This window comes from Mycobacterium sp. IDUB_17 (assembly GCF_055419465.1).
Window position 1 is genome coordinate 1 of sequence record NZ_JBVAXS010000002.1, and the last position, 55,259, is coordinate 55,259.

Here is a 55,259-nt window from a genome sequence, read left to right on the forward strand (position 1 = left end):
GCCCCCGCATGATCACCAGACGTTCGTCGAAACTGAGCCGATGGCCGTGCCCGCCTGGCCGGTCACGATCGCCAGGTCCGGCCAGGCCGCTATCTGAGCCATTGCCACTTCGCAACTGCATGGATCCAGCGTCGTGCCACCACTTCCAGCCGGTTTGGATCGACACACCGACCTGACGGCCGGCCTCGCGTAGCGATTCACCCGAGCACACCCGATCGAAAAACTCTCGCCGCATCACACGTGGATAAGCCGGCGGCACCTGCAACCTCCCTAGTCACGGAAATTGCATTGACCGTATGAATCTGCCGCACGTATCTCCGCCGTAGCGTTACGCGCGCGATCAGCTCATTGCACGCGCCGGCCACCACATGCGCTCGCCCAGCAGGCTCATCGCAGCGGGAACCAGATAAGTGCGCACCACCGTGATGTCGAGGAGCAACCCGATGCCGATCGTGGATCCGATCTGCACCAGGTTGAGCACCGTCCCACTCGTCAACGCGAACATGGTGATCGCGAAAACCACTCCGGCGGTGGTGATCACGCTGCCGGTGCTGCCGAATCCGCGGATGATGCCGCTGATCACTCCACTGTGGGATTCCTCGCGGATGCGGGCGGCGAACAGCATGCTGTAGTCGGCGCCGACCGCGACCAGTGCCATGAACGACACGGGGAACACCGACCAGTCCAGGCTGATGCCGATCAGGTGTTGCCAGATCAGGGTGGACATCCCTGCCGCGGCTCCGAAGGACAGCACCACCGCGGCGATCATCAGGACCGGGGCCACCAGGCTGCGCAGCATCACGATCAGCACCAGGAGCACGGCCGCCACCGCGACGACGCCGAAAAGTGCGAAATCACGCCAGGTTTGGTCGACATGACGTTGGGACAGCGAGGCCAGGCCGGTTGATTCGATCTGGGCATGTTCCAGCACGGTTCCCGTCGCGGCATTGTTCGCCGCGGCGATGACGTCGGGTACCGCGCCCATCGCCTCGGCGCCATACGGATTCACCGCCCAGACCACCATCATGCGTGCACTGCGACCGTCCGGGGAGATGAGCAATTGCTCACCGGCGGTGAGGCGGCGGTCGGTGCGGCCCTCCTCTGGCAGGTAGAAGCCCCGCCCCGCGCCGGTGCTGGTGTCGGCCGACATCCGATGCAGGAAGTCCGAGGCGCGTGACAGCCCCGCACTGAGTTCGGTGGTCAGTGTGACCATGGTGTCGGTACCGGTCTTGACCTGGCCCAGGCCCGCGGTCAGACGGCCCAAACCTGTTGTGAGTTCATTGATCCCGGACAACAGCCGACTCAGTTCCTGACGGGTCTGCTCGGGGGTGCGGGTGCCGAGTTGATCGAGCATGGCCCGCAGCTTCTTGATCGCCGCCCGTAGGTCGGGCAGCGTGTCCAGAGCCGTGGTCACCGGTCCTTCGGGGACCAGGGGCGCGACGAGGGTCAATCCGTCGATTGCCAGCTGGGCGCGTCCGCCGGTGGCCGCGTTGAGGTCGGCGAAGGCCTGCCTGGCGCGCAGGCATGAGCTGTCCGCCGCGCAGGCGGCCGACGGCTCCGGCCCGGTGAGCGGATCGAACACAGCGTGCAATGCGGCCGTGGGAGCCGCCAATCGCTCTCGGGCGGAGTCGATGTCGTCGACCACCCGATCCAGGGAATCGGTGGCGTTGGAGATGCTGCGCACGGCGGTCACCACGTCCAGTGACCCGCCGGAGAGGTTGCCGACCACCCGATCGGCGGATTCCAGCGTGCCGAGCAGGTTGCGCGCCAAGTCGACGAGGGACCGGGCGCCGTCGGTGAGTTCGGGGAGCCTGGCGGCCGCATCCGCTGATCCGTCGTGCAGTTGGGTCACGCCGGAGGCGAGGCGCTTCAGCTGCGGGATGGCCTCCTCGATGCGGTCGTGGGCATCGGCCAGGCCGGCGCCGACCTGCGCGGTCTGCGAGCCGATGGCCGTCTCGGGCAGCGGTTTTCCCTCGGGCCGGGTGATCGACCGGACGTAGGCCACCTGCGGAAGGTTGCCGATCGACATGGCGATCAGATCCAGGGCGGCCAGGTCGTTGGTGTTGCGCATGTCGTGGTCGGTCCGGATGGTGATGAACTCCGGAGCCGCCTCGTTGACGCCCCAATGGCGGTAGACGGCCTCGTATCCGCGCTTGCTGTCGGTGGCGCGCAGTTGCATCGCGTTCTCGTCGATGTTCGGTTCGAAGGTGAACAGCACTGAGCTCATGGCGATGAGAAACGCCAAGGACGCCGCGACGAGCGCCGGTGCACGACGGATGATGGCGGCGCCGCGCTTGCGCCAGCGTCGTTCATCGAGCGGGCGGGGCTCGGCGTATCCGCGCCGCCCCCACAGCGCCATGATTGCGGGGGTCAGCGTCAGGCTGACTGCCATGGTTATCGCGATCGACAGGGCGATCGGAGGTCCCGCGGTGCGGAACATCCCGATCTTGGTGAATACCATGGCCATTCCGGCACCGGCGATGGTCAGCGCGGAGGCGATGACGATACCCGCGGTGTGCGCACCGGACCGGGCAACCGCGTCGTCGACGGCCAGCCCGCGGCGTCTGCCCTCGTGATAGTTGGCCAGCAGGAAGATGCCGTAGTCGGTCCCCGCTCCCAGCACCATCGCGGTCACCAGGGCGATAGTGAAGTTCGAGACGGTCAGCAGATCATGGCCGCCCAGCAGGGAGATGACCGGCCGCGCGACCGCCAGCGAAATGCCCACGGTGAGAAGGGGAATCATCGAAGTGATCAGCGACCGGTAGACAGCGAGCAGCAGCAGCGTGATCAGAACCACCGAGACCACCGTGATGATGGCCAGCGAGGTGTCGATGGCGGAGAACAGATCCGACAGAGTCGGTGCGGCCCCGGTGAAATGCACATCGAGCCCCGATGGGCGGGGGAGTGCATCGACTGCGGCGCGGACGTTCTCGGTGGACCGGTGCGCACGGGTGGAGCCGACGTCGCCGGTGGTGGCGACGATCAGGTGGATGGCTTTCCCGTCGGGGCTCAGGCCGATTCCCTCGAGCCCCGGCGTCCCGTAAGTGTCGAGCACATACGCGACGTCGTCCTTGTCTGCCACCAACCGCGATACCAGATCGCGGTAGTACGCGGTGTCGGCCGGGTTGAGGACGCGGTCGCTGGACACCACGATGCTGCCGACGGCGGTGGTATCGGGGACGCCGAAGTCGCGCGACATCTGCCGCAGGGTCTCGGTGGTCGGGCTTTCCGGAGTGAACGGCGCGGAGTGCTCGGCCACCGTGCGTTCCAGCTGGGGGATGGCCAGGTTGAGTACGCCGGCCAGGGCCAGCCACGCCCCGAGAATCAACCACGCATGCTTCGCGCAGACCCTGGAGAGTTTGCCGAAGACCGCCAGATTGTGCATTCGGGCATCGTAGACCAATCGGTCTATGAGTGGTCGACTAGGATGGACCAACTGGTCTATTTCGGAAATGGAGAGGGTGGCGGCGGTGGCAGGCCCGCGCGAGCGTCTCATTCAGAGCGCCATCGAGCTGATGCGTGAGTACGGGGTACACGCGACGGGTCTCAGCGATCTGCTGGAACGCAGCAACACCGCTCGCGGGTCGATCTACCAGCACTTTCCAGCCGGAAAAACTGAACTGATGGAACAGGCCACGCTGGAGGCCGGACGGATCATCACCGCCAGGATCCAAGAACTGACACAGACCTTGCCTGCCGAGGACGTCATCGGCGCCTTTGTCGCCGGGTGGAAGCAGAACCTGATCGACAGTGACTTCACTGGGGGGTGTCCCATCGTGGCGGCCGCGCAGGCCGGTCCGGATGCGCTCGTGGTGCGGGAGGCCTCGGCCGCGGTGTTTGCTGATTGGTCCCGGGTGATCGCGGAGTCGATCGAATCCAAGGGTGTTGACGCCACCACCGCGGCCTCCCTCGGCAGCTTCATCGTCAGCTCACTGGAAGGTGCCATCATCCAGTGCCGCAGCGCGAGGTCGCTGCAGCCCCTCGACGACGCCTGCACCAGCCTGATGTTGCTGCTGCGTGGGATCGGTGCGGACTGACTGGGGGGTTACCCCGCGGTGCCCAATTCGGACCGGGCCCGGCCGATCTGTTCGAATGCGTAGTCGGCAACCTCGGTGGTGGTCATGCTTGCGCCGGCCGACGCAAGTGACCGGTAGCGGTCTTCACCGAGAACTTCTTTCAGATCCGCGATGGCGGCGTCGATCTCGGGGAAGCCCGCGCGCGCCATCGCGGTCGAGGCGAAGCCGCTGATGGTGGCTGCCGGTTGGTGTCCGCCGAGCCGGTCGAGCAGTACGGTGAGCAGTCCCAGTGCGTTGCGCATCAGTTCGACGGTGCCGGAGTCGTAGTAGTGCCGGATGGCTTGGGTGATGTAGTCGAAGGCATCGATCAGCTGGCCGCGGTCGGCGGCGAGCCCGGCCAGCAGGCAGGCGAAGATCGATGTCTGCTGTCGATCGCCGCTTTCCTGGGCGAGCTGCCACCCTCGGCGGAGGGCCTGGTAGGCAACTGCGGGCTCAGTCTCCCGGCGGGCCCAGCCGTACCCGAGCAGCGCGGCACCGGCCAGGGCGGGGTTGGCGAGGCTCTCGGCGTCGGTGGGCAGCCGTGCCGACTCGTTCATCGCTTCCGCCGTGGCTCCGCAGACAGCCAATGTCACCGCCAGGACGGTCTGGTTGGCGGTGTGGCGCTGGGGTAGCCGAGCGATCGTTGCCCGGCACCACTCGATTGCCCGGTCGGGCCGGCCCGTCGTGTTGTATCCGGCGGCCACCACGCACGAGAACTCGTCGCCGACATCGTCGAATTCTCCGCTGCCGATCGCCGCCCGGCTGGCTTCGGCGTACTCGTTGAAGTCGTCGACGCGTCCCAACGCAGCACAGTTGGTGGCGCCCACGAAGAGCTGAGCCAGTCTCGGATGGTGTGCTGTTTGGGCCGCCGGGAGGATCTCCTCGACCCAGGCCAGGGGTTCCCACTGTTCGAGGAAGTATCCGATGTAGATGGCATTCACCGCGACTGCGGCAGCCGCGTCGAGATCGCCGTTGTCGGCGCCCCATCGAAACGCTGTCCGCAGGTTGGGCAATTCGGTTGAGAACCATTCGTAGGCCTCGCGTTGCCTCGGGCTGTCCCACAACGCGAGCACTTCGGACTGCAGGCCCGCGAAGTAGTGTGCGTGTGCTGTGCGTACCGCTTCCGAATCGCCCGAGCCGACGAGCTGCTCCTCCGCGAATTGACGGATGGTCTCCAGCATCGAGAAGCGAGTGTGCGATGTTGTGGGGTCTGCCACCAGGAGCGACTTCCGGACGAGGGCGTCGAGCAGATCCAGCGTCCCCAGTTCGTCGTCGGAGCCGGCGACGGCGCACGCCGCAGCCAGGTTGAATCCCCCGTTGAACACCGAAAGCCTTGTCAATACGGACTTTTCATCGCGGTCGAGCAGGTCGTAGGACCATTGCACGGCGTGGCTCAGCGTCTGGTGCCGTTCCAGCCCCCGACGCGAGCCCACGAGCAGCCGGAAACGGTCGTCCAGCCGATCGCGGATCTCGGAAGCCGTCATCGACACCATGCGTGACGCCGCGAGTTCGATCGCCAGTGGAATTCCGTCCAGGCGACGGCAGATTTCCACTACCGCGGCGGAGTCGACCGGCGAGGCGAATGAGGCGCGGGGCGAGACCGCCTGAGCTCGATCGATGAACAGTGCCGCGGCCGCGGAACCCGGGCCGTCGCGGATGTCCAGCGATGCCACCGGCCACAGCTGCTCGTCTTTGAGCCTCAGCCCTTCGCGGCTGGTGGCAAGGACCGTGACCGCCGACGACTGGGCGAGGATCGACTCGATCAGATCGGCGGCCGCGTTCAGGACGTGTTCGCAGTTGTCGAAAACCAGGATGCGGGAGCGTCCTTGGAGGGCCGCGGCAATGCTCTCGGTGACGGTCAACCCGGCTTGCTGGGTGATTCCGAGAATGGCCGCGACCGAGTCCGGGACCGCGGTCGGATCACCGACCGCGGCCAGTTCGATCACGAACGCGCCGTCCGGAAATGCGTCGAGCGAGCGGGAGGCGACCTCCAGTGCCAGCCGGGTCTTGCCGACCCCGCCGACACCGGTCAACGTCACCAGGCGATGGGATTTCAGCACCGTGTCCAACTCGGTCAGATCAGCCTCGCGTCCGATGAGGCTCGTGGTCGGAGCCCGCAGATTCCCCGGTCCGGAAGTGGTGGTGTTCAGCGGCGGGAATTCGGTGCGCAGGCCCGCGGCGTGGACCTGGTAGAGGTCAACGGGTTTGGCGATGTCGCGTAACCGTCTCGACCCCAACGAAATCAGGTCGACGCCGCTCAACAGGCCCGCCGTCACCCCGTCGAGCAGGATCTGTCCGCCGTGCCCGGACGCCATGATTCGGGACGCCCGGTTGAGGACGGCGCCGAAATAGTCGTCGTCGCGGTGTTCGGCTTCCCCGGTGGCCAGGCCCATCCGTACCGGCAGCCCCAACTCCCGCTGTGCGCTCACCGCCGCTTCGACGGCGGCGGACGGCGAGGCGAACGCCGCACAGACGCCGTCGCCCGTGTGCTTGAAAAGTGTGCCGGCCTGCTCGGCTATCGCGCGGCGCAGCACCTCGTCATGCACCGCCAGGGCGGCTCGCATGCCGTCAGCGTCAGCTTCCCACCGTCGGGTGGAACCTTCGATGTCGGTGAACAGAAAGGTGGCGATGCCTGCTGGCATGTCGACGCCGTTCTCAGCGCGCTTCGATGAATCGCATCGGCGCTCCCCACGCTCGATCCGCTGGGCGTTTGGACATCGTAGGTCCGGCGGGCGCGGCTGGACTCGGGATTGGTGGTGCGGGTGGCCTCGGTGTTTCTGTAGTCAATCACCTGTTCACGGCGATTTCGGAGGGTGTAACCGCGCCCGTCTTGACACCTGTCAAGTGGCGCCGGTTACAGTGCCCTCATGCAGATCCGCGAGCATGCCGAGGCCAACCCCGAGAAGCCGGCGATCATCCTCCATCCGTCGGGCACCGTCGTCACGTTCGGTGAGCTCGAAGCTCGCGCGAATCGCCTGGCCCATTACTTCCGCCGGCACGGGCTGGAAGAGGGCGACGTGGTCGCGATCCTCATGGAGAACAACGAGCACATCCACGCCGTGATGTGGGCCGCGCGCCGCAGCGGCCTGTACTACGTGCCGATCAATACGCATCTGACCGCGGCCGAGGCGGCGTACATCATCGACAACAGCGGAGCCAAGGCCATCGTCGGCTCCGCGGTGCTCAAGGACATCCTGAGCGGTCTAGAGGCGGAGCTCCCCAACGGCCTGCCGGACACCCTGCTGATCGCCGACGGCGAGCTCGACGGCTGGCAGCGTTACCCGGAAGCTGTCGCCGACCTGCCTGCCACCCCGATCGATGACGAGCTGGACGGGGATCTGCTGCAGTACTCGTCGGGCACGACGGGCCGGCCCAAGGGCATCAAGCGGGATCTGCCGCACGTGCCGCCGTCGGAGACCCCCGGCATGATGTCGGCGTTGGTGAGCTTCTGGATGCAGCCGGATTCGGTGTATCTGAGCCCCGCGCCGCTGTATCACACCGCGCCCTCGGTGTGGTCCATGCAGACCCACGCTGCCGGCGTCACCACGGTGGTGCTGGAGAGGTTCGACGCCGAAGGCGCGCTCGACGCGATCCAGAAGTACGGCGTCACCCAGGGCCAGTTCGTTCCGGTGATGTTCACCCGGATGCTGAAACTCCCTGAGGACGTGCGGAATTCGTACGATATGTCCAGCCTGCGACGCGTGATGCACGCCGCCGCCCCGTGTCCGGTCGAGATCAAGAAGCAGATGATCGACTGGTGGGGGCCGATCGTCGACGAGTACTACGCGTCCTCGGAGGCCATCGGTGCCACGGTGATCTTCGCCGAGGACTGGTTGACCCACCCGGGTTCGGTCGGCAAGCCGATGAACGGTCTCGTCCACATCCTCGATGAGGACGGCAACGAAGTCCCACCAGGTCAGGCCGGCGAGATCTACTTCGAGGGCGGGGCCGATTTCGAGTACCTCAACGACGCCGAGAAGACCGCCTCCTCGCGTGACTCGCACGGTTGGAAGACGGTGGGGGACATCGGGTATGTCGACGAGGACGGCTACCTGTACCTCACCGACCGGCGCCACCACATGATCATCTCGGGCGGGGTGAACATCTACCCGCAGGAAGCCGAGAACATGCTCGTCGTCCACCCGAAGGTGATGGATGCCGCGGTGTTCGGCATCCCGGACGACGAGATGGGACAGAGCGTCAAGGGTGTGGTGCAGACCGTGGACCCGGCCGACGCCACCCCGGAATTCGCCGAGGAGCTCCTCTCCTGGCTGCGCGAGCGTCTGACGCACTACAAATGCCCGCGGACGATCTCGTTCGAGGCCGAGTTGCCCCGCACCGATACCGGCAAGCTCTACAAGCAGGGGCTGATAAACAAGTACTCGTGACCGTCCTGGAGCTGCCCGCCGGCATCCGTGTCGGGGTCGACACCCCGACCGATGCCGCGACGTTCACGCTGACCGAACGCCCCTGTGACGACCGGCGGGTGGTCACCGTGGACTCGGTCGAGCAGGCTCTGGACGAACTCACCGAACGGTGTCGGACGTGGCCGCAGGCGGCCGCGGTCTGTGACGATGTGTTGCGGTCCCTCGACCCGGCCGGGCCGACCCGGGCCGGGGTGATCACCGAGTCGCTGGCGTATTCGACGTTGCAGTCGGGACCGGAGTTCGGCCGGTGGCTGGCCGAACGGGGACCGGCCACCGCGCCGCAGCTGCCCGAACCGGTGCAGGCTCATCGTGAGGGGAACACCCTGCACGTCCGGTTCAACCGGCCCCGGCGGCACAACGCGTTCTCGACCGACGCCCGCGGCGCACTTCTGGAGGCCCTCGAGGTGGCCCGGCTGGATCCATCCGTGGACGAAGTGGTGCTCGGCGGCAATGGCCGATCATTCTGCAGCGGCGGCGATCTGGCCGAGTTCGGCTCGTTCGCCGACCCGGCCAGCGCGCATCTGGCCCGTACCAGGCACAGCCCGGCCCTGGTGCTCGATGACATCACCCAAAGGCTGGGGCGACGCTGCCGCGCCGAGGTGCACGGCCAGGTGCTGGGCAGCGGCCTGGAGATGGCCTGCTACTGCGGGTGGGTCAGCTGCGATCCGGATGCCACGATCGGCCTGCCGGAGCTGGCGCTGGGGTTGATTCCCGGGGCGGGCGGCACGGTGAGCATCACGCGTCGCATCGGCCGGTGGCGCACGGCGTATCTCGTGCTGTCCGGGCGCACCGTCGACGCGGCCACGGCGCTGGCCTGGGGCCTGGTAGATGAGGTGGTCAGTGTGCCCGTGGATCGGTGAGAGCGTCAGTCGCTGAAGTCGATGCGCACCGAGACCGGATTGGTCTCCAAGGCCTTGACGACGCGCGCACCGATCGACCCGAACTTGCGACCCCGCGTGACGACGTCGTCGTCGGGCCGGAACTGTGCGATCCCGGTACGCCATCGGTTCCCTTGCCGCAGACGGACGTTCGGGTTCGCGGCGATATTGCTGCCCCAGCCCGATCGGGTTCCGTGCTGGCAGATCACCCAGGCACCCGTGGCGTCGAACTGGGCGGAGACGGGCACCCTCCGCAACTGGCCGGTCTTTCGCCCGGTGGTCTCCAATTCGGAGGCCAGGGCGGTGCGCACGCCCAGCTTCCCCAACACGGTGATGGTGGGGTTCAGTAGATAGCGCCCGAGCGCCCGCTCCCTGCGGAACTTGCTCAGGGTCTTGTCGGGTTGAGTGCCGGTCATGAGTTCCTCCTTGCGCGGAAGGCGTCGAGCCCGTTGCCCTTCAGCAGCCGCAGTGCGGTGGTCAACGGGCCGATCGTCGGGTCCGGTTCGCGGCCCGCGCCCAGCCGGTGCAACTGGGTGGCATGCCACTGCAGTTCCAGCGCGCTGAGAAAGGTCTTGGCGCGGGCGGTGTTCGCGAGCCGCGCGGGCAGCCGAGGCGAGATGTCCGGAACTCGGAGGCGCGCCTGGCGTGCCTCCAGGAGGCTGTCGGCGGCCGCTGGGTTGACGGTCGTGGGCCTGCCCAGCCCGACCACGTCGGTGGCTCCCGACCGGACGGCCTCGCTCATCGCTGCCTGGGTGCGGAAACCACCGGTCACGGCCAGCGGCACGGCTCCGGAGACCTCCCGGGCGGCCAGTGCGTACTCGATGAAGTACGCCTCACGCGCCTTCGTGGAGGCCGACTGCACCACGGGCCTGCCTTCCATCGCGGGGGATTCGTATGTGCCACCGCTGATTTCGATCAAGTCGATATCTTCGGCGCTCAGCGCGGCGATGACGGCGCGCGACTCTTCCTCGGTGAAACCGCCGCGCTGGAAGTCGGCGGAGTTGAGTTTGATGGCAACGGCAAAGCCGGGGCTGACGGCCGCGCGCGTCCGCCGCACCACCTCGAGTGCGAAGCGCATCCGGCGCTCCGCATCGCCGCCCCAGCGGTCGGTTCGCTGATTGGTCCGTGGTGACAGGAACTGGGCGACGAGATACCCGTGCGCGCCGTGTATCTGGACTCCATCGAAGCCGGCTGCATCGGCGATCGCCGCCGTCCGCGCGTACCTGTCGACGGTGGCCTCGATCTCGTCGTCGGTGAGGGCGCGCGGCGCCTGCCACCCGGGCACGTTCATCCGGATTGGTGACGGCGCGACCGGCTGAGACCGGGTGGCCAGCGGATTGGCTTGTCTTCCAGGGTGGTTCACCTGCATCCAGATGAGCCCGCCGCCGTCCTTGGTGGCCTTGGCCCATCGGGACAGTCCGTCGAGGTGGCGGTCGTCTTCGATGACGACGTTGCCCGGCTCGCCCAGATGATCGTGGTCGACCATCACGTTCCCGGTGATCACGAGCCCGTACCCGCCCGTTCCCCAGCGCCGGTACAGCTCGATCAGCCGATGGTCCGGCCCATGATGGGCATCGCCCAGGCCTTCGCTGAGCGCCGACTTCATCAGCCGGTTGCGCAGGACCTGGCCACTGGCAAGCGGCAACGGGTTGTGAATGTCTGGCATGGCCGTCTCCTCGAAATGGCGCCGGGGGATGCCTTCGCGACGGTAGTACACCGATCGGTCTAGTGCAACGTGTGGGTAGACTGATTGGTCTAGTACGTGGTGGGGGTGCTGAAGACTACGGAGGCGACGAGCGCGATGTCAGCACGAGACACCTTGATCACGAGTGTGACCGGGTTGTTGCGGCGCAGAGGTGTCGCTGGAACCGGCGTCAGTGCACTGCTTGAGGACAGCGGCGTCTCCCGGCGGACCATTTACCTGAACTTCCCGGGCGGCAAGGAGGAACTCGTCGCGGAGGCGACCCGGGTTGCCGGGCAGACGCTGACGACGTTGATCCGCGCGACTGACGACGGACGCGACCCTGCCGAAGCGGTGCGGGCATTCATCGACCAGTGGAAACTGCAACTGGCGGAGACAGAGTTGCAGGCCGGCTGCCCGATCGTCGCGGCTGTCCTCGGTCGCTGTGAGGCACCCAGGGCCGCAGAGGTGGCTGCCGAAACTATCCAGGACTGGCAGGCGATACTGGCCGAGCGGTTGGTCCGGGCCGGTGCGGACGCGGATGCGGCTCGTTCCCTGGCGAACATGTCGATCGCAGCTATCGAGGGTGCCATCATCATGGCGATTGCGGCTCAGAAGACTGATGCCCTCGACGATGTCGGCCGGCATCTCGTCGAACTCACCAGGCTGTACCTGCCAGGCGCCTGATCTACTGCTTTAGCTCGCAACGGATTCTGGTGGCTGGTCTACAGTGCCAGTTGTGACTGGTGGCCCGTATTTCGATGACCTGGCGGTTGGTCAGGTATTCGGCACCGCGCCGTCGATGACGCTGACCGCCGGTGCGGCTGCCACGCATCAGGCGATCCTCGGTGACCGGCTGCGGTTGGCGCTGGACGCCGAGCTCGCCACCGCGGTGATCGGGGAGCCTGGTCCGCTGGCGCACCCCGCGTTGGTCTGCGATGTGGCGATCGGGCAGAGCACCTTGGTGACGCAACGGGTGAAGGCGAACCTGTTCTACCGGGGCCTGGCGTTCCACCGCTGCCCGGTGATCGGGGACACCCTCTATACCCGCACCGAAGTGGTTGGCCTCAAACAGAATTCGGCCAAGCCCGGACGGGCGGCCACCGGCCTGGCAGCCCTGCGGATGACGACCGTCGATCAGAAGGACCGCAAGGTACTCGATTTCTACCGTTGCGCGATGCTGCCGCTGTCCAGCGACGACATCGACACCGGGCATGCCGACGATCTGTCGGCGATCGGAGCCGGCGCCACCGCACCGAACCCCACCGCCGGCTGGGATGCGGACGCTTTCCGGACCCGGGTGCCCGGAGCGCATTTCGCCCCGGCGCTGGCCGGTACGGTGCTGCACAGTACCGCCGACGTGGTCAGCAGCGCTCCGGAACTGGCTCGGCTGACACTGAACATCGCTGCCACCCATCATGATTGGCGCGCCGGGGGAAAACGTCTGGTGTACGGCGGGCACACCATCGGGCTGGCCTTGGCTCAGGCCAACCGGTTGCTGCCGAACCTGGTCACCGTGTTGGGTTGGGAATCCTGCGATCACACCGGCCCGGTGCACGAGGGTGACACGCTGTTCAGCGAGCTGCACGTGGAATCGGCCGAGGCCGGGGAGCTCAAACTCCGTTCGCTGGTGTACGCGGCCGGCGGACCCGACGGTGGCGACGACCGCCAGGTGCTGGACTGGCGGTTCAGCGCGCTGCAGTTCTGATGACACCGTTGGCGATTCCGCGGGCCCTGCTGAGGCAGGCCCAGACGGTCGCCGACGACTTCACGGCGCGCACCGGCGTGCCGGTCGATGCCACCGAACTGCTGACCGGCCGCGCCGCACTGTTGGACATCGCACCCCGGGGGCAGGTCTCGGCGGGTGGTGCGACGAGGCTGCTGGCCACCCGCGACGGATGGTGTGCGCTGACCCTGTCGCGCCCCGATGACGTAGCCGCTGTTCCCGCACTGCTGCAGCAGGATTCGGTGAAACCTGATCCGTGGCAGGCGATCCGGTCCTGGGCGGCGGTGAACCCCGCTGCGGAGGTGGCCGACCGCGCCCGCCTGCTCGGACTGCCGGTGGCCGTGCTCGATGAAACCGCGCCCGCGTCGCCGGTGGTCAGCTCTCTCGGACCTGGCCGGACCGGTCCGATGGCCGAAATGCTGGTGGCCGACCTGTCCTCGATGTGGGCCGGGCCTCTGTGCGGACAGCTGCTGGCCCGTGCCGGGGCCACCGTGGTCAAGGTGGAGAGCCGGAGCCGTCCGGACGGGACCCGTGCCGGGGTGCCGGAGTTCTTCGATTGGATGAATCGTGGAAAGCTCTCGTACGCAGTAGATTTCGATGATCCGCGAGAGCTGGCTGCGCTTGTCCACGTGGCCGATGTGGTCATCGAGGCCTCGCGGCCGGCCGCATTGAGCCGGCGCGGGCTGGGGCCCGACATCACCGCAGCCCGGCCCGGCCGGATCTGGCTGCGCATCACCGGGCACGGCACCGCGGGGGCGAAGGCCGGCTGGGTGGCGTTCGGCGACGACGCCGCAGTGTCGGGTGGCCTGGTCGGATACCGCGAGGGCGCACCGGTCTTCAGTGGTGACGCCATCGCCGACCCGCTCACCGGACTCCACGCCGCGGCTGCCGTGGCGTCCTCGCGGGAACGCGGCGGCGGCGAGCTGATCGAATTCTCGATGGCGGCCGTGGCCGCCGGATACCGCTCCTGCAACGGCGATGAGACCGACGTGATCCCGCTGCGGCCCGCCGCGGGTCTGCCCGGGCGGGAACTCGGAGCCGACAACGAAGTGGTTCGCCGGTTGGTGGCCGAACGGACCGATGCTCCATGCTGATTCGTCGTGCGACGCTGCTCGACGGGACGGTGGTCGACATCCGGGTCGGTGACACCATCGAAGCCGTCGCGGAATCACTGCCGCCCGAGCCCGGTGAACAGGTACGCGACGCCGCGTTCGGCACTGTGATTCCCGGACTGCACGATCACCACCTGCACGTGTACTCGGCTGCGGCCGAGCAGGATTCGGTTCGGGTCGGCCCCGCCGAGGTGGCCGACGAGGCCGCGCTGACCAGAGCGTTGAGGGCCGCGGTCGCGGGCAGTGACGGCTGGATCCGCGCTGTCGGTTACCACGAAACGGTGGCCGGTCCGCTGGACCGGCACGCTCTGGACCGGTTGATCCCCGATGTCCCGGTGCGCGTGCAACACCGCAGCGGCGTGTTGTGGACGGTGAATTCGCCAGGGCTGGCTGCGCTGGGTCGGGATGATCATCCCGACGGGCGGCTGCGCAGCGCGGACCCGACGTGGTCGGAGGCCCTGGAACGGAGGCCGGCGGCGGTCGCGCAGTTCAGCGCCCGGCTGGCCCGCTATGGTGTCACCGGTGTCACCGATGCCACGCCTGACCTGCAGCCCGGTGATCGGCCTACCGGCCTGTGCCAACGTGTGCACTACCTCGCGCCGGGCAAGCGCATCCTGCACGATGACGGGCTCGACCTGGATGCGTTGACGGCCTGGATCTCGCAGCGGCACCGGGCCGGTGAGCCGGTGGCCGTGCACTGTGTGACCGCAGCCCAACTCGTCGTCACGATCGCCGCGCTGGGCGCCGCGGGCAGCCATCCCGCCGACCGTATCGAGCACGCTGCGATGGTGCCGCAGGACTGCATCGATGAGCTCGTCGCGCTCGGGATCACCGTGGTGACCCAGCCCAACTTCGTGGCCGAGCGCGGCGACCAGTACCGCACGGATGTGCCTGCCGCCGACCAGGATCAGCTCTGGCGGCTGGCAACGCTGGTGGCTGCGGGCGTGCCGATCGCGTTGTCCACCGACGCACCGTTCGGCGCCGCTGACCCGTGGGCCGCGATGCGTGCGGCGGTGCACCGTCGCACCCCGCATGGGGTGGTGCTCAACCCGCGCGAGCGGATATCGGGCCGGCGTGCACTGGCGCTGTTTCTGGGCAGCGCGGAAAACCCGGCCAGGCCACGGCGTATCGCACCCGGCGAGCCAGGTGACCTGTGCCTGCTGACCGATTCCCCGCAGCGGGTGGTCGACGCGCTCGACGCGGATCTGGTGGCCGCCACCATCGTCGGGGGTTTGGTGGTGTTCGAACGGTGAGTGTATGGCGGGTACCGGGCATGCCCGCGTTGTTGGCATGCGCCGGATTGGGTTTCGCCGGGTTCTCCTTGCTGCTGCCGGTCGCCCCGATGTGGGCGGTGCACATCGGCGCCGACAACCTGGGGGCCGGTGCGGTCAACAGCGTGCTGATGCTGTTCACCGTCATCGCCCAACTGTTGGTCGGGCGGCTGTTGCGGAGGGCCGGTTGGGCCGTCGCGCAGGCACTCGGGCTCGTACTGCTGGGGATACCCGCTGTGCTGCACTCGCTGACCGGTTCGCTGTGGCAGGTACTGCTTCTGGCGGCGTTGCGGGGATTGGGCTTCGGCATCCTCACGGTCTGCAGCATCAGGGGTATCGCCGCGCTGATCCCCCAGGAACGCCGCGGCCGTGCGATCGGCGCGTACGGGCTGTCCATCGCGGCACCGCAGTTCGTGTTGACCCCGCTGGCACCGTGGCTGGCCGAGAACGTCGGGTACCAACTGGTGTTCGCGCTGGCCGCTGTCCCCCTGCTGGCGGTGCCGCTGGCGTTCACCCGCCCGGCACCGACGTTGGTAGACGAACCGCGTTCGGACCGGCTCGACGGCATCGGCGGGCTGGTCGGTCCGATCGCTGCGCTCGTGGTGATCACAGCGGCCGGCGGTGCGATTCTCACCTTCGCTCCCCAATTGGGTGGTGCGACAACTGCGCTCGGGGCGTTGTTGGCCATGACCGGCATGGCGGCGTTGGCCCGGTGGCTGGTAGGAGGGATTGCCGACCGCCATGGCGCGGCCGGATTCATCGCCCCGATGCTGGGTGTCGGCGCGGTCGGTCTGGCGGTGATCGCCTTGGGTATCGGTATCGGCGGGTCGTTGGTGATTCTCGGCTGTGGCCTGCTCGGTACTGCCTACGGCGCGCTCCAGAATCTCACCCTGGTGCAGGCCTTCGCCGCGACGGGTGAGCATGCCCGCGGCGCGGTCAGTGTGGCCTGGAATGTCGGATTCGACGCGGGCACCGGTCTGGGGTCCCTGGCGGTCGGGGCGCTGGCCACCTCGTTCTCGTTCCCGACGGCGTTCGCCCTGATGACGGCCGCGTGTGTGGGCGTCGGGCTGATCTGGGTGTTCCCCCGCCAAGATAGGTATGGATCAGAACCGGGCGCCGCTACTTGACGCGCTACGTATGGCCCGGGCAACGGCCTGCCGGTTCACCGGGTGGTTCGAGCTCCGCCGTTGACCGCGATCACCTGGCCGGTGATGTGGCGCGCTCCAGGTGAGGCGAGGAACGCCACGGTGTCCGCAATATCTCCTGGTGTGCCTGCCCGTCCGGTCGCGGTGGCCGCGATCAGCTCGGCCCGGCGTTGCCCCGAGAGCTTGTCGCGGAAGAACTCGGTGTCTCCGATGTAGCCGGGCGACACCACGTTGGCGGTGACACCGCATGATCCCAGCTGGCGCGACAGGTCGACGTTCCATGAGGCGACCGCCGCTTTCGCCGCGCCATAGGAGCCCGAGCCTTGGTCGGCGGCGATCGAACCGATGGTGACCACCGAACCGCCGTCGGAGAACTTGTCCAGGCACGCGGTCGTCATCACGACTGCCGAGAGCACGTTGGCCGTGAAGTTCGACAGCCATGTGTCGGCGACTGTGCGCAGGGACTGGTCGGAGGTGCCAGCGTCGAAATCGCGGTTGCCGCCGGCGTTGTTGACCAGTACGTCGATGCTGTCGAGGGATGCGGCGAACGCTTCGACCGAATCGAGATCGGTGGCGTCGAAACACGAGACTGTGATGTCTCCCGGCAATTCGGCCGCCGCCTGGTCGAGCGCATCGCGGCGCCGGCCAGTGATGATGACCGAATCTCCGCGGGCGGCGAAGCGTTGCGCGATGGCCTTACCGATTCCGGTCCCGCCACCGGTAACCACGACGAGACGTCCCATTATCACTCCTTGATCCACAGTGCGAGGTAGTTTGTTTAGACCTAAACGTAACAGATCGTTTAGAGCTAAACGAGGTGATGATGTCGCTTGATCCGGATGATTCCGTCGATGCGATCGCATTGGCATGGGCCCAGGAACGTCCAGGGACCGAAGTCGGGTCGATCGGCATCGTCACGCGCATCTGGCATGCCGCCAAACTCCTCGGCGAGGACCGGCGACGTACGCTGGCCGCCGCCGGGGCGGACACCGCCGTTCTCGACCTGCTGTCGGTATTGCGCCGCGCCGGCGCACCGTACCGGCTCACGACACGGGAGCTCGCGGACGCCACGATGATCACGGCCGGAGCGATTTCCCAGCGCGTCGGCCGGGCTGAACGCGACGGTCTGGTCGTCCGCACCACGCGCGGCGACGGGTCCCGCAAGGTCGATGTGGAACTCACCGCGGCCGGCCATGCGCTTGTCGAAGAGCTCGTCGATCGGGTGCTTGGGCGCGAAGCCGAACTCGTCGCCCATCTTGATGTGGGTGAGCAGCAACAGCTCGCACGCCTGCTGCGCCAGCTGCTCGACGGTCTCGACCTCAAGCTCGACAAGCAGAAGATCGGTCAGGTCGGCGACAGCAGCTGACGTGCTGATCAGGTGGCTTTGGCTCTGAGGCCGTCGATATCGGCAAGGTCTATTCCGCCGTAGCGGGTGGCGATCAGACCGTGCCGTTCGAAGTCTTTGAGGATCTTGTTCAGCGACGGACGCTGTACGCCGAGCATGGCGGCAAGGGTGCGTTGAGTGAGCGGGACCGAGCCGTCGATGGCTTCGTCGAGCAGTATCTGGGCAACCTGGGCTGGGAGGGGGCGACCGAGCATCGCAACCAATCGGCTCTGCCCGGCCGACACCCGCTGGGCGACCGAAGACAGCCAGCGGCGGGCGATGTTGGGGTGGCTGGTCAGCAACCGATCGAACGTGGGGCGGTCCAGATACAGGCACGTGCAGTCACCGATGGCGCGCGCGGTGTAGGCGATCGGCATATCGAGCAGCAGGGCGATATCGCCGTCTACGTCGCCGGGGCGCATCACGTCGACGACGACCCGGCGGCGGCCGGAACCGACGGCCAGTTCGATCTGGCCTTGACGCACGATCCAGACTCCGGTGGGTTCTTGTCCGGCGGCGAACAACACCGCACCGGAGGCGAACTGCTTGGCCACAAGGGTTCCTGCCAGGGCAGCGACATCCTCGCGGAGCAGCGGCGCCGCTGGGCCTCGGCCCACGCATCGGGCGACCCAGGCGGCGTAGCGGATGGGCAGGTCGGGTGGGCTCTCGCCGCCGGCGAGCGTCTGTATCGCGTGTCGGATCGATCCGTGGTTGTCGGGCATCTTTCCCCTTCGGTCCTCCTTCGAGGGTGTCATCATGCTGACAATCCACACGGACGAATGTCATCGTGCCGACAATGGTGCCACCGGCACAACCGTCGCAGCGCTGCCTTCTCGACGCCGAAGGGTGGTGGCGTTCTGCGCCATGTGCAACGACCCGCGCATCAACGCCGATCTGCGCCGGGGGCTCAAGGGTCAGTGAATGTTCACTCTCCGCCCACGACGCGACGGCCGAGACCGTGGACGGTGTGGCGAAGTTGGCACTCAGGGCTGAACTGACCTGACATCGGTGCGGGGTTGTCGGCGTGCGCGGCCGCGGATGGCATCCAGCGCGAAGGCGCCCGGTCCGGTGAACACCAAAAGCAGGAATCCGAAGCAGTACAGGATCGCGAACTCGCCGCCATTCTGTGGGTCGATCGGCCACAGCGCGTTGGGCTGATGCAGCCAGAAGTAGGCGACGGCCATCTCACCGGAAGCGATCAGCGCGGCGATAGGGATAAACAACCCGACCACGATGAGCAGGCCGGTGACCAGCTCGTTCAGCCCGGCCCACCAGAACGGGAAGTCGCCGACCGCCACCGAAGGGCCGACTGGCCATCCGAACAACTTCACGGTTCCGTTGAGGGTGAACATCAGTCCGAACACGATGCGGAACACACTCAGGACGGCAGGTGAGTAGGCATTCAGGCGGGTTTGCAGGTTCTGGATCATGAGGGCCGCCTTTCTTCCTTCTCAGGACGATCAGCGCGTAGGCGAGCAGCCCATCGGGGGAAGGTACTTCGAGGGAGTCGAGGTTCCGAGGACGACCTTCCTCGTCGGCGGACGCCACCAGATCGTTATGTCAGACGCTTGATCAGAACGTCGTCGAGCGGGGTTCTCAGCAACTGAGGTAAATATCGATCGTCTTCGCCACGACTGTTGTGGCCAAGTCGTTTTTGGCGCCGGGAGCTCCGCTGTCCGTCCTGGAGTACGTGTGGCCGGGCTTTGCCGTACCGACCGTGCATTGGCTCAGCGGAGCGTCACCGACCTTGTGAACGATGACCGCATAGCCCTGTGCCCGCAGTGAATCTATCGTGTCCTGCGCTGTTCCGACGCCGGACGGTGCCGCTGCGGCCGGCGAAGCCAGCCCGAAAGTCGCAGCGACCAGACCGGCGGCTGCAATCGTCGTGAAAGCAACCTTCCTCATCTTCGTGCCTTCCGTCCTGCACGGACAAACCATTCACCCAGTGAGCATGTTCGTCCAAGAATCATCGTTGTCGCCCCGCGCCCAAATTCACCGCTGGATTGACATCAAGCTGACAAACCTGGCGCGCGCCTGTTCCTTCGCTCATCGGCCGGCCCGGCATGTTCGCGTTAGCCGCGCTGCTGTCCTACTAAACGATCAAGTGACTCGCTCGGTTCAACCGTCGCTTCTGTGGTCACGCGTCGACGTCAATGCCCCAGTACGCGACCGGGGTACGCGCAACGGTGCTGCGCGTTCTGTGGCGCGATTGGTTTCAGGCGCATGGGAACGACGCCGCCGACTTTGCGGTGCGCGCCAATGGCCTGGCGAACAGTCGGCGGATCGTGCCGCACGCCGGGGGCAACGGTTCGATCGTGTGGGTGGCGGACGCGCGTTCGTCGGTGGCGGCCACCGTTTCGGTACGCGCTCGGGCGGGTGTTCGTTGTGTGAGAACAGGAAATGATCGACATGTCCGGGGGATACCTGGCCTTCGGGAGCGCGCTGAAGTCGTTGGCCCGCAATATGGCCCCCGCTTCCGGTGCGAAAACTGTGTCATCGCAACATCACTCGGTGTCGATGTTCGCCGGGGCGGCGTTGTCGGCGTTCGCCCGGCGCATGCGTCGAAGTCAATGCCGCGTTGACGCGCTGATCGATCCGACCACCGCGGACCTCTCCAGCATGCCACCGGTGATGATCAAAGTCGGTGCAGACGAATTACTGTTCGCAGACTCGGAATTGGCGACGCAACGGCAGGCCGGTACGCATGCGGTGTGTGGCAGGCCATCGGTTAGATGGGCGACTTCGTCAAAGGCGTGACCGACGCGGCTGCCCGGGTCAGCCGGCTTGACGCTGCAGCGTGACCGAGGCGGTGTTGGCGTCGGCGTGGGTGGCGATGCCGCTGCCCTTCGCCGTCACGGCCAGTGCCGTGCGGTCCCCCCGGAACAGGTCGCGGGAGAACTCGCACGGGGAACCGTTCTGGTCATAGGTGACGCGGGTGATCAGCAGCAGGGCCGCCTTGGGCTTGATGCCCAGCAGGGTGGCTTCACTACTGGTGGCGCTGACCGCTTCGATGCGCTCGTCGGCCCGGCCGGTGACCAAACCGTATCGGGATTCCAGGATTTCGTAGAGCGAGCCGCCCAGCTGCTGGTCGAGCAGACCGGGAAAGGCGTCAGCGGGAAACTGTGCGTGTTCGAGCGAGATGGGGGAGCCGTCGGCCAGTCGGACGCGTTGGATCTCGATGACGTAGTCGCCGGGGCCCAGCCGCAGGGCGGTCTTGGTGGCGTCGTCGGGGGTGGTGATGCGCGTCGAGAGCACCCGCGTGCCGGCGACGTACCCCTGATTGGCCAGGAAGGCAGGTACGCCGACCACGTCGGAGAGGTGGCGCTCGACCTGCCCGTGGCTGATGAAGATGCCACCGGCCCGGCCGATCACCCGGTGCACCAGCCCGGCTTCCTCCAGCGCGGCCAGCACCTGGCGCAGGCTGGAGCGGCTGGTGCCGTAGCGTTCGGCCAGGTCGCGCTCACTGCCGAGCTTGGCGCCCGGGGTGCCCGCGTTGATATCGCCGACGATTCGCCTGCGCAACTCCTCGCTGTGAACTGCCACCCCGGCCCCCTGCCCGTGTATTGGTCCAGCCAATTCTATCCAGGTTGAACTAGAGTTCAGCGATCGCCATGTGAGATTCGGGAAGAATCTGTCCGCCGTCGACGACCAGCGACTGTCCGGTGACGTACGCGGCTTCGTCCGTGGCGAAGAACAGCGCCGCGTTACCGATGTCAGCGACCGATCCGAGTCGGCCGGCAGGCACCGCCGAGGCCATTTGGTCCATGTAGTCCTGGCCCATTTCGACAAGGCCCTCGGTGATGATGTTGCCGGGCAGCACGGCGTTGATGGTGATCTTCTTCGGGGCCAGCTCCATCGCGGCGGTGCGCAGGAAGCCCAGCTGGGCGGCCTTGGACGCGCCGTAGTGCGACCAGCCGGGGTAGCCGGTGATCGGGCCCGTGATCGACGACGTGATGACGACGCGTCCGTGGCCACTGGCGGTCAGCGCCGCGAGTGCGGCCTGCACGATGTACACGGTGCCCTTGAAGTTCACCGCAAGGACCTGGTCGATGTCGTCGGGGGTGAGATCCTCCAGGCGCCCGGACGGGAAGATGCCGGCATTGGCGCAGACGATGTCCAGCCCGCCGTGCCGCTCGACGGCCGCGCTGACAACCTGCCGAGCGTCTTCGGGGCTGGTCACATCCGCGCGAAGGGCGCTGACCCGCCCAGGGGCGTCGGTGAGCGCGGCGACGGCCTCGTCGAGGTCAGCCTGGTTGCGCCCGGTGATGAGGACGTCCACGCCGGCGTTGGCGAAGGTCTGGGCGATGCCGCGGCCGATGCCCTTGCTGCCGCCGGTGACGATGGCCGAGCGGCCCTGAAGCGATGCGAACATTGTTGGGTTCCTTTGAGAGTCAGGTCAGGGTGAGGCCGTTGGAGCGCAGGTAGCGCTCGGCGAGTTCACAGCTACCCGCGGCGTAACTGATGGCCTTGGTGGCCGATTCCCTGGAGTGGCTGTGGCTGCCCATCCAGGCCAGCAGAAGCAGCCTGCGCAGCAGCACGAACGACGCCAGCATGTCCTCGTCCGAGGTGGGCAGGTCGCGTCGCGTGCGGTAGCCGCGCACCCAGGCGTCCTGCCATTCCGGCAGTGCCGGATCATCTTCGATGAACGACACCGCGGTGCCGAAATCATAGAAATACCAACCGAATCCGCAGTCATCGAAGTCGATGACGGTGATCTTGGCAGTTCCCGCCGGATCGGGGTCCACCAGCAGATTGGCCAGCCGCAGGTCAGCGTGGATCAGGCCGTAGACATCGGGGCCGGTGCCGTAGGCGTGCAGCCGATCGTGCAGCAGCGCCTGGGCGCGCTCCAGCACCTGCTGCTCGGCCGTGCCGACGCCTTCGGCATCGTGCCAGCGCCCCCAACGGGGAGCCGCGCCCAAGCTGTGCTCCCAGTCCCATGAGAACCGGCCGAACCCGGCCGGACGCTCCCACCGCTGCGAATGGTCGTGCAGTGCAGCGGTGATCCGGCCCAGCGTATGGAAATCGTCGAGGGTCAGCGTGCCCTCGTCGGGTTCGGCCCCGGCGACCATGCCGAAATGCACGGCGTGGCGGTCGGTTCCGTCGGCGTTGACGGTTACCAGGCGACGTCCGTCCCGGGTGGGCAGCACTGACGGGACCGTGACATCGCTGTCGGCCCGCAGTGCTGCCAGCCAGTCCAGTTCTGACTCGATCTCGTGGGGCTGGTGGTAGTTCTGCCGGTGCACCCGCAGGATGGACTGGGTGCCGGCGTCCTCGACGAGATAGGTGGCATTCTCGGACAGGTTCAGCAACCGCAACGTCGCGTCCGCCCCGATGTCGTACTGGCGTAACGCCAGTTGGGCGACATCGATCTCGTCGGTGATAACCATCAGCGCCTTCTCCTCTTCGCACGAGCGCTCATCAGTGCAATCTTTTCTTCGCGCAGGCGCTCATCAGTGATCCCGTCCTTCAATACCATCGAGCACCGCCGTGATCCGGTCCCGCGCCACGGTCACATCAGCGGTGCTGCCACCGATGTACAGCCTCCCAGCGGCGCCGATCATCTGCACGTCAACCACAGTAAGCCCAGGTGCTGCCCGCTCTGCCTCATTGGCCGCGACCGCGGCGAACAGCGCCGGGGTCATCTCGTACACCAGCAGAGACTGCCCCGGCAGGATCATCGATGCCTGCCGATTGCGGTTCAGGATCACTGCGTGCTGATCGGTGATGTTCTCGATGATGTCGTGGTAGAGCACCCGCGGCCGCAGCTGGTCTGATGCCTTGTTGCCGGTGCCGGCCAGGATCGCCTCGCCGGCCCGCCGCACATCTTCCAGGTTGGCCGAGTGGATCTCGAGAACACCGAATTGGCGTTCCACGTAGAGGATTCCGGGCTGGATGCCGGGGACCTCACGTAGGGCCAGGTCGATCACCCGCTCGATCGCCAAGGCGGGGGACACCTCGACGATCAGCGCGTGCTCACCCTCGTATGGGGGGTAACCCCGGGCCCTGGTCGGCGTTCCGAGGTAGGCGGCGAACTGGCGCTGCAGATCCTCCACCAACAGGTAGACGCGGATCTGGGTGCGAATCCGCGTGCTCTCCTCTGCTTCGGTCGGCATGGCTACTTGCTGGCGACCGCGAAGTGCGCGCCGAGCTCGTTGTGCGGACGCGGGATGACGTGCACGCTCACCAGTTCGCCCACCTGGGACGCGGTCTCGGCGCCGGCCTCGGTGGCGGCCTTGACGGCGCCCACCTCGCCGGTGACGATCACGGCGACCAGACCGTCGCCGACCTGCTGGCGATCGGTGATGGTGACGTTGGCGGCCTTGACCATGGCGTCGGCAGCGGCCAGCGCAGCCACGTAGCCCTTGGTCTCGATCAGTCCGATTGCGTTGCTGGACATAGGTGTTTCTCCTTATTTCTTGGGGTTGGTGTCGGGTTTTGCGTCGATGGATCCGATGATGAGTGCGTCGACCGGCGGTGGGGTGCCGGTGAACCAGCCCGAGGCCACGGAGCCCTGGGCCACGAGGACCCGTTCGCCCACTCCGCTGCCTAGGACGTCGAAGGCGATCAGCTTCGACCCGGTGCCGTCGATCTCGACCTCGAGGAACGCGCCGGGCGGGATGCCGTCGATCCGACGGGTGGACCACACGTTGCCGGTGACAACCGCTGAGATCATTTGCGCTCCTTCTCGATCGTGATGCCCAGGGTGCGGGCCTTCTCCCGGGCCAGCGGGGTGAGCACCGCCTTGCGGCCGAGCACGAGCGTGCCGCCGGCCATGTCGGCGATATGCCGTTCGGTCACCGCGCCGGTTTCGATGCGGTGAATGGCACCACCGCCTGACGACCGGGTCGACCCCGCCAGCCGGAAGCTGAGCCGGCCCGCTTTGAGGTCGGCCCTGGTCTTCGGGCTTTCGAAGAGCCGCAACAGCTTCCGGACGAAACTGTCGAGGTCTCGGTCGTTGCTCAACTGCACGGTCTCGGTGCGGTTCTTGCCGTCGACGGCGCGGGGCCCGGTGGGGTCCACACCGAACTGGTCGGCGACCGTCGGCGGGGCAGGTGGAGCCGGGGCCGGTGGTGGGGGGACAGCCACCGGCCCCGGAGTCTTGGTGGCGGCTCCGACATCCCGGACCGCCTCTCGCACCACGTCGCGCACGAGGGCGCGCAGTTCGTCCCGGTTGATGCTCACGCGGTGGCCCTCGCCAGTGCGTCCTGGGCTGCCTCGGCCGCCGTACGCACGTCGGCTTCGGTACCGGACAGGTAGACGCGGCCCGTGGCGCCGATCATCCGGAAATCGACCACCTTGATGTCCGCGGCTTTCTCGGCTTCGTTGGTGGCAAGGATGGCGTAGGACGCCGGGGCCACCTCGAGCACGAACAGCGATTCACCCGGCAGCACCATCGAACCGATCTTGTTGCGGTTGATCAGGAATGCGTGCTGGTGGTCGACGCTGGAGATGATGCGTGAGGCCAGCACGTTCGGCCGCACGGCGCTTCCGGTATGACCACCGAGCTCATCCAGCGCGGCGTCGGCGGCAGCCTTGACCGCACCGGTCTCACCGTGGAACTCCAGGTAGCCGAATTGCCGCTCTACCACCAGGATTCCAGCCTTGACCTCGGCATGCTTGAGCGCGACATCGGTGACGCCCTCGATGTCGAGGCCGGGTGCCACCTCGATGATCTGGGCGGCCTGGTTGGCACGGGGAAGAGCACCTTTGATCCAGGTGCCCAGATACGACATGGTCTGCGGTTGCAGCCGGTCGATGAAGATGAAGGAACGAAGTTCAGCCACAGCCCTACCTCTTGATCAGTTGTGCGAGTTCTTCGGCGACCAGCGCACGCAGTTCGGCCCGCAGTGCGTCCAGCCCGAGATCCGACGACCGGTTGGCAGTCGGGTACGGCCGGCGGGGCGTGACAGGCGCACCGTGACGGTCATTGGAGGCGCGCGGATACTCCGGCACCGGTCCGGCCGGTGAGTGCCACGGATTGATACCCGCGAAATTGCCCATGGGCACAGCGGAATCGCTGTTGTAGGCGATGCGGGCCCAGTTGATCAGGTTCTGCGGTTGCAGGTTCTCCCCGATCGAGCTGCGCCCGACGAACCCGGTGCCGATGGTCATCGACGGCGCCAGGTTGGTGTCCAGCCCGGAACTGCCGGTGCTGTTGCCCACGTTGACCGACACCCGCAGCACCGGTACCTGAGCGGCGAAATCGGTGATCACCGAGGGATTCTCGCTGTGGATCGCCGCCGAGTGACCGGCCCCGCCGATCCGCACCACCGCCCGGGCGGCGCGGATACCACGCGCGGCGTCGGCCGCGGTGGTCATGCCGAGCACCGGGGACAGCTTCTCGTGGGCCAGCATCTCCTCGGAGATCACGTCGTTGAACGGCGCGATCAGCACCCGGGTCTTGGCGGTGACCCGCAGCCCGGCCTGCCCCGCGATCCAGGCGGCATCGCGGCCCACCACGTCGGTGTTGAGGTGCCCGTCGGTGAACATGTAGGCCCGCAGGCGCCGTGCGCCGTCCTCATCGAGGATGTGCGCGCCGGCGCGGGTCAGTGCACCGTTGAGCTTGCTCGCGATCGCGTCCTCGGCGATCAGGACGGATTCGTTGGTGCACAGCACCGAATTGTCGAACGCCTTGCTGTCCACGATGCGCTTGGCCGCGGCGTTGATGTCCGCGCTGGCTTCGACGAACACCGGGACATTGCCCGGCCCGACACCGAGCGCGGGGTTGCCGGACGAGTACGCCGCACGCACCACGCCGGTGCCCCCGGTCGCCACGATGACATCGGTGCGCTCGTCGGCCATCAGCGCCTGTACCAGCGGGATGGACGGTTCCTCGACCACCTGGACGATGCCGTCGGGTGCGCCGGCCGCCACCGCGGCCTCGGCAAGCAGCCGGGCCGCATCGGCCGAGCATTGCTTGGCCCGCGGGTGCGGGGCGACGACGACGGCGTTGCGGGTCATCAGCGCCAGGATCACCTTGAAGTACACCGTGGCAACGGGATTGGTGGTCGGCGTCAACGCCAGCACCACGCCCGCGGGCCGGGGCAGCTCGATGATCTTGCGGGCCTCGTCGACGCGCGGCGATACATAGTCCTCGCCTCGGTAGTAGTCGACGATCCCGCGTGAGCAGGCCCGGTTCTTGGTGACCTTGTCGGCCACCACGCCCATCCCGGTCTCGGCCACGGCCTCGGCGGCGAACCGTTCGGCTGCCGCGTAGGCGGCGTCGGCCACCGCGTTGACGATGTTGTTCACCGCCGCCGCGTCGTAGTCGGCGTACGCTGCCGCGGCCCAACCGGCCCGTTCCAGCATGTGGCCGGCCTGTGCGGTACTGGTCATGATGCTTTACGTCCTCTCACGACGGTCTCGGCCCTGGCCACCGCGACGGCGAGGCGGTCCAGGACGTCCTCGCAGAGCTCGCGCGAGAGCAGGAGACCCGGTTTGAACTGCAGGACACGGGGATCCAGCGTCGAGAAGATCGCCCACACTCCGTTCTCGTAGAGTTCGCGCATCACGAACTTGGCGCCTTCGGGATGGTCGAACTCCAGACCGATCACCACACCGTTCTGTCGAATGCCCACGAACCAGTCCGGATGGTCGGCCTGGATGCGCTGCAGCCCGTGGTCGAAGATGTCGGCGATGTAGTGCACCATCGAGCGCACTTCAGGGCGGGTAGAGATCTCGAGCGTCTTGAGCGCGGCGACGCAGCCCAGCTCGGCGCCGCCGAAGGTGGAGATGTGGCCGAAGCCGTCCTCATCGAGCCACTTCGCGGCGCGATCGCTGAGCAGGGCCGCGGTGATCGGGTACATGCCACCGGACAGGCCCTTGCCGGTCACCAGGATGTCGGGCTCGATGCCGTGCTTGGTGATGCACCACAGCTCACCGGTGCGCATGAGGCCGGTCTGCACCTCATCGGCGATGTACAGGGTGCCGTGCTTCTCGGTGATGGCCTTGACGGCTTCCAGGTAACCCGGTGCGGGAAGCGGGAATCCGTAGGTGGCCGGGATGGTCTCCATGATCACCGCGGCGACATCGCCGGGGGCCAGCACCCGTTCCATCGCCTCGATGTCGTTGAACGGCACCTGGAGGAACTCGTCGGGCTGGTCGGCCAGGAAGAACTTGGCGAACCGGTCGTCGCCGGTGGCCACGGCCAGGCCGGTGTGGCCGTGGTAGGCCTTGACGATCGAGACGATCTTGCGGCGTTTGGTGGCGTGCCGGGCGCTCTTGAGCGCGATGTCGATCGCCTCACCGCCTCCGGACCCGTACGCCACCTTCGTGATCGACGCCGGTGCGGTCTCGACCAGGCGCTGTGCCAGGGCGGTGCGGGCCACCGACGGGAAGTGGTGGTTGCCGACGTCGAAATGCTCCATGCCCTCGGTGATCGCCTGCATCACTTCGGGATTGCGGTGCCCGAGGTTGTAGGTGCCACCGTTGAGGTGCAGATCGATCAGGCGGCGGCCGCCCATATCCCACAGGAAATATCCCTCGCGGCGGTCGATCACCAGATCGACACCGGTATCAGTCCAGAACTGTGTCTTGTCTGGATTCCAGAACGTCTTCGCCTTATCCAGCACTTCGGCTTTGGATTCGAACGTGAACGTGCCGTAGTCGTACATGCGGCTCCCTCTTCAGCTATGCGGTAGCTGTGATGGCCCTCACCGTAAACGGTCGCAACCATTTATGTCAATGGTTGCCGATAACGCTTGCCAACCGGTTTTGGTCGTGCCAATATGCCTTAGGTTCGCACTGTGGCCCAGGCCACATCGAACATCCACTGTTACCTGGAAGGTATCCCGCTAGATGACCGATCAAGTTGTCGCTCAGAGCGAAACTGCAGCTCAAGATGTCCAACGACTGAAACGCAACGCCGTCGGCACCGTCGGCGTGATCTTCATGGCGGTAGCGACTGCCGCACCGATCACCGCAATGGTCGGCAACGTTCCGATCGCTGTCGGCTTCGGAAATGGTTCTCACGCGCCCGCCGGCTACATCGTGGCGACCATCGTCCTCGGCCTCTTCGCCGTGGGCTACGCGACCATGGCCAAGCACATCACCACCACCGGCGCCTTCTACGGCTACATCTCCCACGGCCTCGGCCGCATCGTCGGGATGGCCAGCGGTGGACTGATCACCATGGCCTATGTGGTGTTCGAGGCCTCGCTGATCGGGATCTTCTCGTTCTTCTTCCAGAACTTCATGCAATCCCAGCTGGGCGTCCATATTCACTGGATAATCCCGGCGCTGCTGATGCTGGCGGTCAACGCGATCCTGACCTACTTCGACGTCAACCTGACCGCCAAGGTGCTCGGCGTGTTCCTGGTGACCGAGATCGTCATGCTGGCGCTCGGTGCGGTGGCGGTGCTGTTCAAGGGCGGCGGTCCACAGGGTTTCGCGGCGGCCGAGATCGTCAACCCCATCGGTGCGTTCTCGCCCGCTGCTGGAATCGCCGGTGCCAGTGCAGGTTTGGGTCTGTTCTTCGCTTTCTGGTCGTGGGTCGGGTTCGAATCGACCGCCATGTACGGCGAGGAGTCGCGTAACCCGAAGAAGATCATCCCCCGGGCCACGATGCTGAGTGTCGTCGGCGTCGGCCTGTTCTACGTCTTCGTGTCCTGGATGGCCATCGCGGGCACCGGCCCGGAGCGGGCCGTGGAACTCGCGCAGGATTCCTCGACGTCCTCCGAGATCTTCTTCGGCCCGGTGCGCGATGCCTATGGCGAGTGGGCGATCACGGTGTTCAACGTGCTGCTGGTCAGCGGGTCATTCGCCTGCGGGATGGCGTTCCACAACTGCGCCTCGCGGTATCTGTACGCACTCGGACGTGAAGGTCTGTCCAAGAACCTGCAGAAGACCTTGGGCGCCACGCATCCCACCCACGGTTCGCCGCACATCGCTTCGTTCGTGCAGAGCGGCATCACGTTGGTGATTATCCTGTCCTTCTTGTTCGCCGGCATGGACCCCTATGTGCACATGTACACGCTGCTGGCGATCCTGGGCACGATGGCGATCCTGATCGTGCAGTCGCTGTGCGCCTTCTCGGTAATCAGCTACTTCCACATCCGCAAGAACCACCCGGTGTCCAAGCACTGGTTCAAGACGCTGGTCGCCCCCGGTCTCGGCGGGATCGGCATGCTCTACGTCGTGTACCTGCTGTGGGAGCACAAAGATGCAGCCGCCGGGACGGCTTCCGGCGCGCTGCTGTTCAAGCTGACGCCGTGGATCGTGGTGGGAATCTTCGTCCTGGGCGCGGGCATGGCCACCTACTTCAAGCTGCGCGATCCGCGCCGCTACGAGTTGATCGGACGGATCGTGTTCGAGGACAACGTTGTCCGCGACTGAAGCTGTTCGAGGCGCACGTCATCCGCGACTGATCAGCGACCAGGCCGGTAGATGGACTCCTTCGAACGCGTGCTCTTGAAGTTCGTCCTCGCGTGGGCTCCCTATGGGGGTCCGCGCGAGGACGACGTCTGGCTGGAGTTCGGCATGACCGCCGAGCAGTTGTGTGTTCGGTTCGCCAGGATCGTCTCGGGTCTGGTCCCCAGGGCCAAGGGCCTGTCGGTCGCCGACCGCTGCCTGTTGGAACGCGCCTGCCGGTATCTGCGTCACCAGCGTGAATCAGCCAAACGCGGCGCGTAGATTCGCACACTGGCTGGCCATGAAGGCTTGGGCCACCGGTGTTTTCGCCGCGATCTGGTCAAACCCGTGGAACGCCCCGTACACCTCTTCCACCTGGCATTGGACCCCGGCGGCGCGCAGGCGTTCGGCGTAGGCCATGTCCTCGTCGTGGAAAAGGTCCAGGGTTCCGACGCCGATCCAGGCCGGCGGAAGCCCGGCGAGATCGACGCGGCGGCCCGGCACGGCGACGGCCGGATCGGCTCCGCCGAGGTAGGCCGACCAGCCGAACTTGTTGCTGCCCTGGGTCCACAGCCGGTGGCCGGGATTCTCCAACTCCGGGCCCACCGACCTGTCGTCGAGCATCGGGTAGACGAGTATCTGTGCGGCCAGCGATACCTCGCCGCGATCGCGGGCAAGCAGGGCGAGGGCGGCGGCCAACCCACCGCCTGCGCTGGCACCGGCGACCGCGACCCGTGACGAATCGACTGCGGGCAGTGCCGCGAGCCATTTCAGCGCCTCGTAGCAGTCCTCCAACCCGGCCGGGTACGGGTTCTGTGGCGCCAGTCGGTACTTGACGGCCGCCACGGTGGCGCCGAGTTCCTTGGCGAAGCGGCGGCACAGGGCATCGTCCTGCGCCGGGCTGCCCAGCACGTAGCCGCCACCGTGGATCCACAACAGGGCCGGCGTCGGTTCGGCCACCCCGGTCGGCCGGAACAGGCGCACCCCGACACCGGAGCTCAACGTGAGCACCTCGACGTCCTCGGGAGTCTGCCGGTTCTGCAACGCCGTCAGACGCTGCAGCAGCGGCAGGGAACGCCTGGTCACCAGCTGACGCGGGATGAAGCGGGCGATGCGTTCGAGGTCCGGATGGAAGCTGGGCGGGGTGGCGGTCGTCACCCCCACAGTTCTACCCGGTGATCTCGGTGGTGTGGAAAAAACCGCCAGACCGCTGGTAAGGACGTCGACATTGCCTGGCACTGACGTCGTGAAGGGTCACGACGGGCAATTCGATGTCGCCGTGCCGGTTCGTCAGGACTTGTTGAACACGATGAACAACGCGGCGATCAGGTCCTCGCGGGTCACGATGTAGTTGGTGAGGATCAACTCCTCGGGCAGATTTGTCTTGTCGTAGTCGCCGTCATAACGGGCTCGCAGCACCGTTACCCCGGACCGCTCCACCACCTCGATGGCCTGCATGGTGACTCGATCACCGACGATCTCGTCGCGCACCCAGGTGCGGATGGCGTCTGGAGTGGCGAACTCGCGCTGGTTGTCGTGGACCAGCGCGTCAGGAGTGAGAGCGGCCAGGACCGCTTCGACATCGAAGGCATTGACGGCGTCGACGTAACGGCGCGCTGCGGCGGGCATTTCACCCATCTGTTCAATGGACATGCCGACAGCATCGACCTGTCGGTAAGCGGAGGGTCAAGGCCGACACCGAACCTTGAGTCTCCCCCTGGGGGAGCCTTCACACTGACCTCATGACGATCGATCTGTCCATCGGAGATTTCTCCCGAATGACGCAGCTGTCGGTCAAGACGCTGCGGCACTATCACGAGGTCGGCCTGCTCGAGCCGGACCGTATCGATTCGAGTACCGGGTACCGGTACTACGTCGCCGACCAGGTGCCGACGGCGCAGGTGGTGCGCCGCCTCCGTCAGCTGGGCATGCCCATTGCCGATGTGCGAGCGGTGCTGGCGTCCGCCCCCGCCGACCGCAACAGGCTGATCAGCGGTCACCTGCAAAGGTTGGAGGGCCAACTCGCCGAGACCCGCAGCGCCGTCGAATCCCTGCGCGCGATCCTCGAACGTCCCGGGGGGAATTCAGCAGCTGTGGCTATCGAGCACATCAGTGTCGCGGCGACCTCGGCCGCCGCGATCACCGCGACCGTCGACCGCGACGATCTGTTGCCTTGGTGGCATGGCGCCATGGGTGAACTACGGGCGACGGTCGCCGCAAATGCGAACTCGGGGGCTGCCGGTGCGCCCGCGGCTCTGTTCGACTTCGACATCTTCGCCCACGATCACGGAACCGCAACGGTGTTCATTCCTGTCGAACGCGGTGTGCGGCCGGCCGGGCGCGTGCAGGACGTCGTCATCCCGGCGGCCGAGCTCGCGGTCATGCGTCACCGCGGATCGCATGACGACGTCGACCTGGCCTACAGCGCTCTGGGCGAGTATGCGAACCGCCACGAAATCAGTGTCGAGGGCCCGCTGCGTGAGTACTACGAGCGATTCGCTTGGGACACGGACGATTCCACGGAATGGCTGACCACATTGTGCTGGCCGGTGTTTCGGGCCGACGCATGAGCACGTTGCAGGGGCGGCGCGCGGTGGTCACCGGCGGCACCAAGGGTGCCGGTGCGGCGATCGTCGCCCGGCTGCAGGCTGCCGGTGCGCACGTGACCGCAGTGGCGCGTCACCGCGGTGATGGCGTCCTGACGGCACATGATTTCGTCGCCGCGGACCTCACCTCGGTGACCGATGTCGCCGATCTGGCTTCTCATATTCGCCGGAATGGCGGTGCCCAGATCCTGGTACACACAGCGGGCGGCTCGGGGGCGCCACCAGGAGGTTTCGCGGCGCTATGCGATCAGGACTGGGCCGACGAGCTCAACCTGAACCTGTTGGCGGCGGTTCGGCTCGACCGGGCACTGCTGCCGATGATGATCGAAGCCGCCTCGGGCGCGGTGGTGCATATCGGGTCGATTCAGAGTCGGATGCCGCTGTATGACGGCACCCTGGGGTATGCCGCGGCAAAGGCTGCCCTACGGGCCTATAGCAAGGGGCTGGCCAATGAGTTGGCGCCCAAGGGTATCCGGGTCAACACCGTATCCCCGGGCTTCATTGAGACCACGGCAGCCGAGGCGTTGATCGATCGCATCGCCGCAGCCGCCGACGGATCCCGCGAGGAGGCACTCGAATCGTTGATGTCCGCGCTCGGCGGTATCCCGCTGGGGAGGCCGGCCCAGCCTGCCGAAGTCGCCGAGGTGGTCGGGTTCCTGGTGTCCGACGCCGCATCCTCGATCGTGGGTGCCGACGTGGTGGTCGACGGCGGTACCGTGCCGACGGTGTAGGCCTGCGGCTACTTCAGCAGCGGATCGCGGGGCAGGCCCAGGATGCGCTCGGCAATGGTGTTGCGGGTGATCTCGGACGTTCCACCGGCGATTGTCATGGCCCGGTTACCGAGATATGCGCGAGTCAGTTTCGGCGTCTCGCCGGTCACCCCGGCCGTGCCGACCAGGTCCATGCCCAGTTCGGTCAGATGCTGGGAATGCTCGGCCACCAGCAGCTTGGTGACGTTGCCCTCGGGTCCGGGCTCGGTCCCGGCGATGGCCCGGCCGACCCGGCGCAGATTCAGCAGCCGGAGGGTGTGGCCGACCGCGATCACCTCACCGGCGCGGCGTACGTAGCGGGCCCCGTCGGGATCCGCGTCGATCAGGGCCACCAGCTCGTCGGCGTCGAATCCGGTCGGCGCCGCCGAACCGCCGCCGATCGAGATGCGCTCGTTGCCGAGGGTGGCCCGTGCCACCAGCCAACCCCGGTTCACGTCGCCGACCACATCGGTGTCCGGAACGAAGACATCGTCGAAGAACACCTCGTTGAAGTGTGCGTCACCGGTCAGGCCGCGCAACGGATTCACCGTCACCCCAGGGGATTTCATATCGATTGCCATCATGGTGACACCGGCGTGCTTGGGCGCCTCGGGATCTGTGCGCACCGTGGCCAGGCCCCACTGGCAATGCTGAGCGAGGCTGGTCCACACCTTCTGCCCGGTGACCCGCCAGCCGCCGTCGACCTTCTTGGCTGCGGTGCGCACCGCAGCGGCGTCCGAACCCGCGCCCGGCTCGGAGAACAGCTGGCACCACATGACCTGCCCGCGCAACACGGGCTCCACCCAGCGCTCGCGCTGATCGTCGGTACCGGCCTGGGCGATGGTCAGGGTCACCCAGCCGGTGATGCCCATGTCCGCCCGTTCGACGTCGGTGAATTCCTCTTCGATCACCAACTGTTCCAACACATTCGCGGCCCGGCCCCACGGCTTGGGCCAGTGCGGCACCAGGTAGCCGGAGTCCACCAGGTAGTCGCGGCGTTTGTCCTCGGGCAGGGCGCGGACGGCGGCCGCGGCGTCGCGGGCGTCTTGCCGGTACTGCTCGGCCTCTTCCGGTAGCGCGAACGACGCCCCGTGTGCCTGCCCGCTGCGTTGCCCGTCGACGACGTCGACCAGGGGATCGGCACCGTCACCGAGTACCGCGGCCAGCGTGCGGGCGCGGCGCAGATAGAGGTGTGCGTCGTGCTCCCAGGTGAACGCGATTCCGCCGTGGAGCTGAACGTTGGTCTGCGCACAGAAGATCTGGGCCCGGATGGCGTGGGCCGCAGCCACCGCGGCGGCGAACCAGGCGCCGTCGAGGTTGTCTGCGCGGGCGGCGTCCCAGACCGCCGCGGTGGTCTGTTCGGCGTCGACGAGCATGTTGGCCGCGTGGTGCTTGACGGCCTGGAAGGTGCCGATGGTGCGCCCGAACTGCTCGCGCACCTTCGCGTATTCGACGGCCATGTCGAGCGCCGCCCAGGAAACCCCGACCGCTTCCGCGGAACCGAGGATGCGGAACACCGTCCGGGCGGCCCGCGCGGCACCACGCAGGATCCGGCTTTCGTCGACGGCCACCGCCCGTAGGTCCACCGCGCCGATGCTGCGGGTGGTGTCGAGGGAATCCTCTGCGGTGACGGTGATTCCGTCGGCGGTGGCATCCAGGACGATGATGTCGTCACCGGCGGCCAGCACGAGTACCTGGGCGTCGGGAGCGCCCAGTACGGCGCGCGCCTGCCCGCCGAGAAGTCCGTCGGCGCCGACGCCCACCGAGCCGGCGAGCCCCAGGGCTGCCACGGTGGCCCCGCTGGCCAGGCCCGGAAGTAGTTCGGCCCGAACGGTATCCGGGGCGTAGCGGTCGATGACCACGGAGGCCGACACGGTCGGCAGGAACGGGCCCGGGGACAGTTCTCGGCCGGCGACCTCGGCAACCACCGCAAGTTCGGGCAGGCCGAAGCCGGAACCGCCGTATTCCTCGGAGATGGCCAGCCCGTTCCAGCCGAGTTCGGCGCCGGCAGACCAGATCTCATCGGGATAGGTGCCGGCGTTCTCAAGCGTGGCGCGGGCGGCTGCGCGGCTGTCGAGCCGGTTCAGCTGGCCCAACGCCGCGTCGGCGAGGTCCTGGTGCTCTTCGGTGATGGCCAGCGCAGACTTAGTCATGTTTAGCGAAGCTAACGGGGGTGCCACGGGTACGTCGACGTGATGCAGGTCACATTTGAACGGCGGGGTGAACAAGTCGACGAAGTTGTCCCGTCCGTCAATCCGCTGCGGGGTACGCTCGCGCAATGACGGCACGACCGGATAACCGGTACCCCGCACCGACGCTCGCTGATCGGGCTCGATGGTTGCTGCATGCCAAGCCTGCCGACCACATGCTGGCACTGAGCGTGGCATCAACTTCGCTACCAGTGGTGGGTAAGCACCTGGAACCGCTCGGCGCCCTCACCGCGATGAGTGTGTGGGGGTTCCGTCACCTGCCCGAATTCGTCACTTCCTCGGCGAAGTCCTGGTTCGCCCCGGACAACAGCGAGCTCCGCAAGGCAGAGCGGGAGCAGACCAACGCGGTCGCGCAGGAGGCGCTGCGCGGGGTGGTCTCGCCGGCTGACCTGGCGATCGACTGGCCGGCCCCGGACAACATGCCGCCCTTGTGGCACACCATGGAATACCGGCGCGACGTGTACCGCACTTCGGTGCGGTACGGCGACGACCCGGCCCAATTGCTCGATGTGTGGCGGCCCAAGCACCTGCCTGCCGAGCCCGCGCCGGTGCTGCTGTTCGTGCCGGGCGGTGGCTGGGTGCACGGCGGCCGGATCCTGCAGGGCTACGCGCTGATGTCGCATCTGGCCCAGCAGGGCTGGGTATGTCTGTCGATCGACTACCGGGTGGCGCCGCATCACCGCTGGCCCCGGCACATCACCGACGTCAAGGCCGCAATCGCCTGGGCGCGGGCCAATGTCGACAAATTCGGTGGCGACCGCAACTTCGTCGCGGTCGCGGGCTGCTCGGCCGGTGGTCACCTCGCCGCACTTGCCGGGCTCACCCCCAACGACCCGGACCTGCAGGGGAATCTGCCCGACGGGGCCGACACTTCAGTCGACGCCGTGGTGGGCATCTACGGGCGCTACGACTGGGAGGACCGTTCCACCGAGGAGCGGGTCCGGTTCGTCGACTTCCTCGAGCGGATCGTGGTGGGCCGCAAGATCGATCGCCATCCGGAGATCTTCCGGCAGGCCTCACCGATCGCCCAGGTCCATCCCGAGGCGCCACCGTTCCTGGTCATCCACGGCACCGGTGACAGCGTCATCCCGGTGGCGCAGGCGCGCAGCTTCGTCGACAAGCTCAAGGCCGTGTCGCGGGCGGTGGTGAGCTACATTGAGCTGCCCGGCGCCGGACACGCCTTCGACATGACCGACGGGGCCAGAACCGGGGCGATGGCCACCGCAATCGGCTTGTTCCTCAACCAAATTCACCGAAACCGGGCGATGGACGAGGCTAAAGCAGTCATATAGACGTTTCCACACCTGGGGAGGACACCGTGAAGCGGTTGAGTGGGTGGGACGCGTTCCTGCTGTATACAGAGACACCCAACGTGCACATGCACACGTTGAAGATCGCGGTCATCGCGCTCGACGACATGGGGGACCGGACCTTCGGAATCGACGAATTCCGGGAGGTGATCCGCGGACGGCTGCACAAGCTGGACCCGTTCCGCTATCAGCTCGTCGACATACCGTTCAAGTTCCATCACCCGATGTGGCGGGAGAACTGCGACGTCGACCTGGAGTACCACGTCCGGCCGTGGCGGGTACGCGCCCCGGGCGGGCGCCGCGAACTCGACGAGGCCATCGGCCAGATCGGCAGTACCTCGTTGGACCGCAGCCGGCCGTTGTGGGAGATGTACTTCGTCGAGGGCCTGGCCAACGGGCGTATCGCGGTGGTCGGCAAGATTCACCACGCGCTGGCCGACGGGGTCGCCTCGGCGAATCTGCTGGCCCGCGGGATGGACCTGCGCGACGGCCCGGGTCCCGACGACGAGTCGTATGTCACCGATCCTGCGCCCACCAAGACCGAACTGGTGCGCTCGGCATTCGCCGATCACATGCGCCAGCTCGGCCGGTTGCCCGGGACCATGCGTTACACGGCAAAGGGGTTCGGGCGGGTTCGACGCAGCAGCCGCAAGTTGTCGCCCGAGCTGACCCGGCCCTTCACCCCGCCGCCCAGCTTCATGAACCACATCCTCGATGAAAAGCGGCTCTTCGCCACGGCCACACTGGCATTGGCCGATGTCAAGGAGACGAGCAAGAAGCTCGGGGTGACGATCAACGACCTGGTGCTCGCGATGTCGTCGGGAGCACTGCGTACGTTGTCGCTCAAGTACGACGGCAAGGCCGACCATCCGCTGCTGGCGTCGGTGCCGATGAGTTTCGACTTCTCACCGGATCGCATCTCGGGCAATCGGTTCAGCGGCGTGCTGGTGGCGCTGCCGGTGGACGTCGCCGATACCGCTGAGCGGGTGCGTCAGGCGCACGACGCTGCCGCCCTGGCCAAGGAAAGCCATCAGCTGATCGGTCCCGAACTGATCGCCCGCTGGGCCGCGTACATGCCGCCGGCCCCGGTGGAGGCGATGTTCAAGTGGCTGTCCCATCAGGACGGTCAGAACAAGGTGCTCAACCTCAACATCTCCAACGTGCCGGGTCCACGGGAACGCGGCAAGGTCGGCGGTGCCACGGTCACCGAGATCTATTCGGTGGGGCCGATCACCACCGGCAGCGGGCTCAACATCACGGTGTGGAGCTATGTCGACCAACTCAACATCTCGGTGCTCTCCGACGATGCCACCGTCGACGATCCTCACGAGGTCACCGACGGGATGATCGAGGAGTTCCGCGAGATCCGCAGGGTGGCAGGACTTTCCGACAAGCTGACGGTCGTCGAGTCGGCGATGCCGCAGTAGCGGCCGAACAAGACTCAGCGTGACCTCGCGCGCCGGTGAGGGCGGGCGGAGGCGAGGAGAAATTCCGCCAGCTTGGCGCTGGCGGGTCCAAGCCGCGACTGTTCGGCCGACGCAAGGTAGATCTTCCACAGGATCGCCGGTCGTATGTCGATGGCGCGCAGGTCCGGATAGTGGGCAGCTTCGCTGGCCGGCATGACGATGGTGCCCAGCCCGTGTCGGACCAGGCGCCCGGCGATCGAATACTCGAGGGCCACCTCGTGGGACACGCGCGCCGTAACGCCTGCGGCAGCGAAAGCGGCATCGACGAGACGTCTGAGCCCGAACTCGGACGGGAAGCCGATCAGGTCCTCATCGCCGAGCTCGGTGACTCCGACGGCGTCGCGGTGGGCGAGGGGATGATCGGTGCGGCAGACGAACACCATCGGCTCTTGACACAGCAACTGCATCTCGACCCGCGCGGGGAACCGGTCGGGTGCTGATATCAGAGCAAGGTCGAGCGATCCGTCTGCGATCGCTGAAAGGTAAGCAGCGGAACCAATTTGGCTCTGCCGCAACCTGATGCGGACGAACGGATATTCGCGGTGGAAGTCGCCGAGTACCTTCGGCACGTCGAGCGTGCCGAACGAGATCAGTGAGCCGAGATCGACTGTGCCCGTCAGTTCCCCGTGGTACGCGCTCACGGCGTCCTTGGCCAGCCGGGCGGTCTGGACCACTTGCCGGGCGTGCTCACGGAACAACTCTCCCGCAGGGGTGATTCTGATCTGATGTCTGGAGCGGTCGAACAGCTCCACTCCGAGCTCCTTCTCCAACTTCGCCACTGCCGTGGATAGCGCTGACTGGACAACATGTGTCTGGTTCGCGGCGCGGGAGAAGCTCATCTCACTGGCGACGGCGATGAAGTACTCAAGCTGGCGAAGTTCCATCGTCGAAGTATCGCGTTTCGCGATAGAGATGATCAATATTGTTCGTTGGACTTGATAGAGCTGCGTTGGTCTGATGGAAGGGCGATAGTTCGAACGAAGGAAATGACCAATGCTGGCTGCAGGCAACGTCACGATCACCGATCTTCTGTGCGTCACCCCGCCGTGGATTCCCGATGGTGCACATGCGATGACGCAGATCGTCGAGATCCCACCCGCCGACGAGGGGGTGCAGCCGCACCGCCACTCCGGACCCGTTTTCGGCTACGTCCTGGAGGGTTCGATCCTGTTCGAGCTGGAGGGTGAGGCTCCCCGGGAAATTGTTGCGGGCGAGGCCTTTTGGGAACCGGGCGGGGACGTGGTCCATTACCAGGTCGCGAATCTGGAGCAGCACAACCGCAGCGTGTTCCTGGCGGTCTGTATCTGTGCGCCAGGCGTCGACATGACCACCATGCTGGATCCGGACGAGATCAAAGCCCGAGATCACCTTCGTCACCCGAGCGCGCGTCAAACCAAGAATCGTTGACCGAGAAACGAGGAGAAAACCGTGCAAGCAGTTATCGCTGGCGACCGTGCGGCGGGCTTCGCCGGACTGTCGCTGTCCGAAGTGTCATATCCGCATGCGGCTGAAAATGACGTCATCGTCCGGGTGCACGCGGCGGCGTTCACCCCGGGCGAGCTCGACTGGCCGGGGACGTGGACGGATCGCGGCGGCCGCGACCGGACGCCGACCATACCTGGCCACGAAGTATCGGGAACCGTCGTCGAACTTGGCTATGGCACAACGGGTCTGACGATAGGCCAGCGGGTGTTCGGGATCACCGACTGGGCTCGCAACGGCACGCTCGCCGAGTATGTCGCGGTCGAGGCGCGCAATCTTGCCCCGCTGTCGGCTGATGTCGACCACGTTGTCGCGGCGGCACTTCCGATCTCGGGCTTGACGGCCTGGCAGGGATTGTTCGACCACGGACGGCTCGCGACCGGGCAGACCGTGCTGATCCATGGTGTCGCGGGCGCTGTCGGATCGATCGCGGCGCAGTTGGCGCGCGCACGCGGAGCCCGGGTGATCGGTAGTGGGCGAGCTGCGCAACGGGACACGGCGCTCGATCTGGGTGTCGACGTGTTCGTGGATCTCGAGCGGGGGTGGTCGGAGGAAGCCGGCCAGGTCGACGTGGTCTTCGACGTCATCGGCGGTGCGATCCTGGATCGCTCAGCGCAGTTGGTGCGGCCGGGCGGCACCCTGGTCACCATCGCGGAACCGCCGCGGGTTCAGCCGGCCGACGCTCGTGCGGTCTTCTTCGTCGTCGAGCCCGACCGGACGCAGCTAGTCATGCTGGAGCGTGAGCTTCGCAAGGGCCGACTACGGCCGTCTGTCGGAGCGGTGCTTCCGCTCTCGGATGCGGTGTCGGCGTTCGACCCGGCACGCCGTGTCGCGGGCAAGACGATCATCCGGGTCGTCGACGGCGGCTGAAAGGCCTGGGTCGCTTAGGGCGCGTGGCTACCTCGGAGAGCCAACTCCGGTAGATGCGCGCGGGCCGTACGTCCGCGCCGCCATTTCGCCTCTCCGGCGAACCTCGATTTCCTGTCGTCAAGCCCGAGCCTTTAGGCTGCGGTCTGGCCCTCGCGGTGGCCGGGATTCCACCGCTCCAACGCTGCACCCACCCGAGGACACCTTGATGGCGATCGCCGATGTCTCCACCTACCTGCATCTGAGCAGCGCGGACGTCGAAGAGATCGCCTATGAACTCGACGTGATCCGCCGAGACGTCGAGGAGTCGCTCGGGGCGGAGGACGCGGCCTATATCCGGCGGGTGATCCATTTCCAGCGGGTGCTCGACGTCGCGTCGCGGCTGGTGATCGCCGGCAGTCGGTCGAAGACCGGTTGGTTGGTGGGAACGTGCGCGCTGGCATATGCGAAGTCCATCGAGAACATGGAACTCGGCCACAACATCTCCCATGGCCAGTGGGATTGGATGAACGATCCCGAAATCCACTCCAATACCTGGGAGTGGGACATGGTCGGGCATTCTGCGCAGTGGCGGTACTCGCACAACTATCGGCACCACGTGTACAGCAATGTGCTCGGCATGGACGAGGACATCGGCTACCGCCTCCATCGGGTCACCACCGACCAGCCGTGGCGCTGGGTCCACCTGGCGACTCCGGTGCGAAACTTGGTGCTGGCAGCGATGTTCGAGTGGGGTATCGCCCTGCACGGCCTGCACTCCGAGCGTCTCCGGCACGAGGCGCCGGACGCTGTGGCGGTGGAGAAGCGAAGGTTTCTCGGCAAGATCGCCCGCCAGCTGAGCAAGGACTATGTGTTCCTGCCCGCGCTGAGCGGACGCCGGTGGTGCCGAACTTTGACGGCGAACCTCACCGCGAACGTGATCCGCAACCTGTGGGTGTACGTGAACATCATCTGCGGGCACATCCCCGACGGCGCCGAGACGTTCGACCCGGCGGTGGTCAAGGACGAGACCAAAGGCGAGTGGTATCTCCGGCAATTGCTCGGGACCGCAAACTTCAACGCGGGCCCGCTGCTGGCGATCTCGGGCGGTCACCTGTGCTACCAGATCGAGCATCACCTGTTCCCCGACCTGCCGAGCAACCGCCTCCCACAGGTCAGCGTTCGCGTGCGGGAACTGTGCGAGAAGTACGACCTGCCCTACAACACGGCATCGCTTCCGCGCCAGCTCTTCCGGACCCAACGGATCATCCATAGCTTGGCGTTTCCCGATTGGATGCTGAGCATCGGCCGGCGACGCCGCAAATAGGCCTGGCCGGGGCGGTATGGACGGCTGATGCCGACCGCGGCGTCAGCATCGCCGAACGTGTACAAACGGGCACTTTCGGGGTAAACCAGGGGTACGCAATGGATCCGTTCGGACCGTTCGGCGGCGTCAAGGACAGCGGATAAGGCCCGGAGCTGGGCAGTGAAGCGCTCGAAGGCCATCTCGAGACCAAATCCATCGCCGTCGCAACCGCATGTTGAGGGGACGAAGATGACCGTGACCACCTCGCAGAGGGTTCCCGCCACCGAACGAATCGCGGTGCGCTGCGTCGACTCCGATGTGCATCCCATGCCGCGTCGGGGCGAATTGGGTCAGTACATTCCGGAGCCCTGGCGCAGCAGATACTTCAACACCCACGATGTGGGTGAGCTCATCTACTACGACGCCCCCGACTACGCGCACGCCTACGCCATGCGCGCTGACACGTTCCCGGCCGACGGCGAATTCGCAGGCAGCGATCCTGACCTCGCCTTCCGGCAGTTGATCATGGAGGCCGGTTCGGACATCGCGATCCTGGAGCCCGCGGCCTATGGGGCGCACATCCCCGAGGCCAACCACGCCATGAAGTGCGCGATGAACGACTGGCAGGCCAACCACTGGCTCGACAGTCACAACAACTGGCACGAGCGGTGGCGGGGCTCGATCTGCGTCGCAATCGAGGCTCCGGAGTCGGCGGCGCAGGAGATAGAGCGCTGGGCCGGGCATCCGTACATGGCGCAGATCCTCATCACGGCCGAACCGCGGCCGTCGTGGGGGGACCCGAAGTACGACCCGGTATGGGCGGCGGCGACCAAGCATGACATCACCGTGAGCTGTCACCTGGGGCGCGGCGAGTTCGACGAGCTACCGATACCGCCGGTGGGGTTGCCGAGCTACAACCACGACTTCATGGTCACGTACTCGCTGCTGGCGGCCAATCAGGTGATGAGCCTGGTCTTCGATGGCGTGTTCGACCGGTTCCCGACCCTGCGCATTGTGTTGGTCGAGCATGCGTTCAGCTGGATCCTGCCGCTGATGTGGCGCATGGACGCGATCTACGAGGCGCGCAAATCCTGGATGGACATCAAGCGCAAACCGTCCGAATACGTCAAGGACCACATCAAGTTCACCACGCAGCCACTCGATTACCCCGAGGACAAGACCGAGCTGTCGCGGGCCTTCGAGTGGATGGAGTGCGAGAAGATCCTGCTGTTCTCCAGCGACTATCCGCACTGGACGTTCGATGATCCGCGCTGGCTGGTCAAGCACCTGCCCGAGCACGCGCGTGAGGCCATCATGTTCCGCAACGGCATCGAGACCTACAAGCTCCCCGAGACCGTTCCGGTCCTCGAGGGCCAGGTGCGGGTGTTCTGAGTCAGGAGCCAACCGGCCCGCACGCGGTGTCGTCGCGTCCGGCCTTGCGTAACAACGCCTTGAGCTGCTGTTGTTCGGTGGGCGTCAGGCGGTCCAGTACGCGCTGATCAGCCGTGTGGACGGCCTCCTCGGCGCGGGTGAGCAACGCTCGGCCTGCCGAAGTGAGCTCGGCAGGCAGTGCTTTTCCCACCGCTGCCGTATCGCGGCGCACAGTGCCCGCGGCTTCCAGGCGGTGCAGCAGCTGGTTGGTCGCCTGCGCGCTGACATTGGTGTAGCGGGCCAGGTCGGCGCTGGTGAGCCCGGGATTCAGCGAGATGATCCGCAGGCAGACGAACTCCGCCAGTCCGAGTCCGAGCGGAGCGAGAACAGCGGCGGCCTCCGGGCGCAGCGTTGCCGCCACCCGGTGCAGCAGGTATCCCAGCGGCTCGCTGTCTGGGGCAGTCATAGCTGGCATCTTCACACGCGCTGTCCTCATCGACATGCGGACCGGTCGCACCGTTTCGCTCAGAGCTCAAGCAGTTCTCAGCCAGATCTCATTGAATTGGCCCCGAATGGGGCGTATCAAGGAACTTGATACACCTACTGGGCCGCGTTCCGTCGGCCGGTTGAAAATCTGGAAAAGGATGTGTGACATGGGTTTTGGAGGATTCTTTGGCGGCGGAGGTCCGGGCTTCGGCGGCGGTAACTGCGGTCACGGTGAGCACGGCGGCTTCGGCGGTTTCGGTGCGGGAGCGTTCGGCGGACCCGGCTTCGGCGGCGGTTTCGGTGGGCCGGGCTTCGCGCTCAAGCGCGCGGCGATCGGCACCGCGGCACTGCTACTCGACGGGCCGGCCACGGCTGAACAGATCGTCGAACGCACCACGGAAGCCACCGGTGGTGCGTTCACCCCGCCGCAGGACATCGTCGATTTGGCGATCGCTGCGCTGGCCGGCCGCGGTGTGGTCACCGTGTCCGACGGTGTCGCCACGCTGACCGACTTCGGCACTCAGTTGCTGGCCTGGCGTGGTGTCACCAGCGAGACCGCACATGCGTTCTTGGGCAAGGCGGGCAAGTTCGCGGACGTCATCAAGATCCGCACCGGCCTGCACGAGGTCGCGGGTCTGGCCCGCACCATCGCGTTCACGGGCACGGACGAGCAGAAGGCCAAGCTCGGTGAGGTGCGGACGAACCTGCTCGCGGCGATCACCGAGGCGAAGAAGGCCTTGCACGGGGTGCTGGCCGAGAGCTGAGTCAGCGCAGTACCGAACCCGGATTGAGGATGCCCTGTGGGTCCAGGGCATCCTTGATCCGGCGGGTCAGCGCCATCACGTCGTCGCCGAGTTGCAGTGGCAGCCAATCCCTTTTGAGCCGGCCGATGCCGTGCTCGCCGGTGATGGTGCCGCCCATGGCGATCGCCAGTTCCATGACGCGGGCGAACGCGACCCGGGCCCGCTCACTCATATCCGGATCCTGGGCATCGAACACCACCACCGGGTGGGTGTTTCCGTCACCGGCGTGCGCGACGACGCAGATCAGCACGTCGCAGTCGTCGGCGATGCGCTTGATGCCGGCCACCAGTTCCGGCAGGTCGGGTATCGGCACCGTCACGTCCTCGAGATAGAACGTGCCCAGTTGCATCAGGGCCAGGCCCACCAGGCGACGAGCCGCCGTGAACGCGGCGCCCTCTTCCGGGTCATCGGTCGCGTAAACCTCAGTGGCCCCCGCCTTTTCGCAGGCCTCGACGATGTGCGCGATCTCCTCGGCGGCGGCGCCCGGTGCGTCGGACTGAACCAGCAGCATCGCCTCTGCCGAGCGGTCCAGGCCCATGCGGCGATAGTCCTCGACCGCGTTGATGGTGGCGTGGTCCATCAGCTCCAACATGGCCGGCCGGACCTTCTCGGTGATGGCCACCACCGCGTCGGCGGCGTCCTGCACGGAGCCGAACAGCGCGACCGCGGTCGATGCCGGGGGCTGCGCCGGGATCAGCCGCAGGGTGAGTTCGGTGATCACGCCGAGGATGCCCTCGGAACCCACGAACAGCTTCGTCAACGAAAGGCCGGCAACGTCTTTCAGTCGTGGGCCGCCCAACCGCACAGCTGTGCCGTCGGCGAGCACCACCTGCATGCCCAGCACGTAATCACTGGTGACCCCATACTTCACACAGCACAACCCGCCGGCATTCGTCGCCGCGTTCCCACCGATCGAGGAGATTTCGACCGAACCGGGGTCGGGCGGGTACCACAGCCCGTGCTCAGCGGCGGCCTTCTTCACCTCGGAGTTCATCAGACCGGGTTGCACCACCGCGGTGCGGCTCGCGGTGTCGATGCGGATGTCGCGCATCCGTTCGGTGCTGAGAATGATGCCGCCGTCGACCCCGTTGGCGCCGCCGGCAAGCCCGGATCCCGCGCCCCGGGGCACCACGGCGACACGGTGTGCGCTCGCCCACCGCAGCACGGCTTGCACGTCCTCGGTGCTACCGGCCCGCACCACGGCCCGTGGTCGGCCCGCCTCCGGGTCGAGCGCGGCGTCGCGGCGATAGCCTTCGATCAGGGCAGGGTCGGTGATCACCGCGCGATCCGGCAGCGCGGCGGTCAGCGCGGCGATCTCGGTGTCCGATGTGGACATCTGAGGGATTCTAGTAACCGGAGGCGACGTCCGCGGTGTTCTGCGCCGTGGCCCTGGCCCGGGCCCAGTTCAGGAACTCCGCGACGGCATCGGCCGTGTAGTGCCCGCGCGGTGAGCCGAAGATGTCGAACGCGTGCTGGGCGTGTGGAATCTCGGCGTAGATCACCGGTGAGTTCGACACCTTGCGCAGTGCGGCGACGAACTCGCGGCCTTCGCCTACCGGGATGACGGAGTCGTCGGCCCCGTGCAGCACGAAGAACGGTGGGGCGTCGGGGTGCACCAGCGTGATCGGTGAGGCGTCCTTGTACACCTGGTCATTGGTGGCCAGCGGCAGCTTGACGATGAGCCGCTCCAGCGCCTCGACGAACTCGGCGCGCCCGGTGCCGGTGGTGCTGAACCAGTCGTAGCGGCCGTAGACGGGCACCGCCGCCGCGACCGAGGTGTCGGCATCCTCGAAACCCGGCTGCCACTTGGGATCATTGGGGGTCAGTGCGGCCAGTGCGGTCAGATGCCCACCCGCCGATCCGCCGGTGATGCACACCGCGTCGGGGTCGCCGCCGTATTCGGCGATGTTGGCCTTCACCCACGCCAAGGCCTGTTTCACGTCGATGATGTGGTTGGGCCAGGGGTGGCGCGGGCTGATCCGGTAGCCGATCGAGACGCAGATCCAGCCCTGCTCGGCCAGGTAGCTCATCAGTGGATACGACTGCGGCCGGCGCATGCCGATCATCCACGCCCCGCCCGGCACCTGCAGCAGCACCGGCGCCTTGCCGTCGAGCGGCAGGTCCGGACGCATCCAGATGTCGGCGAGGTTGGCCCAATGCGGGCCGTAGTGCACGGTCTTGCGTACGTAGCGGCGCCGGCTCATCGACGTCGAGTACACCTCGCCGCGACGTAGGGGCCGCAGCGCGGACGGATACTCGTCGGCCAGGGCCTCACGTACCGGATCTTCGAAGTAGTGCCGCGACTGCACACCGCGACGGTGCACCAGCACCAGCAGTGCCCAGGAAATCGCCTTGAGTAGCAAGGAGATCCGGCCGCTCGCGGACCGGTAGTCACCACGGATGCCGCGGCGCAGCGCATCCAGGGCCGACCCGGTGATCACCAGCGGGGCGTTCTCCGAAGTCGGCCAGCCGAAGGCGAAGGCGAGGATGGTGCTGTAACCCTTGCGTCCGAGCGGTTTCACTGCGTTGGCAGCGTTGAGCAACTCGGCGGCGGCAAGGAGCAGCCGCCTTCTTAGCCCAGGATGGCGGTCAGCCATCCACCTTCTCCTGGAGTTGGCGTCGGTCGATCTTGCCGGTGCTGTTGCGCGGCAACTCGTCGAGCACGGTGATCTCCCGCGGCACTTTGTAATTGGCCAGGTTCTCGCGAACGTACGCCTTCAAGTTGTCGGGGGTGGCCTGGCTATTGGAACCGGAGAGCACCACGAACGCGGCAAGCCGCTGCCCGTACTGCGTGTCATTGACGCCGATCACCGCGGCCTCGGCGACATCGGGATGGCCGGCCAGGACCTTCTCCACCTCGATCGGATACACGTTCTCGCCGCCGGAGACGATCATCTCGTCGTCACGGCCCACCACGAACAACCGGCCCGCCTCGTCCAGGTAGCCCACATCGCCCGACGACATGAATCCCTCGTGGAAATCCTTCGTCGTGCCGGACGTGTAGCCGTCGAACTGGGTCGAGTTGCGCACGTAGATGGTGCCCACCTCCCCGGTGGGGACCTGCCGGAACTCCGTGTCGACGATGCGGATCTCGGTGCCCTCGGCGGGTTTACCCGCTGTGTCGGGGGCGGCGCGCAGATCGGCCGGTGTCGCGGTGGCGATCATGCCGGCCTCGGTGGCGTTGTAGTTGTTGTAGATGATGTCGCCGAACCGGTCCATGAATGCGATGACGACATCGGGACGCATGCGCGATCCGGACGCGGCGGCGAACCGCAGCGTGCGTCCGTCGTAGCGATTCAGCACGTTCTCGGGGAGTTCCATGATCCGGTCGAACATCACCGGCACCACGCACAGGCCCTTGGCCCGGTGCCGGTCGACGAGCTCGAGCGTGGCCTCGGGGTCGAACTTGCGCCGGGTGACGATGGTGCAGGCCATCGATGCCGCGAAGGCCAGCTGGGAGAAGCCCCAGGCGTGGAACATCGGCGCCACGATCACAACCCGCTCTTCGGTGTGCCACGGGGTGCGGTCCAGGATCGACTTCAGCACCTCGGGTCCGCCACCGGAATGCTTGGCGCCCTTGGGTGTTCCGGTGGTGCCCGAGGTCAGCAAGATGACCTTGCTCTTCTCCTCGGCGCGCCGCGGCTCCGCACCGCGGTGCTGCTCGACGAGCTTGGCCACGGTGACGTCGTGGATGTTGGTGTCGGTCCACGCCACGATCCGTGCGGCGTTGGGCCGGTCCGACAGGGCCCGGTCGACCGTTTCGGTGAACTCTTCGTCGTAGATGACGGCGTCGACCGCTTCGCGGTTGACCACCTCGGCCAGCGCCGGTGCGGCGAACGACGTGTTGAGCAGCAGCACGTCGGCGCCGATGCGGTTGGCGGCGATCAGCGACAACACGAAGCCGCGGTGATTGCGGGCCATGATGCCGAGCACTTTCGGTTCACCGCCCGGCAGTGCCTGCAGGCCGGCCGCCAGCGCGTCGGCCTGTTGGTCCACCTGTTGCCAGGTCAGCGTTCCCAGTTCGTCTACCAGGCCGGGCCGGTTCGGGCAGCGGACCGCCGAGGCCGCGAAACCCGAAGTGACGCTCATGTTCTCGCGCGCCATGGCCGCGGCGATGCGCAGGTACTTGTCCGGGCGCATCACCGTGATGATTCCGGCCCGGCGCATGGTGGTGACCAGGCCGACGGTGTCGGTGACCCGGTCCAGCGGTCCCGTCAGCAGATCGAGCGGGTTCACCGGTGATCAGCCGATCACCGGGAAGCGGCGCTCTGCGGCCAGCTCGTCCAGCGCGCGCTGCATGACCCGGCGGACATGGGCGTCGACCTCGTCGATATCGGGGTTCTCGCCGAACTCGGCCTCGATGTCGATCGGCTCCAGCGTCTTCATCACGATCTTGCTGGGCAACGGGACATTGAGCGGCAGCACCGCCGACAGGCCGAACGGGAAACCGAACGACACCGGCACGATCTTGGTGCGGGCCATCCGTGCGATCGGGCCGAGCGCCTTGGCCACTCCGGTGCCGCGGGACAGGAACAGCTGGGTCTCCTGGCCGCCGATGCCGACCATCGGAACGATCGGCACGCCTGCGTTGATGGCGGCCTTGATGTAGCCGGTGCGCCCGGCGAAGTCGATCTTGTTGGCCGACAAGGTCGGCCGATACACGTCGTAGTCACCGCCGGGGAACACCACGACCACGCCGCCTGAACGCAGCGCCTCGTCAGCGTTCTCGTGGCTGGCCCGGATGAAGCCGGTCTTCTTGAAGAAGGCCGCGGTAGGGCCGGTCATCAACATGTCATGGCTGAGGGTGTAGACGGGGCGTTCGTAGCCGAACTTCTCGTAGAAGCCCGTCGCGAACACCGGCACGTCCAGGGCGAACAGGCCACCGGAATGGTTCGACACCACGAGCGCGCCACCGTTGGGGAAGCTGTCCAGCCCGCGCACCTCGGCGCGGTGGTAGCCCTTGATGAGCGGCCGCAGGAAGCCCATGACCTTTTCGGTCAGGCCCGGATCCCACTTGGTGATTTCGGACGGGTCGATATCGGTCGCAGCCACAGGGTCCCCCTGATGTGGATTGGAACGTGTTCTAGTTTTGCCAGTGTACCCAGGTCGCAGGTGAAAAACCCATTTGCTTTGCGGGTCCGTATACCTACCGCCGGGTAGCTGCGGACAATCCTCTCAAAACCACAGGTCGCGCGGCGTGGCTATGAGATCAACGGATTCGTCACAGTCGGCGGCATCCGATTCCTCAGCTGTTCAGCTCACCGATTTCATCGGTGACATTGCGTCTGGCCTGCTCCTCCCAGCGTTCCCGGCCGGGCACGGTGTGGAAGATCTGCCCGGCGAGCAACGCCGAGAGCACTCGAGCCCGTGCAGGTTTGAACACGTCGTCCGGCACCGCCGCATATTCGTCGCGCACCGCGTCGGCGTATTGCCGATAGCGGACTGCCGGCGCACCGAGCACTGACAGGTCGGCGTCGCTGAGCACCGCGGCGTTCACGTCGCCGTTGTCGACTTTGTGGAACTTGGTCGCCAGGACGAGTCGCGCCACTTCGTCGCAGTCCGGAGATCCGTCCAACATTTGGCGGGCCAACATCGCCGAGCGGTCTTCGTTGTCGTCGCGGCCGACGTCGTAGATCGCGTCGTGGAACCACGCCGCGAGTTCGACGGCTTCCCGATCGAACTGCAGCCCGTCCCCAGCAAGGACGTCGATCGCGTCGAGCACTTCGTGTAGGTGCGCAACGTTGTGGTGCCTGCGGTGGGATTCCGACCAACGGGCCAGCAGATCGTCCCGCAGTCCCTCGGTTAGGTGGGCAGCCATGGGTCCAGTGTCCTCCGCAGTTGACCTGAACCAATGTTGAGGCAGCATGATTGACGGTCATGGGATTCGACCTCCCCGGCTACTTCGGCCGGATCGGCTATCACGCTTCGACGCAACCGGACTCCGACACCTTGCGGGGCATCATCGCCGCACACGGCCGCTCCATCCCGTTCGAGAACCTGGACCCGCTGGTGGGCATCCCGGTCGGCGATCTGAGCGCCGCGGCGCTGTCGGACAAGCTCGTCACCCGCCGCCGCGGCGGCTACTGCTACGAGCACAACGGACTTCTCGGATACGTCCTCGACGAGCTGGGGTACGGCGTCGAACGCCTGGCCGGGCGGGTGATCTGGATGAAGGAACCCGACGCGCCGTTGCCCGCCCTCACCCACAACGTGCTGGCCGTGACGGTGCCGGGGGAGGCCGGACGGTACCTGGTCGACGTCGGCTTCGGCGGGCAGACGCTGCCCTCGCCGATCCGGCTGCAGACCGGTGCGGTCCAGCAGACCCGCCACGAGCCCTACCGACTGCTCGAGCTGCCGACCCGCCATGAGCCGGAGTACGAGTTGGCCGCCCAGGTCCGTGGGGCGTGGCAGCCGCTGTACCGGTTCACCACCGTGCCGCAGCCGTGCATCGACCTGGAGGTCGGAAGCTGGTATGTGTCAACGCATCCGGGTGGCATTTTCGTCGTCGGGCTGTCTGCGGCGCTCGTCACCGACGACGCCAGGATCAATCTGCGCGGCCGGAACCTGGCCATTCACCGTCACGGCGAGACCGAGCGGATCCGATTCGACACCGCCGCACAGGTTCTCGACGCGCTCACCGAACGGTTCGGCGTCAACCTGTCCGATCTCGACGGCGTCGATGTCGAGGCCCGGGTGGCGCAGGTGCTGGACAGCTGAGCGCTCCCGGGTGACCACAGCAGGAAATGTCATGTTCCTCGGGCCGGCGGCCGACCATACTCGGTGACCGTGGAGGACCAACCGAACGGACGTGACCGGCTCCGTGAACTGCTCGACGCCGTCGTCGACGACGACAACTCGGGCGTCGGCGACATGGCCCGCAGCAGTTACGCCTCGGAGTTCCACTTTTCCCGGGAGGTGCGCAGGCTCACCGGGGAACCACCTGCAGCACTGCGCCGGCGGGTCATGCTCGAGCGTGCGGCCTGGCGGTTGCAGCAGGGTGCCGGGGTGGCCGAGGTGGCGGAGTCCGAGGGGTGGTCGTCGGCCGAGGTGTTCTCCCGGGCGTTCCGCCGTGCGTTCGGGGTACCTCCGTCTCGCGCCGACGATGTCGGGTTCCGGTTGACCGCTCCCAACGGAGTGCACTTCCATCCGCCACAGTCGTTGTGGTGTGACGCCGACCCGGGGGAGGCATCCGGTCCGGATATCGCCCAGTTCATGCTCGTGCACGATGTCGCCGACACCGAGTACCTGATCGGTGCGGCCACGGGACTGTCCGAACAGCAATGGAAACAGGAGATTTCGCCGGGGCAGGTGGTGCTGGACTGGGACGGTCCGGAGCCGAGCGTCGCGGCGGCACTCGGGGCGGTCGTGTGGACCAAGGAGGTCTGGCTGGCGACCATCGAGGGCCGGGACTTCCCCTCGCGCGACACCACCAGGAGCGCGACGGCCGAGCAGCTCGCCGCGCACCACCGTGTCATCGGAAAGCGCTGGACCACACTGATATCGGAGTACTCTGCTGCGGGCCGGCTGGGCGACACTGTGATCGATGCGCTGTGCGATCCACCGGAATCTTTTCAGCTGTACGGGATTGTCGCGCACGTGCTGACCTATTCGGCTCATCGGCGTGCACTCGTACGGGGCATGTTGGCCCGACACGGTGTCGACGTCGATCGGGGAGACCCACTGGAATGGATGAGGAAGGACTGACTGGTGAAGACCGTGTACTACACCGCGTCGAGCTTGGACGGGTTCATCGTCGACACCGAGGACAGCCTGGACTGGCTGATCTCGCGGAACATCGATCAGCAAGGCCCGTTCGGGTACGACGAATTCATCAAAACCATTGGCGCGCTGGTGATGGGGTCGACTACCTACGAGTGGATCGTGAAGAACCATCCCGAGGAATGGGGGTACGACCAGCCGACGTGGGTGCTGACCCATCGGCCGCAGATCGTCTCCACCGAGTATCCGGTGCAGGTGTTCTCCGGAGATGTCGCCGAGCTGCACCCGAAGCTGGTCGAAGCTGCGGCGGGAAAGGATGTGTGGGTGGTCGGCGGAGGGGACGTCGCCGCCCAGTTCGTCACAGCCGGGCTGATCGACGAGATGATCGTCAGCTATGCGCCCTGCACACTGGGGGCGGGATCGCCGGTCCTGCCGGTCCGTTCGGAGTGGGTGCTGGCCGAATCTGCGCTCAACGGCGACTTCGTCTGCGCCCGCTGGGTCAGGGCGTCGACCGACTGAACCGGGGCACTCCGTTACGCCGGACGAATTCCCTTGATTTGATCAGGAATTCGAGTTGTCGGGCCACGTCGTGCAATGGATCGACCGATCTTGACGACCGGCACAGCACCACGGCGCCCTCCAGGGAAGCGATGCACATCACCGCCAGGGAGGATGCGTCGGATTCGTCGAAACCGTCGGCGGCGAAGGCCACGGTCAGGGCGGTGCGCCAGCGGTCGAAGATGGCGGCGGCCGCCGCGGTGAGATCAGGATCTTCGTCTGGGGCGGCGATCGCCACCGCGACCACCGGGCAACCCGCGGTGAAATCGCTTCCGGTGAGCATGCGTTCCCAGAATTCGACGAATCGGTGCACCAGATCCCATGCGCTGCCGGAAGTTTCGGCGTCGATGACGTCGCCGATCGTGTCCGCGGCGAACTGGAGCGCCTCGATCAGGATCTGACGGCGGCCGTCGGGGAAGTGGTGGTAAACCGAACCGCGCGGTGCGCCGCTGCGGGCGAGTACTTCGTCGATCGTGACTCCGGCCGCGCCCCGCTCGCGCAGCACCTCGACCGCGCTGCCGAGCATGCGGGCGCGGGTGGAGCCGCGCTTGTTCCGCGGCTTCGTGGCGGTGTCAGGCGACCCGGTCATGCAGGAATTGCGAGGAACAGCGAAGCAACATCCGCGGGGTGATGGCGCGCACCGGGGTGTGCGGTGTGCGGACCCGACGGGTGAACCGGTGACCGGCGAGGTTGAGTTCGACGACCCACATCGCGCACCACCCTTCTATGTCGTCCACCATAGAAATGGCGGAATCCTCGCATGAAGTCGAGTATCCAACGAACATGCTTGCAAACAAAGACTAGCAGGTGAACCGCTTCTGAACAGGTCCTCACGGGATGCCGGGCCGACGCGCAATTATGGCTTCTTGCATAATTCTGCGAGCGGGCGTTGACTGCCCCTATGACGACTGACCCGGCCTTCGACACCCTCACGCTGCAGCGGGATGGCCACGTCCTGCTGATCGGGCTGAACCGCCCCGAGAAACGCAACGCGTTCAACGTCGCGATGCTCACCGATCTTTCCCTCGCCTACGGTCTGCTCGAATCCGACGACGACCTGCGCGTCGGTGTGCTGTTCGCGCACGGCGAGCACTTCACCGCCGGCCTCGATCTCGTCGACGTGGCGCCGTATGTGGCCAGTGGCGATTTGCCCATGCCCGAGGGCGGTCGTGACCCGTGGCGCCTCGACGGCGACTGGACGAAACCGGTGGTCGCCGCCGCCCAGGGCCGATGCCTGACCCTCGGCATCGAACTGCTCCTGGCCGCCGACATCCGAGTCGCAGCGCAGGACACCCGGTTCGCCCAGATCGAGGTGCTCCGGGGCATCTATCCGTTCGGCGGCGCCACCCTGCGACTACCGCGTCAGACCGGCTGGGGCAATGCCATGCGGTGGCTACTCACCGGTGACGAGTTCGACGCGGCCGAGGCGCACCGGATCGGGCTGATCCAGGAAGTCGCGCCGGATGCCGATGCGGCGGTCGCCCGAGCCCGCGAGATCGCGCACACCATCGCCGATCGCGCCGCACCGCTCGGGGTCCGGGCCACCCTCGCCTCGGCTCACACCGCCTCGCGCGAGGGCGACGCGGCCGCGATCGCGCGACTGCGGCCCGTCGTTGCCGAACTGTTCGCCACCGCTGATGCCGCCGAAGGCGTGCAGTCCTTCATCGAGCGACGGGCCGCGAACTTCCAGGGCCGCTGACTATCAGCTGGAAAATCAGCCGGCGGACTCCAGCGCGACGAGCGCCGCGGCGACGGCGAAGAACTTGTTCGACCCGAGCTGGCGCACGGTCTTGATGTTGAACGCCGCGGCGAGATGCTCGGCGTCGGCGTCGGTGACCCCGGCCAGCGCCGCAGGCGAGGCGTCCAGGATCTCCTTGAGCGACTTGCTCTCGTAGGCCTTGTCGAGCGACTTGTCTAGATCAACGGAAACTGCCACGGTGCCTCCTTGTTGTCGGGCCGCCTACCGTAGTTGCCCAACCTGAATGCAAGCTGTCCACTTCCTGGCCGAGAAGACGCAAAACTGCCCCAAAACCGGTGTTCTGGGGCAGTTTTGCGTCTGTTCGCGGGGAAAAATTAAGGGGTGTAGCCAAACGGCAGCAGCACACTCTTGGCCTGGGTGTAGGCGTCGATGCCCTCCGGGCCGTTCTCGCGGCCGATGCCCGAGTTCTTGAAGCCACCGAACGGGGCGCCCGGATCGAAGGCGTACATGTTCACCGCGTAGGTGCCGGTCCGGATCTTCGAGGCGATCTCGACGGCCTTCGGGAAGTCCGTCGTGTACACGCTGCCGGCCAGGCCGTACGGCGAGTCGTTGGCGATGCGG

General features: G+C 66.6%; 57 protein-coding genes and 2 pseudogenes (1 of these 59 running past the window's edge). 27 read left to right on the forward strand and 32 right to left on the reverse strand.

Features of this window, described 5'->3' with window-relative positions; translation table 11 throughout:
• Together ACZYZ7_RS07180 and ACZYZ7_RS07185 are read right to left on the reverse strand one after the other, a co-directional pair.
• A pseudogene (locus ACZYZ7_RS07180) lies at positions 1-259 on the reverse strand (IS30 family transposase); the annotation flags it as partial.
• Positions 260-340: 81 nt separating this feature from the next.
• Entirely contained in the window at positions 341-3,385 is a 3,045-nt protein-coding gene (locus tag ACZYZ7_RS07185) for an MMPL family transporter (protein ID WP_450069735.1), read from the reverse strand.
• An 85-nt stretch (positions 3,386-3,470) separates the two neighbouring features.
• On the opposite strand from ACZYZ7_RS07185, the gene ACZYZ7_RS07190 reads away from it, so the two are divergent.
• The gene (locus ACZYZ7_RS07190; RefSeq protein WP_450069734.1) at positions 3,471-4,037 is read left to right on the forward strand and encodes a TetR/AcrR family transcriptional regulator; all 567 of its coding nucleotides are present in this window, start codon (positions 3,471-3,473) and stop codon (positions 4,035-4,037) included.
• A gap of 8 nt (positions 4,038-4,045) precedes the next feature.
• Here ACZYZ7_RS07190 and ACZYZ7_RS07195 read toward each other — a convergent pair whose 3' ends face one another.
• Positions 4,046-6,697 carry an ATP-binding protein gene (locus tag ACZYZ7_RS07195; RefSeq protein WP_450069733.1) on the reverse strand — a complete coding sequence of 884 codons (2,652 nt, stop codon included), beginning with the start codon at positions 6,695-6,697 and terminating at the stop codon, positions 4,046-4,048.
• A gap of 225 nt (positions 6,698-6,922) precedes the next feature.
• Between ACZYZ7_RS07195 and fadD4 the strand changes: the two genes are divergently transcribed.
• On the forward strand, positions 6,923-8,443 hold the full coding sequence (gene fadD4 / locus ACZYZ7_RS07200) for a fatty-acid--CoA ligase FadD4 (protein WP_135451526.1): 1,521 nt from the start codon (positions 6,923-6,925) through the stop codon (positions 8,441-8,443).
• A gap of 5 nt (positions 8,444-8,448) precedes the next feature.
• Positions 8,449-9,342, forward strand: coding sequence for an enoyl-CoA hydratase/isomerase family protein (locus ACZYZ7_RS07205; RefSeq protein WP_450069766.1), 894 nt, complete (start codon positions 8,449-8,451; stop codon positions 9,340-9,342).
• Positions 9,343-9,347: 5 nt separating this feature from the next.
• Here ACZYZ7_RS07205 and ACZYZ7_RS07210 read toward each other — a convergent pair whose 3' ends face one another.
• Positions 9,348-9,776: a nitroreductase/quinone reductase family protein gene (locus ACZYZ7_RS07210; protein WP_450069732.1), complete on the reverse strand. Its 429-nt coding sequence runs from the start codon at positions 9,774-9,776 to the stop codon at positions 9,348-9,350.
• Complete coding sequence (locus ACZYZ7_RS07215) at positions 9,773-11,026, reverse strand: NADH:flavin oxidoreductase/NADH oxidase family protein (protein ID WP_450069731.1); 1,254 nt, start codon at positions 11,024-11,026, stop codon at positions 9,773-9,775. The genes ACZYZ7_RS07210 and ACZYZ7_RS07215 overlap by 4 nt, the downstream gene beginning before the upstream one ends.
• A gap of 135 nt (positions 11,027-11,161) precedes the next feature.
• On the opposite strand from ACZYZ7_RS07215, the gene ACZYZ7_RS07220 reads away from it, so the two are divergent.
• The 5 genes from ACZYZ7_RS07220 to ACZYZ7_RS07240 all read left to right on the forward strand — a co-directional run bounded on the left by ACZYZ7_RS07220 (position 11,162) and on the right by ACZYZ7_RS07240 (position 16,277).
• Positions 11,162-11,728, forward strand: a complete 567-nt coding sequence (locus ACZYZ7_RS07220) for a TetR/AcrR family transcriptional regulator (protein WP_135451530.1) — start codon at positions 11,162-11,164, stop codon at positions 11,726-11,728.
• A 115-nt stretch (positions 11,729-11,843) separates the two neighbouring features.
• A complete protein-coding gene (locus ACZYZ7_RS07225; protein WP_450069765.1) occupies positions 11,844-12,749 on the forward strand; it encodes a hotdog family protein in 906 nt (301 codons plus the stop codon).
• Positions 12,749-13,861, forward strand: a complete 1,113-nt coding sequence (locus ACZYZ7_RS07230; RefSeq protein ID WP_450069730.1) for a CoA transferase — start codon at positions 12,749-12,751, stop codon at positions 13,859-13,861. The genes ACZYZ7_RS07225 and ACZYZ7_RS07230 overlap by 1 nt, the downstream gene beginning before the upstream one ends.
• The gene (locus tag ACZYZ7_RS07235) at positions 13,855-15,132 is read left to right on the forward strand and encodes an amidohydrolase family protein (protein WP_450069729.1); all 1,278 of its coding nucleotides are present in this window, start codon (positions 13,855-13,857) and stop codon (positions 15,130-15,132) included. The genes ACZYZ7_RS07230 and ACZYZ7_RS07235 overlap by 7 nt, the downstream gene beginning before the upstream one ends.
• Entirely contained in the window at positions 15,129-16,277 is a 1,149-nt protein-coding gene (locus ACZYZ7_RS07240) for an MFS transporter (RefSeq protein WP_450069728.1), read from the forward strand. Before ACZYZ7_RS07235 ends, ACZYZ7_RS07240 begins: the two co-directional genes overlap by 4 nt.
• Before the next feature lie 35 nt (positions 16,278-16,312).
• Here the strand turns inward: ACZYZ7_RS07240 and ACZYZ7_RS07245 are convergent, their stop codons facing one another.
• Positions 16,313-17,038: an SDR family NAD(P)-dependent oxidoreductase gene (locus ACZYZ7_RS07245; RefSeq protein WP_450069727.1), complete on the reverse strand. Its 726-nt coding sequence runs from the start codon at positions 17,036-17,038 to the stop codon at positions 16,313-16,315.
• 80 nt (positions 17,039-17,118) lie between these two features.
• Here ACZYZ7_RS07245 and ACZYZ7_RS07250 point away from each other — a divergent pair, with 80 nt between their 5' ends.
• On the forward strand, positions 17,119-17,661 hold the full coding sequence (locus tag ACZYZ7_RS07250) for a MarR family winged helix-turn-helix transcriptional regulator (RefSeq protein WP_286174547.1): 543 nt from the start codon (positions 17,119-17,121) through the stop codon (positions 17,659-17,661).
• 8 nt (positions 17,662-17,669) lie between these two features.
• On the opposite strand, the gene ACZYZ7_RS07255 is transcribed toward ACZYZ7_RS07250, so the two are convergent.
• Positions 17,670-18,401, reverse strand: coding sequence for a Crp/Fnr family transcriptional regulator (locus tag ACZYZ7_RS07255; protein WP_135459720.1), 732 nt, complete (start codon positions 18,399-18,401; stop codon positions 17,670-17,672).
• Positions 18,402-18,435: 34 nt separating this feature from the next.
• On the opposite strand from ACZYZ7_RS07255, the gene ACZYZ7_RS07260 reads away from it, so the two are divergent.
• Positions 18,436-18,600, forward strand: coding sequence for a hypothetical protein (locus ACZYZ7_RS07260; protein ID WP_463740571.1), 165 nt, complete (start codon positions 18,436-18,438; stop codon positions 18,598-18,600).
• 62 nt (positions 18,601-18,662) lie between these two features.
• Here ACZYZ7_RS07260 and ACZYZ7_RS07265 read toward each other — a convergent pair whose 3' ends face one another.
• Positions 18,663-19,109, reverse strand: coding sequence for a DoxX family protein (locus ACZYZ7_RS07265; protein WP_135451535.1), 447 nt, complete (start codon positions 19,107-19,109; stop codon positions 18,663-18,665).
• Between the two features lie 970 nt (positions 19,110-20,079).
• Here ACZYZ7_RS07265 and ACZYZ7_RS07270 point away from each other — a divergent pair.
• Complete coding sequence (locus ACZYZ7_RS07270; RefSeq protein ID WP_463740572.1) at positions 20,080-20,436, forward strand: hypothetical protein; 357 nt, start codon at positions 20,080-20,082, stop codon at positions 20,434-20,436.
• 18 nt (positions 20,437-20,454) lie between these two features.
• Here the strand turns inward: ACZYZ7_RS07270 and ACZYZ7_RS07275 are convergent, their stop codons facing one another.
• The 10 genes from ACZYZ7_RS07275 to ACZYZ7_RS07320 form a co-directional block, all read right to left on the reverse strand.
• Entirely contained in the window at positions 20,455-21,222 is a 768-nt protein-coding gene (locus ACZYZ7_RS07275) for a GntR family transcriptional regulator (protein ID WP_135451537.1), read from the reverse strand.
• A gap of 49 nt (positions 21,223-21,271) precedes the next feature.
• A complete protein-coding gene (gene fabG / locus ACZYZ7_RS07280) occupies positions 21,272-22,051 on the reverse strand; it encodes a 3-oxoacyl-ACP reductase FabG (RefSeq protein ID WP_135451538.1) in 780 nt (259 codons plus the stop codon).
• Positions 22,052-22,070: 19 nt separating this feature from the next.
• A complete protein-coding gene (locus ACZYZ7_RS07285; RefSeq protein WP_450069723.1) occupies positions 22,071-23,066 on the reverse strand; it encodes a phosphotransferase enzyme family protein in 996 nt (331 codons plus the stop codon).
• A 63-nt stretch (positions 23,067-23,129) separates the two neighbouring features.
• Positions 23,130-23,792, reverse strand: a complete 663-nt coding sequence (locus tag ACZYZ7_RS07290; protein ID WP_135451540.1) for a microcompartment protein — start codon at positions 23,790-23,792, stop codon at positions 23,130-23,132.
• 2 nt (positions 23,793-23,794) lie between these two features.
• A complete protein-coding gene (locus ACZYZ7_RS07295; RefSeq protein ID WP_044514625.1) occupies positions 23,795-24,076 on the reverse strand; it encodes a BMC domain-containing protein in 282 nt (93 codons plus the stop codon).
• Between the two features lie 12 nt (positions 24,077-24,088).
• Entirely contained in the window at positions 24,089-24,352 is a 264-nt protein-coding gene (locus ACZYZ7_RS07300) for a EutN/CcmL family microcompartment protein (RefSeq protein ID WP_064933758.1), read from the reverse strand.
• Positions 24,349-24,861 (reverse strand): hypothetical protein, encoded by a 513-nt coding sequence (locus ACZYZ7_RS07305; protein WP_064933760.1) that lies wholly within the window; start codon positions 24,859-24,861, stop codon positions 24,349-24,351. The genes ACZYZ7_RS07300 and ACZYZ7_RS07305 overlap by 4 nt, the downstream gene beginning before the upstream one ends.
• Entirely contained in the window at positions 24,858-25,463 is a 606-nt protein-coding gene (locus ACZYZ7_RS07310; RefSeq protein WP_064933762.1) for a BMC domain-containing protein, read from the reverse strand. The genes ACZYZ7_RS07305 and ACZYZ7_RS07310 overlap by 4 nt, the downstream gene beginning before the upstream one ends.
• Positions 25,464-25,467: 4 nt before the next feature.
• Positions 25,468-27,015, reverse strand: coding sequence for an aldehyde dehydrogenase family protein (locus tag ACZYZ7_RS07315; RefSeq protein ID WP_135451541.1), 1,548 nt, complete (start codon positions 27,013-27,015; stop codon positions 25,468-25,470).
• Entirely contained in the window at positions 27,012-28,292 is a 1,281-nt protein-coding gene (locus tag ACZYZ7_RS07320) for a class-III pyridoxal-phosphate-dependent aminotransferase (RefSeq protein ID WP_065505053.1), read from the reverse strand. The genes ACZYZ7_RS07315 and ACZYZ7_RS07320 overlap by 4 nt, the downstream gene beginning before the upstream one ends.
• Positions 28,293-28,476: 184 nt before the next feature.
• On the opposite strand from ACZYZ7_RS07320, the gene ACZYZ7_RS07325 reads away from it, so the two are divergent.
• Both ACZYZ7_RS07325 and ACZYZ7_RS07330 read left to right on the forward strand, forming a co-directional pair.
• On the forward strand, positions 28,477-30,012 hold the full coding sequence (locus tag ACZYZ7_RS07325; protein WP_135451542.1) for an APC family permease: 1,536 nt from the start codon (positions 28,477-28,479) through the stop codon (positions 30,010-30,012).
• Between the two features lie 51 nt (positions 30,013-30,063).
• The gene (locus ACZYZ7_RS07330) at positions 30,064-30,309 is read left to right on the forward strand and encodes a hypothetical protein (protein WP_135451543.1); all 246 of its coding nucleotides are present in this window, start codon (positions 30,064-30,066) and stop codon (positions 30,307-30,309) included.
• Here ACZYZ7_RS07330 and ACZYZ7_RS07335 read toward each other — a convergent pair.
• Positions 30,289-31,185: an alpha/beta hydrolase gene (locus ACZYZ7_RS07335; RefSeq protein ID WP_463740573.1), complete on the reverse strand. Its 897-nt coding sequence runs from the start codon at positions 31,183-31,185 to the stop codon at positions 30,289-30,291. The two genes, ACZYZ7_RS07330 and ACZYZ7_RS07335, sit on opposite strands and share 21 nt — an antisense overlap.
• A 132-nt stretch (positions 31,186-31,317) precedes the next feature.
• Positions 31,318-31,680: a nuclear transport factor 2 family protein gene (locus tag ACZYZ7_RS07340; protein ID WP_463740574.1), complete on the reverse strand. Its 363-nt coding sequence runs from the start codon at positions 31,678-31,680 to the stop codon at positions 31,318-31,320.
• An 89-nt stretch (positions 31,681-31,769) separates the two neighbouring features.
• On the opposite strand from ACZYZ7_RS07340, the gene ACZYZ7_RS07345 reads away from it, so the two are divergent.
• Positions 31,770-32,597: a MerR family transcriptional regulator gene (locus tag ACZYZ7_RS07345; RefSeq protein WP_450069720.1), complete on the forward strand. Its 828-nt coding sequence runs from the start codon at positions 31,770-31,772 to the stop codon at positions 32,595-32,597.
• Positions 32,552-33,364 (forward strand): SDR family oxidoreductase, encoded by an 813-nt coding sequence (locus ACZYZ7_RS07350; RefSeq protein WP_463740575.1) that lies wholly within the window; start codon positions 32,552-32,554, stop codon positions 33,362-33,364. The genes ACZYZ7_RS07345 and ACZYZ7_RS07350 overlap by 46 nt, the downstream gene beginning before the upstream one ends.
• Positions 33,365-33,372: 8 nt before the next feature.
• On the opposite strand, the gene ACZYZ7_RS07355 is transcribed toward ACZYZ7_RS07350, so the two are convergent.
• A complete protein-coding gene (locus ACZYZ7_RS07355) occupies positions 33,373-35,535 on the reverse strand; it encodes an acyl-CoA dehydrogenase (protein WP_463740576.1) in 2,163 nt (720 codons plus the stop codon).
• A gap of 125 nt (positions 35,536-35,660) precedes the next feature.
• Between ACZYZ7_RS07355 and ACZYZ7_RS07360 the strand changes: the two genes are divergently transcribed.
• Positions 35,661-36,884, forward strand: a complete 1,224-nt coding sequence (locus tag ACZYZ7_RS07360) for an alpha/beta hydrolase fold domain-containing protein (protein WP_463740577.1) — start codon at positions 35,661-35,663, stop codon at positions 36,882-36,884.
• A 26-nt stretch (positions 36,885-36,910) separates the two neighbouring features.
• A complete protein-coding gene (locus ACZYZ7_RS07365; RefSeq protein WP_135451548.1) occupies positions 36,911-38,329 on the forward strand; it encodes a WS/DGAT/MGAT family O-acyltransferase in 1,419 nt (472 codons plus the stop codon).
• 14 nt (positions 38,330-38,343) lie between these two features.
• On the opposite strand, the gene ACZYZ7_RS07370 is transcribed toward ACZYZ7_RS07365, so the two are convergent.
• On the reverse strand, positions 38,344-39,252 hold the full coding sequence (locus tag ACZYZ7_RS07370) for a LysR family transcriptional regulator (RefSeq protein WP_463740578.1): 909 nt from the start codon (positions 39,250-39,252) through the stop codon (positions 38,344-38,346).
• A 109-nt stretch (positions 39,253-39,361) separates the two neighbouring features.
• On the opposite strand from ACZYZ7_RS07370, the gene ACZYZ7_RS07375 reads away from it, so the two are divergent.
• The 5 genes and pseudogenes from ACZYZ7_RS07375 to ACZYZ7_RS07395 all read left to right on the forward strand — a co-directional run bounded on the left by ACZYZ7_RS07375 (position 39,362) and on the right by ACZYZ7_RS07395 (position 43,394).
• Entirely contained in the window at positions 39,362-39,775 is a 414-nt protein-coding gene (locus tag ACZYZ7_RS07375; protein ID WP_463740579.1) for a cupin domain-containing protein, read from the forward strand.
• Positions 39,776-39,796: 21 nt separating this feature from the next.
• Positions 39,797-40,720 carry an NADP-dependent oxidoreductase gene (locus ACZYZ7_RS07380; RefSeq protein ID WP_463740580.1) on the forward strand — a complete coding sequence of 308 codons (924 nt, stop codon included), beginning with the start codon at positions 39,797-39,799 and terminating at the stop codon, positions 40,718-40,720.
• A 205-nt stretch (positions 40,721-40,925) separates the two neighbouring features.
• On the forward strand, positions 40,926-42,023 hold the full coding sequence (locus tag ACZYZ7_RS07385) for a fatty acid desaturase family protein (RefSeq protein WP_463740581.1): 1,098 nt from the start codon (positions 40,926-40,928) through the stop codon (positions 42,021-42,023).
• A pseudogene (locus ACZYZ7_RS07390) lies at positions 42,023-42,241 on the forward strand (aldehyde dehydrogenase family protein); the annotation flags it as partial. The gene ACZYZ7_RS07385 and the pseudogene ACZYZ7_RS07390, both read left to right, overlap by 1 nt.
• Before the next feature lie 10 nt (positions 42,242-42,251).
• Entirely contained in the window at positions 42,252-43,394 is a 1,143-nt protein-coding gene (locus tag ACZYZ7_RS07395; protein WP_135451571.1) for an amidohydrolase family protein, read from the forward strand.
• Between the two features lies 1 nt (position 43,395).
• Here the strand turns inward: ACZYZ7_RS07395 and ACZYZ7_RS07400 are convergent, their stop codons facing one another.
• Positions 43,396-43,839, reverse strand: a complete 444-nt coding sequence (locus tag ACZYZ7_RS07400; protein WP_135451572.1) for a MarR family winged helix-turn-helix transcriptional regulator — start codon at positions 43,837-43,839, stop codon at positions 43,396-43,398.
• Between the two features lie 187 nt (positions 43,840-44,026).
• On the opposite strand from ACZYZ7_RS07400, the gene ACZYZ7_RS07405 reads away from it, so the two are divergent.
• Positions 44,027-44,623 (forward strand): hypothetical protein, encoded by a 597-nt coding sequence (locus tag ACZYZ7_RS07405; RefSeq protein ID WP_450069712.1) that lies wholly within the window; start codon positions 44,027-44,029, stop codon positions 44,621-44,623.
• Position 44,624: 1 nt separating this feature from the next.
• Here ACZYZ7_RS07405 and ACZYZ7_RS07410 read toward each other — a convergent pair whose 3' ends face one another.
• The 5 genes from ACZYZ7_RS07410 to ACZYZ7_RS07430 all read right to left on the reverse strand — a co-directional run bounded on the left by ACZYZ7_RS07410 (position 44,625) and on the right by ACZYZ7_RS07430 (position 50,480).
• Complete coding sequence (locus ACZYZ7_RS07410; RefSeq protein WP_463740582.1) at positions 44,625-45,998, reverse strand: FAD-binding oxidoreductase; 1,374 nt, start codon at positions 45,996-45,998, stop codon at positions 44,625-44,627.
• A 10-nt stretch (positions 45,999-46,008) separates the two neighbouring features.
• The gene (locus ACZYZ7_RS07415) at positions 46,009-47,259 is read right to left on the reverse strand and encodes an alpha/beta hydrolase (protein ID WP_463740583.1); all 1,251 of its coding nucleotides are present in this window, start codon (positions 47,257-47,259) and stop codon (positions 46,009-46,011) included.
• Positions 47,252-48,868 (reverse strand): acyl-CoA ligase FadD12, encoded by a 1,617-nt coding sequence (fadD12, locus tag ACZYZ7_RS07420; RefSeq protein WP_463741045.1) that lies wholly within the window; start codon positions 48,866-48,868, stop codon positions 47,252-47,254. Before fadD12 ends, ACZYZ7_RS07415 begins: the two co-directional genes overlap by 8 nt.
• A 36-nt stretch (positions 48,869-48,904) precedes the next feature.
• Positions 48,905-49,714 carry a 1-acyl-sn-glycerol-3-phosphate acyltransferase gene (locus tag ACZYZ7_RS07425; RefSeq protein WP_450069709.1) on the reverse strand — a complete coding sequence of 270 codons (810 nt, stop codon included), beginning with the start codon at positions 49,712-49,714 and terminating at the stop codon, positions 48,905-48,907.
• A 193-nt stretch (positions 49,715-49,907) separates the two neighbouring features.
• Positions 49,908-50,480 (reverse strand): HD domain-containing protein, encoded by a 573-nt coding sequence (locus ACZYZ7_RS07430; RefSeq protein WP_450069708.1) that lies wholly within the window; start codon positions 50,478-50,480, stop codon positions 49,908-49,910.
• Between the two features lie 59 nt (positions 50,481-50,539).
• On the opposite strand from ACZYZ7_RS07430, the gene ACZYZ7_RS07435 reads away from it, so the two are divergent.
• The 3 genes from ACZYZ7_RS07435 (at position 50,540) to ACZYZ7_RS07445 (ending at position 52,900) form a co-directional block, all read left to right on the forward strand.
• On the forward strand, positions 50,540-51,379 hold the full coding sequence (locus ACZYZ7_RS07435) for an arylamine N-acetyltransferase family protein (protein WP_450069707.1): 840 nt from the start codon (positions 50,540-50,542) through the stop codon (positions 51,377-51,379).
• 63 nt (positions 51,380-51,442) lie between these two features.
• Positions 51,443-52,366 (forward strand): helix-turn-helix domain-containing protein, encoded by a 924-nt coding sequence (locus ACZYZ7_RS07440; RefSeq protein ID WP_450069706.1) that lies wholly within the window; start codon positions 51,443-51,445, stop codon positions 52,364-52,366.
• 3 nt (positions 52,367-52,369) lie between these two features.
• Positions 52,370-52,900 carry a dihydrofolate reductase family protein gene (locus tag ACZYZ7_RS07445; RefSeq protein ID WP_450069705.1) on the forward strand — a complete coding sequence of 177 codons (531 nt, stop codon included), beginning with the start codon at positions 52,370-52,372 and terminating at the stop codon, positions 52,898-52,900.
• Here ACZYZ7_RS07445 and ACZYZ7_RS07450 read toward each other — a convergent pair.
• Together ACZYZ7_RS07450 and ACZYZ7_RS07455 are read right to left on the reverse strand one after the other, a co-directional pair.
• Entirely contained in the window at positions 52,881-53,528 is a 648-nt protein-coding gene (locus tag ACZYZ7_RS07450) for a TetR/AcrR family transcriptional regulator (protein ID WP_450069704.1), read from the reverse strand. The two genes, ACZYZ7_RS07445 and ACZYZ7_RS07450, sit on opposite strands and share 20 nt — an antisense overlap.
• A complete protein-coding gene (locus ACZYZ7_RS07455) occupies positions 53,512-53,649 on the reverse strand; it encodes a hypothetical protein (protein WP_167857670.1) in 138 nt (45 codons plus the stop codon). Before ACZYZ7_RS07455 ends, ACZYZ7_RS07450 begins: the two co-directional genes overlap by 17 nt.
• A gap of 191 nt (positions 53,650-53,840) precedes the next feature.
• Here ACZYZ7_RS07455 and ACZYZ7_RS07460 point away from each other — a divergent pair, with 191 nt between their 5' ends.
• Positions 53,841-54,638, forward strand: a complete 798-nt coding sequence (locus tag ACZYZ7_RS07460) for a crotonase/enoyl-CoA hydratase family protein (protein ID WP_450069703.1) — start codon at positions 53,841-53,843, stop codon at positions 54,636-54,638.
• Positions 54,639-54,653: 15 nt separating this feature from the next.
• On the opposite strand, the gene ACZYZ7_RS07465 is transcribed toward ACZYZ7_RS07460, so the two are convergent.
• Both ACZYZ7_RS07465 and ACZYZ7_RS07470 read right to left on the reverse strand, forming a co-directional pair.
• Entirely contained in the window at positions 54,654-54,875 is a 222-nt protein-coding gene (locus ACZYZ7_RS07465) for a hypothetical protein (RefSeq protein ID WP_135451584.1), read from the reverse strand.
• Positions 54,876-55,012: 137 nt separating this feature from the next.
• A protein-coding gene (locus ACZYZ7_RS07470; protein ID WP_450069702.1) for an aldehyde dehydrogenase crosses the window boundary here: on the reverse strand, positions 55,013-55,259 show its 3' portion. The gene runs 1,226 nt beyond the window's last position; 247 of the gene's 1,473 nt are visible here — the last part of the coding sequence; its start codon lies off the right edge, out of view; it ends in the stop codon at positions 55,013-55,015.

Coding starts and splice junctions, on each gene's coding strand:
- ACZYZ7_RS07185 (WP_450069735.1), bottom strand. CDS start 3,385: ATGCACAATCTGGCGGTCTTCGGCAAACTCTCCAGGGTCTGCGCGAAG.
- ACZYZ7_RS07195 (WP_450069733.1), bottom strand. CDS start 6,697: ATGCCAGCAGGCATCGCCACCTTTCTGTTCACCGACATCGAAGGTTCC.
- fadD4 (WP_135451526.1), top strand. CDS start 6,923: ATGCAGATCCGCGAGCATGCCGAGGCCAACCCCGAGAAGCCGGCGATC.
- ACZYZ7_RS07210 (WP_450069732.1), bottom strand. CDS start 9,776: ATGACCGGCACTCAACCCGACAAGACCCTGAGCAAGTTCCGCAGGGAG.
- ACZYZ7_RS07215 (WP_450069731.1), bottom strand. CDS start 11,026: ATGCCAGACATTCACAACCCGTTGCCGCTTGCCAGTGGCCAGGTCCTG.
- ACZYZ7_RS07220 (WP_135451530.1), top strand. CDS start 11,162: ATGTCAGCACGAGACACCTTGATCACGAGTGTGACCGGGTTGTTGCGG.
- ACZYZ7_RS07225 (WP_450069765.1), top strand. CDS start 11,844: ATGACGCTGACCGCCGGTGCGGCTGCCACGCATCAGGCGATCCTCGGT.
- ACZYZ7_RS07230 (WP_450069730.1), top strand. CDS start 12,749: ATGACACCGTTGGCGATTCCGCGGGCCCTGCTGAGGCAGGCCCAGACG.
- ACZYZ7_RS07235 (WP_450069729.1), top strand. CDS start 13,855: ATGCTGATTCGTCGTGCGACGCTGCTCGACGGGACGGTGGTCGACATC.
- ACZYZ7_RS07245 (WP_450069727.1), bottom strand. CDS start 17,038: ATGGGACGTCTCGTCGTGGTTACCGGTGGCGGGACCGGAATCGGTAAG.
- ACZYZ7_RS07250 (WP_286174547.1), top strand. CDS start 17,119: ATGTCGCTTGATCCGGATGATTCCGTCGATGCGATCGCATTGGCATGG.
- ACZYZ7_RS07255 (WP_135459720.1), bottom strand. CDS start 18,401: ATGCCCGACAACCACGGATCGATCCGACACGCGATACAGACGCTCGCC.
- ACZYZ7_RS07260 (WP_463740571.1), top strand. CDS start 18,436: ATGCTGACAATCCACACGGACGAATGTCATCGTGCCGACAATGGTGCC.
- ACZYZ7_RS07265 (WP_135451535.1), bottom strand. CDS start 19,109: ATGATCCAGAACCTGCAAACCCGCCTGAATGCCTACTCACCTGCCGTC.
- ACZYZ7_RS07270 (WP_463740572.1), top strand. CDS start 20,080: ATGATCGACATGTCCGGGGGATACCTGGCCTTCGGGAGCGCGCTGAAG.
- fabG (WP_135451538.1), bottom strand. CDS start 22,051: ATGTTCGCATCGCTTCAGGGCCGCTCGGCCATCGTCACCGGCGGCAGC.
- ACZYZ7_RS07285 (WP_450069723.1), bottom strand. CDS start 23,066: ATGGTTATCACCGACGAGATCGATGTCGCCCAACTGGCGTTACGCCAG.
- ACZYZ7_RS07290 (WP_135451540.1), bottom strand. CDS start 23,792: ATGCCGACCGAAGCAGAGGAGAGCACGCGGATTCGCACCCAGATCCGC.
- ACZYZ7_RS07295 (WP_044514625.1), bottom strand. CDS start 24,076: ATGTCCAGCAACGCAATCGGACTGATCGAGACCAAGGGCTACGTGGCT.
- ACZYZ7_RS07300 (WP_064933758.1), bottom strand. CDS start 24,352: ATGATCTCAGCGGTTGTCACCGGCAACGTGTGGTCCACCCGTCGGATC.
- ACZYZ7_RS07315 (WP_135451541.1), bottom strand. CDS start 27,015: ATGACCAGTACCGCACAGGCCGGCCACATGCTGGAACGGGCCGGTTGG.
- ACZYZ7_RS07320 (WP_065505053.1), bottom strand. CDS start 28,292: ATGTACGACTACGGCACGTTCACGTTCGAATCCAAAGCCGAAGTGCTG.
- ACZYZ7_RS07325 (WP_135451542.1), top strand. CDS start 28,477: ATGACCGATCAAGTTGTCGCTCAGAGCGAAACTGCAGCTCAAGATGTC.
- ACZYZ7_RS07330 (WP_135451543.1), top strand. CDS start 30,064: ATGGACTCCTTCGAACGCGTGCTCTTGAAGTTCGTCCTCGCGTGGGCT.
- ACZYZ7_RS07340 (WP_463740574.1), bottom strand. CDS start 31,680: ATGTCCATTGAACAGATGGGTGAAATGCCCGCCGCAGCGCGCCGTTAC.
- ACZYZ7_RS07345 (WP_450069720.1), top strand. CDS start 31,770: ATGACGATCGATCTGTCCATCGGAGATTTCTCCCGAATGACGCAGCTG.
- ACZYZ7_RS07350 (WP_463740575.1), top strand. CDS start 32,552: ATGGCTGACCACATTGTGCTGGCCGGTGTTTCGGGCCGACGCATGAGC.
- ACZYZ7_RS07355 (WP_463740576.1), bottom strand. CDS start 35,535: ATGACTAAGTCTGCGCTGGCCATCACCGAAGAGCACCAGGACCTCGCC.
- ACZYZ7_RS07360 (WP_463740577.1), top strand. CDS start 35,661: ATGACGGCACGACCGGATAACCGGTACCCCGCACCGACGCTCGCTGAT.
- ACZYZ7_RS07370 (WP_463740578.1), bottom strand. CDS start 39,252: ATGGAACTTCGCCAGCTTGAGTACTTCATCGCCGTCGCCAGTGAGATG.
- ACZYZ7_RS07375 (WP_463740579.1), top strand. CDS start 39,362: ATGCTGGCTGCAGGCAACGTCACGATCACCGATCTTCTGTGCGTCACC.
- ACZYZ7_RS07385 (WP_463740581.1), top strand. CDS start 40,926: ATGGCGATCGCCGATGTCTCCACCTACCTGCATCTGAGCAGCGCGGAC.
- ACZYZ7_RS07395 (WP_135451571.1), top strand. CDS start 42,252: ATGACCGTGACCACCTCGCAGAGGGTTCCCGCCACCGAACGAATCGCG.
- ACZYZ7_RS07400 (WP_135451572.1), bottom strand. CDS start 43,839: ATGACTGCCCCAGACAGCGAGCCGCTGGGATACCTGCTGCACCGGGTG.
- ACZYZ7_RS07405 (WP_450069712.1), top strand. CDS start 44,027: ATGGGTTTTGGAGGATTCTTTGGCGGCGGAGGTCCGGGCTTCGGCGGC.
- ACZYZ7_RS07410 (WP_463740582.1), bottom strand. CDS start 45,998: ATGTCCACATCGGACACCGAGATCGCCGCGCTGACCGCCGCGCTGCCG.
- ACZYZ7_RS07415 (WP_463740583.1), bottom strand. CDS start 47,259: ATGGCTGACCGCCATCCTGGGCTAAGAAGGCGGCTGCTCCTTGCCGCC.
- ACZYZ7_RS07430 (WP_450069708.1), bottom strand. CDS start 50,480: ATGGCTGCCCACCTAACCGAGGGACTGCGGGACGATCTGCTGGCCCGT.
- ACZYZ7_RS07435 (WP_450069707.1), top strand. CDS start 50,540: ATGGGATTCGACCTCCCCGGCTACTTCGGCCGGATCGGCTATCACGCT.
- ACZYZ7_RS07450 (WP_450069704.1), bottom strand. CDS start 53,528: ATGACCGGGTCGCCTGACACCGCCACGAAGCCGCGGAACAAGCGCGGC.
- ACZYZ7_RS07455 (WP_167857670.1), bottom strand. CDS start 53,649: ATGTGGGTCGTCGAACTCAACCTCGCCGGTCACCGGTTCACCCGTCGG.
- ACZYZ7_RS07460 (WP_450069703.1), top strand. CDS start 53,841: ATGACGACTGACCCGGCCTTCGACACCCTCACGCTGCAGCGGGATGGC.